The 54,641-nt window shown below is 73.4% G+C and carries 61 protein-coding genes, 1 tRNA gene and 1 riboswitch (2 of these 63 only partly in view); of the genes, 30 read left to right on the top strand and 32 right to left on the bottom strand.

The features are described 5' to 3' along the window. The 4 genes from KYT88_RS14155 to KYT88_RS14170 all read right to left on the bottom strand — a co-directional run. Positions 1 to 1,133 carry the 5' portion of a PP2C family protein-serine/threonine phosphatase gene (locus KYT88_RS14155; protein ID WP_051629230.1) on the bottom strand. It extends 121 nt beyond the left edge of the window, so the window shows 1,133 of its 1,254 coding nt (coding positions 1–1,133); it begins with the start codon at positions 1,131 to 1,133; the stop codon falls past the left edge of the window. A gap of 153 nt (positions 1,134 to 1,286) precedes the next feature. Further along, the gene (locus tag KYT88_RS14160) at positions 1,287 to 2,615 is read right to left on the bottom strand and encodes a PP2C family protein-serine/threonine phosphatase (protein WP_043584034.1); all 1,329 of its coding nucleotides are present in this window, start codon (positions 2,613 to 2,615) and stop codon (positions 1,287 to 1,289) included. Next, positions 2,615 to 3,037, bottom strand: coding sequence for an ATP-binding protein (locus tag KYT88_RS14165; protein WP_043584032.1), 423 nt, complete (start codon positions 3,035 to 3,037; stop codon positions 2,615 to 2,617). Before KYT88_RS14165 ends, KYT88_RS14160 begins: the two co-directional genes overlap by 1 nt. Further along, positions 3,030 to 3,368, bottom strand: a complete 339-nt coding sequence (locus KYT88_RS14170; protein ID WP_043584030.1) for an STAS domain-containing protein — start codon at positions 3,366 to 3,368, stop codon at positions 3,030 to 3,032. Before KYT88_RS14170 ends, KYT88_RS14165 begins: the two co-directional genes overlap by 8 nt. Before the next feature lie 266 nt (positions 3,369 to 3,634). Here KYT88_RS14170 and KYT88_RS14175 point away from each other — a divergent pair, with 266 nt between their 5' ends. Beyond that, a complete protein-coding gene (locus KYT88_RS14175) occupies positions 3,635 to 4,003 on the top strand; it encodes a hypothetical protein (RefSeq protein WP_043584028.1) in 369 nt (122 codons plus the stop codon). On the opposite strand, the gene KYT88_RS14180 is transcribed toward KYT88_RS14175, so the two are convergent. Further along, entirely contained in the window at positions 4,000 to 4,626 is a 627-nt protein-coding gene (locus tag KYT88_RS14180) for a histidine phosphatase family protein (RefSeq protein ID WP_043584026.1), read from the bottom strand. The two genes, KYT88_RS14175 and KYT88_RS14180, sit on opposite strands and share 4 nt — an antisense overlap. An 87-nt stretch (positions 4,627 to 4,713) precedes the next feature. On the opposite strand from KYT88_RS14180, the gene KYT88_RS14185 reads away from it, so the two are divergent. From KYT88_RS14185 to KYT88_RS14200, 4 genes are all read left to right on the top strand, one after another. Further along, entirely contained in the window at positions 4,714 to 5,088 is a 375-nt protein-coding gene (locus KYT88_RS14185) for a hypothetical protein (RefSeq protein WP_043584024.1), read from the top strand. 2 nt (positions 5,089 to 5,090) lie between these two features. Then, positions 5,091 to 5,894 carry a nitroreductase family protein gene (locus KYT88_RS14190; RefSeq protein WP_043584022.1) on the top strand — a complete coding sequence of 268 codons (804 nt, stop codon included), beginning with the start codon at positions 5,091 to 5,093 and terminating at the stop codon, positions 5,892 to 5,894. 84 nt (positions 5,895 to 5,978) lie between these two features. Continuing rightward, on the top strand, positions 5,979 to 6,926 hold the full coding sequence (locus tag KYT88_RS14195; protein WP_043584020.1) for a hypothetical protein: 948 nt from the start codon (positions 5,979 to 5,981) through the stop codon (positions 6,924 to 6,926). Between the two features lie 3 nt (positions 6,927 to 6,929). Beyond that, positions 6,930 to 7,568, top strand: coding sequence for a hypothetical protein (locus KYT88_RS14200; protein ID WP_237583696.1), 639 nt, complete (start codon positions 6,930 to 6,932; stop codon positions 7,566 to 7,568). A 15-nt stretch (positions 7,569 to 7,583) separates the two neighbouring features. On the opposite strand, the gene KYT88_RS14205 is transcribed toward KYT88_RS14200, so the two are convergent. Beyond that, on the bottom strand, positions 7,584 to 8,006 hold the full coding sequence (locus KYT88_RS14205) for a GNAT family N-acetyltransferase (RefSeq protein WP_043584018.1): 423 nt from the start codon (positions 8,004 to 8,006) through the stop codon (positions 7,584 to 7,586). 98 nt (positions 8,007 to 8,104) lie between these two features. On the opposite strand from KYT88_RS14205, the gene KYT88_RS14210 reads away from it, so the two are divergent. From KYT88_RS14210 to KYT88_RS14220, 3 genes are all read left to right on the top strand, one after another. Beyond that, a complete protein-coding gene (locus tag KYT88_RS14210) occupies positions 8,105 to 9,199 on the top strand; it encodes an ice-binding family protein (RefSeq protein ID WP_043584016.1) in 1,095 nt (364 codons plus the stop codon). Positions 9,200 to 9,350: 151 nt separating this feature from the next. Next, entirely contained in the window at positions 9,351 to 10,310 is a 960-nt protein-coding gene (locus KYT88_RS14215; protein ID WP_043584015.1) for a carbohydrate ABC transporter permease, read from the top strand. Continuing rightward, on the top strand, positions 10,310 to 11,299 hold the full coding sequence (locus tag KYT88_RS14220) for a carbohydrate ABC transporter permease (protein ID WP_043584013.1): 990 nt from the start codon (positions 10,310 to 10,312) through the stop codon (positions 11,297 to 11,299). The genes KYT88_RS14215 and KYT88_RS14220 overlap by 1 nt, the downstream gene beginning before the upstream one ends. A 25-nt stretch (positions 11,300 to 11,324) precedes the next feature. Here the strand turns inward: KYT88_RS14220 and KYT88_RS14225 are convergent, their stop codons facing one another. The 5 genes from KYT88_RS14225 to KYT88_RS14245 all read right to left on the bottom strand — a co-directional run bounded on the left by KYT88_RS14225 (position 11,325) and on the right by KYT88_RS14245 (position 16,348). Further along, complete coding sequence (locus KYT88_RS14225) at positions 11,325 to 11,648, bottom strand: DMT family transporter (protein ID WP_043584010.1); 324 nt, start codon at positions 11,646 to 11,648, stop codon at positions 11,325 to 11,327. Between the two features lie 10 nt (positions 11,649 to 11,658). Beyond that, a riboswitch (guanidine-III (ykkC-III) riboswitch) is annotated at positions 11,659 to 11,723 on the bottom strand. A 51-nt stretch (positions 11,724 to 11,774) separates the two neighbouring features. Then, positions 11,775 to 13,133, bottom strand: coding sequence for an ABC transporter substrate-binding protein (locus tag KYT88_RS14230; RefSeq protein ID WP_043584008.1), 1,359 nt, complete (start codon positions 13,131 to 13,133; stop codon positions 11,775 to 11,777). Positions 13,134 to 13,236: 103 nt separating this feature from the next. Next, on the bottom strand, positions 13,237 to 14,148 hold the full coding sequence (locus KYT88_RS14235; RefSeq protein ID WP_043584007.1) for an alpha/beta hydrolase fold domain-containing protein: 912 nt from the start codon (positions 14,146 to 14,148) through the stop codon (positions 13,237 to 13,239). Positions 14,149 to 14,160: 12 nt separating this feature from the next. Beyond that, entirely contained in the window at positions 14,161 to 15,147 is a 987-nt protein-coding gene (gene glpX, locus KYT88_RS14240) for a class II fructose-bisphosphatase (protein WP_043584005.1), read from the bottom strand. 58 nt (positions 15,148 to 15,205) lie between these two features. Continuing rightward, a complete protein-coding gene (locus KYT88_RS14245) occupies positions 15,206 to 16,348 on the bottom strand; it encodes an AI-2E family transporter (RefSeq protein WP_043584003.1) in 1,143 nt (380 codons plus the stop codon). A gap of 225 nt (positions 16,349 to 16,573) precedes the next feature. Between KYT88_RS14245 and KYT88_RS14250 the strand changes: the two genes are divergently transcribed. The 4 genes from KYT88_RS14250 to KYT88_RS14265 are packed head-to-tail and all read left to right on the top strand — an operon-like array spanning position 16,574 to position 20,426. After that, the gene (locus tag KYT88_RS14250; RefSeq protein WP_043584001.1) at positions 16,574 to 17,710 is read left to right on the top strand and encodes a FecCD family ABC transporter permease; all 1,137 of its coding nucleotides are present in this window, start codon (positions 16,574 to 16,576) and stop codon (positions 17,708 to 17,710) included. A gap of 60 nt (positions 17,711 to 17,770) precedes the next feature. Further along, positions 17,771 to 18,799 (top strand): ABC transporter substrate-binding protein, encoded by a 1,029-nt coding sequence (locus tag KYT88_RS14255; protein WP_043583999.1) that lies wholly within the window; start codon positions 17,771 to 17,773, stop codon positions 18,797 to 18,799. Further along, entirely contained in the window at positions 18,796 to 19,605 is an 810-nt protein-coding gene (locus tag KYT88_RS14260) for an ABC transporter ATP-binding protein (protein WP_051629229.1), read from the top strand. The genes KYT88_RS14255 and KYT88_RS14260 overlap by 4 nt, the downstream gene beginning before the upstream one ends. Then, positions 19,602 to 20,426: a class I SAM-dependent methyltransferase gene (locus tag KYT88_RS14265; protein ID WP_051629228.1), complete on the top strand. Its 825-nt coding sequence runs from the start codon at positions 19,602 to 19,604 to the stop codon at positions 20,424 to 20,426. Before KYT88_RS14260 ends, KYT88_RS14265 begins: the two co-directional genes overlap by 4 nt. A 71-nt stretch (positions 20,427 to 20,497) precedes the next feature. On the opposite strand, the gene KYT88_RS14270 is transcribed toward KYT88_RS14265, so the two are convergent. The 6 genes from KYT88_RS14270 to KYT88_RS14295 form a co-directional block, all read right to left on the bottom strand. Beyond that, a complete protein-coding gene (locus tag KYT88_RS14270; protein ID WP_043583997.1) occupies positions 20,498 to 22,000 on the bottom strand; it encodes an ABC-2 family transporter permease in 1,503 nt (500 codons plus the stop codon). A gap of 5 nt (positions 22,001 to 22,005) precedes the next feature. Continuing rightward, complete coding sequence (locus KYT88_RS14275) at positions 22,006 to 22,644, bottom strand: ABC transporter ATP-binding protein (RefSeq protein ID WP_200871134.1); 639 nt, start codon at positions 22,642 to 22,644, stop codon at positions 22,006 to 22,008. A 183-nt stretch (positions 22,645 to 22,827) separates the two neighbouring features. Beyond that, positions 22,828 to 23,727, bottom strand: a complete 900-nt coding sequence (locus KYT88_RS14280; protein WP_156032177.1) for a M56 family metallopeptidase — start codon at positions 23,725 to 23,727, stop codon at positions 22,828 to 22,830. Between the two features lie 33 nt (positions 23,728 to 23,760). After that, positions 23,761 to 24,171: a BlaI/MecI/CopY family transcriptional regulator gene (locus tag KYT88_RS14285; protein WP_043583992.1), complete on the bottom strand. Its 411-nt coding sequence runs from the start codon at positions 24,169 to 24,171 to the stop codon at positions 23,761 to 23,763. 45 nt (positions 24,172 to 24,216) lie between these two features. Beyond that, positions 24,217 to 24,957: an ABC transporter ATP-binding protein gene (locus KYT88_RS14290; RefSeq protein WP_043583990.1), complete on the bottom strand. Its 741-nt coding sequence runs from the start codon at positions 24,955 to 24,957 to the stop codon at positions 24,217 to 24,219. Continuing rightward, positions 24,954 to 26,051 (bottom strand): ABC transporter permease, encoded by a 1,098-nt coding sequence (locus tag KYT88_RS14295; protein ID WP_043583988.1) that lies wholly within the window; start codon positions 26,049 to 26,051, stop codon positions 24,954 to 24,956. The genes KYT88_RS14290 and KYT88_RS14295 overlap by 4 nt, the downstream gene beginning before the upstream one ends. A 149-nt stretch (positions 26,052 to 26,200) precedes the next feature. Here KYT88_RS14295 and KYT88_RS14300 point away from each other — a divergent pair, with 149 nt between their 5' ends. Both KYT88_RS14300 and KYT88_RS14305 read left to right on the top strand, forming a co-directional pair. Further along, the gene (locus KYT88_RS14300; RefSeq protein WP_043583985.1) at positions 26,201 to 27,379 is read left to right on the top strand and encodes a sensor histidine kinase; all 1,179 of its coding nucleotides are present in this window, start codon (positions 26,201 to 26,203) and stop codon (positions 27,377 to 27,379) included. Next, positions 27,376 to 27,996 (top strand): response regulator, encoded by a 621-nt coding sequence (locus KYT88_RS14305; protein ID WP_043583983.1) that lies wholly within the window; start codon positions 27,376 to 27,378, stop codon positions 27,994 to 27,996. Before KYT88_RS14300 ends, KYT88_RS14305 begins: the two co-directional genes overlap by 4 nt. Positions 27,997 to 28,105: 109 nt before the next feature. On the opposite strand, the gene KYT88_RS14310 is transcribed toward KYT88_RS14305, so the two are convergent. Both KYT88_RS14310 and KYT88_RS14315 read right to left on the bottom strand, forming a co-directional pair. Beyond that, a tRNA-Ser gene (locus KYT88_RS14310) sits at positions 28,106 to 28,195 on the bottom strand. A 55-nt stretch (positions 28,196 to 28,250) separates the two neighbouring features. After that, the gene (locus tag KYT88_RS14315; RefSeq protein WP_043583981.1) at positions 28,251 to 28,832 is read right to left on the bottom strand and encodes a hypothetical protein; all 582 of its coding nucleotides are present in this window, start codon (positions 28,830 to 28,832) and stop codon (positions 28,251 to 28,253) included. A gap of 168 nt (positions 28,833 to 29,000) precedes the next feature. Here KYT88_RS14315 and KYT88_RS14320 point away from each other — a divergent pair, with 168 nt between their 5' ends. Beyond that, positions 29,001 to 29,642 (top strand): HAD family hydrolase, encoded by a 642-nt coding sequence (locus KYT88_RS14320; RefSeq protein WP_043583979.1) that lies wholly within the window; start codon positions 29,001 to 29,003, stop codon positions 29,640 to 29,642. A 54-nt stretch (positions 29,643 to 29,696) separates the two neighbouring features. Here the strand turns inward: KYT88_RS14320 and KYT88_RS14325 are convergent, their stop codons facing one another. Further along, positions 29,697 to 30,425 (bottom strand): GAF and ANTAR domain-containing protein, encoded by a 729-nt coding sequence (locus tag KYT88_RS14325; protein ID WP_043583977.1) that lies wholly within the window; start codon positions 30,423 to 30,425, stop codon positions 29,697 to 29,699. 126 nt (positions 30,426 to 30,551) lie between these two features. Here KYT88_RS14325 and KYT88_RS14330 point away from each other — a divergent pair, with 126 nt between their 5' ends. From KYT88_RS14330 to KYT88_RS14375, 10 genes are all read left to right on the top strand, one after another. Continuing rightward, positions 30,552 to 31,289 (top strand): NADPH-dependent F420 reductase, encoded by a 738-nt coding sequence (locus tag KYT88_RS14330; protein ID WP_051629226.1) that lies wholly within the window; start codon positions 30,552 to 30,554, stop codon positions 31,287 to 31,289. Between the two features lie 9 nt (positions 31,290 to 31,298). Then, positions 31,299 to 32,099, top strand: coding sequence for a sulfite exporter TauE/SafE family protein (locus tag KYT88_RS14335; RefSeq protein ID WP_043583974.1), 801 nt, complete (start codon positions 31,299 to 31,301; stop codon positions 32,097 to 32,099). A 133-nt stretch (positions 32,100 to 32,232) separates the two neighbouring features. Beyond that, positions 32,233 to 32,886 carry a hypothetical protein gene (locus KYT88_RS14340; RefSeq protein WP_043583972.1) on the top strand — a complete coding sequence of 218 codons (654 nt, stop codon included), beginning with the start codon at positions 32,233 to 32,235 and terminating at the stop codon, positions 32,884 to 32,886. A 37-nt stretch (positions 32,887 to 32,923) separates the two neighbouring features. Next, on the top strand, positions 32,924 to 33,448 hold the full coding sequence (locus tag KYT88_RS14345; RefSeq protein ID WP_043583970.1) for a putative immunity protein: 525 nt from the start codon (positions 32,924 to 32,926) through the stop codon (positions 33,446 to 33,448). A 316-nt stretch (positions 33,449 to 33,764) separates the two neighbouring features. Then, a complete protein-coding gene (kdpF, locus tag KYT88_RS14350) occupies positions 33,765 to 33,869 on the top strand; it encodes a K(+)-transporting ATPase subunit F (RefSeq protein ID WP_043583966.1) in 105 nt (34 codons plus the stop codon). Next, positions 33,869 to 35,545, top strand: a complete 1,677-nt coding sequence (kdpA, locus tag KYT88_RS14355) for a potassium-transporting ATPase subunit KdpA (protein WP_043583964.1) — start codon at positions 33,869 to 33,871, stop codon at positions 35,543 to 35,545. Before kdpF ends, kdpA begins: the two co-directional genes overlap by 1 nt. Next, positions 35,542 to 37,692, top strand: coding sequence for a potassium-transporting ATPase subunit KdpB (kdpB, locus tag KYT88_RS14360; RefSeq protein ID WP_043583962.1), 2,151 nt, complete (start codon positions 35,542 to 35,544; stop codon positions 37,690 to 37,692). Before kdpA ends, kdpB begins: the two co-directional genes overlap by 4 nt. 52 nt (positions 37,693 to 37,744) lie before the next feature. Beyond that, on the top strand, positions 37,745 to 38,353 hold the full coding sequence (kdpC, locus tag KYT88_RS14365; RefSeq protein ID WP_043583959.1) for a potassium-transporting ATPase subunit KdpC: 609 nt from the start codon (positions 37,745 to 37,747) through the stop codon (positions 38,351 to 38,353). A gap of 32 nt (positions 38,354 to 38,385) precedes the next feature. Beyond that, positions 38,386 to 40,977: a DUF4118 domain-containing protein gene (locus KYT88_RS14370; protein WP_051629225.1), complete on the top strand. Its 2,592-nt coding sequence runs from the start codon at positions 38,386 to 38,388 to the stop codon at positions 40,975 to 40,977. Then, positions 40,974 to 41,678, top strand: coding sequence for a response regulator (locus KYT88_RS14375; protein ID WP_043583957.1), 705 nt, complete (start codon positions 40,974 to 40,976; stop codon positions 41,676 to 41,678). Before KYT88_RS14370 ends, KYT88_RS14375 begins: the two co-directional genes overlap by 4 nt. A gap of 15 nt (positions 41,679 to 41,693) precedes the next feature. On the opposite strand, the gene KYT88_RS14380 is transcribed toward KYT88_RS14375, so the two are convergent. Both KYT88_RS14380 and KYT88_RS14385 read right to left on the bottom strand, forming a co-directional pair. After that, positions 41,694 to 42,191, bottom strand: a complete 498-nt coding sequence (locus tag KYT88_RS14380; RefSeq protein ID WP_043583955.1) for a hypothetical protein — start codon at positions 42,189 to 42,191, stop codon at positions 41,694 to 41,696. A 19-nt stretch (positions 42,192 to 42,210) separates the two neighbouring features. Continuing rightward, positions 42,211 to 43,209, bottom strand: a complete 999-nt coding sequence (locus KYT88_RS14385) for a hypothetical protein (protein ID WP_147362347.1) — start codon at positions 43,207 to 43,209, stop codon at positions 42,211 to 42,213. Positions 43,210 to 43,487: 278 nt separating this feature from the next. Between KYT88_RS14385 and KYT88_RS14390 the strand changes: the two genes are divergently transcribed. From KYT88_RS14390 to radA, 5 genes are all read left to right on the top strand, one after another. After that, a complete protein-coding gene (locus KYT88_RS14390; protein ID WP_043583953.1) occupies positions 43,488 to 44,255 on the top strand; it encodes an SGNH/GDSL hydrolase family protein in 768 nt (255 codons plus the stop codon). 63 nt (positions 44,256 to 44,318) lie between these two features. Continuing rightward, complete coding sequence (locus KYT88_RS14395) at positions 44,319 to 44,861, top strand: RDD family protein (protein WP_043583952.1); 543 nt, start codon at positions 44,319 to 44,321, stop codon at positions 44,859 to 44,861. Between the two features lie 26 nt (positions 44,862 to 44,887). Continuing rightward, positions 44,888 to 45,247 carry a hypothetical protein gene (locus KYT88_RS14400; RefSeq protein WP_043583950.1) on the top strand — a complete coding sequence of 120 codons (360 nt, stop codon included), beginning with the start codon at positions 44,888 to 44,890 and terminating at the stop codon, positions 45,245 to 45,247. A 125-nt stretch (positions 45,248 to 45,372) separates the two neighbouring features. After that, positions 45,373 to 46,209 carry an ABC transporter permease subunit gene (locus tag KYT88_RS14405; protein ID WP_051629223.1) on the top strand — a complete coding sequence of 279 codons (837 nt, stop codon included), beginning with the start codon at positions 45,373 to 45,375 and terminating at the stop codon, positions 46,207 to 46,209. A gap of 47 nt (positions 46,210 to 46,256) precedes the next feature. Then, positions 46,257 to 47,618, top strand: coding sequence for a DNA repair protein RadA (gene radA, locus KYT88_RS14410; protein ID WP_041464337.1), 1,362 nt, complete (start codon positions 46,257 to 46,259; stop codon positions 47,616 to 47,618). A gap of 45 nt (positions 47,619 to 47,663) precedes the next feature. Here radA and KYT88_RS14415 read toward each other — a convergent pair whose 3' ends face one another. The 10 genes from KYT88_RS14415 to KYT88_RS14460 form a co-directional block, all read right to left on the bottom strand. Then, positions 47,664 to 47,978 carry an ArsR/SmtB family transcription factor gene (locus KYT88_RS14415; protein WP_043583949.1) on the bottom strand — a complete coding sequence of 105 codons (315 nt, stop codon included), beginning with the start codon at positions 47,976 to 47,978 and terminating at the stop codon, positions 47,664 to 47,666. A gap of 112 nt (positions 47,979 to 48,090) precedes the next feature. After that, positions 48,091 to 48,249: a hypothetical protein gene (locus tag KYT88_RS14420; protein ID WP_043583948.1), complete on the bottom strand. Its 159-nt coding sequence runs from the start codon at positions 48,247 to 48,249 to the stop codon at positions 48,091 to 48,093. A gap of 108 nt (positions 48,250 to 48,357) precedes the next feature. Further along, positions 48,358 to 49,029, bottom strand: a complete 672-nt coding sequence (locus tag KYT88_RS14425; protein WP_043584220.1) for a hypothetical protein — start codon at positions 49,027 to 49,029, stop codon at positions 48,358 to 48,360. A 98-nt stretch (positions 49,030 to 49,127) separates the two neighbouring features. Further along, complete coding sequence (locus KYT88_RS14430; protein WP_012039452.1) at positions 49,128 to 49,670, bottom strand: amino-acid N-acetyltransferase; 543 nt, start codon at positions 49,668 to 49,670, stop codon at positions 49,128 to 49,130. A 51-nt stretch (positions 49,671 to 49,721) separates the two neighbouring features. Beyond that, entirely contained in the window at positions 49,722 to 49,967 is a 246-nt protein-coding gene (locus KYT88_RS14435) for a membrane protein (protein WP_043583946.1), read from the bottom strand. A gap of 3 nt (positions 49,968 to 49,970) precedes the next feature. Next, positions 49,971 to 51,557: a sensor histidine kinase gene (locus tag KYT88_RS14440; RefSeq protein ID WP_051629243.1), complete on the bottom strand. Its 1,587-nt coding sequence runs from the start codon at positions 51,555 to 51,557 to the stop codon at positions 49,971 to 49,973. An 86-nt stretch (positions 51,558 to 51,643) separates the two neighbouring features. Beyond that, positions 51,644 to 52,417 carry a response regulator transcription factor gene (locus KYT88_RS14445; RefSeq protein WP_012039455.1) on the bottom strand — a complete coding sequence of 258 codons (774 nt, stop codon included), beginning with the start codon at positions 52,415 to 52,417 and terminating at the stop codon, positions 51,644 to 51,646. Between the two features lie 59 nt (positions 52,418 to 52,476). Further along, entirely contained in the window at positions 52,477 to 53,274 is a 798-nt protein-coding gene (locus KYT88_RS14450; RefSeq protein ID WP_043583942.1) for a membrane protein, read from the bottom strand. Positions 53,275 to 53,402: 128 nt separating this feature from the next. Next, positions 53,403 to 54,431 carry a TerC family protein gene (locus KYT88_RS14455; RefSeq protein ID WP_043583941.1) on the bottom strand — a complete coding sequence of 343 codons (1,029 nt, stop codon included), beginning with the start codon at positions 54,429 to 54,431 and terminating at the stop codon, positions 53,403 to 53,405. Positions 54,432 to 54,583: 152 nt separating this feature from the next. After that, positions 54,584 to 54,641: the 3' end of a TolB family protein gene (locus KYT88_RS14460; RefSeq protein WP_043583940.1), read on the bottom strand. Its footprint extends 881 nt past the window's final position; only the last 58 of its 939 coding nucleotides appear in the window; its start codon lies beyond the right edge, outside the window; it ends in the stop codon at positions 54,584 to 54,586.

Below are 54,641 nucleotides of genomic sequence, written 5' to 3' on the forward strand. Positions count from 1 at the left end.
GTGCGCACCAGGTCGATGAGCGGGGCGACCGAGTCGAGGGATCCGTCGAAGAGGTCGAGCGCGCCGTCGGTGAACGCGAGGAGGCGATCCCCGAGTCGGAGCTCGCCGGTTCGCGCCGACCAGGAGGCGCCGGGCACGACGCCGAGCGGGAGGCCGAGCGCCGGCAGCATCTCGTGCGAGCCGTCCGCGCGGATCACCACCGTGAGGCCGTGGCCGCCGTCGGCGTACGCGAAGCGGCCGGTGGATCCGTCGACGCGGCAGTGCAGGAACGTCGCGAACGTCTCGGTCGCGTCGAGGTCGGCCTGGAGCTGCGCCTGCACCGCGGTGACGGTGCCCGCGGCGTCCGGCCCCCGGTGCGCCTGGAAGCCCGAGCGCACGGCCGACGCGAGGATCGCCGCGCCCGCGCCCTTGCCCATCACGTCGGCGATGGTCACGTGCAGCCCGTCGGCGTCCTCGCCCCAGGCGTAGAAGTCGCCGCCCACACCACGGGCCGGGCGGCTGATGCCGGCGAGGTCGAAGTCGGGCCAGAGCGGCCGGTCGACGGGGAGGAGCCGGCGCTGGATGTCGCCCGCGATCTCCTCGTCCCGGCTGTCGCGGAGCTCGCGCTCGACCCAGGCTCCCATCTCGTCGAGCAGCTTCTCCTGGTCGGGCGCGAACTCGCGCGGCTCGGTGTCGACGAGGCAGAGCGTGCCGACACTCTGGCCGCCGGAGATGAGCGGCCGTCCCGCGTAGAAGCGGATGTGGCGCGGGCCGGTGACGGTGGTGCGCTCGGCGAAGCGCGCGTCCTGCGTGGCGTCCGGCACCACGAGGATCTCGGGCGAGCGGATCGCGATGTCGCAGAACGACTGCGTGCGGTCCGACAGCAGGGAGACGCCCGCGGGCTGCGGCGACTTCGTGAACTGCTCGGCGTCGTCGACCAGGTTGATCTCGGCCACCGGCACGCCGAACAGCTCGCGCGCGACGCGGGTGACGCGGTCGAAGCGCTCCTCCGCGGTGGATCCGACGAGCCGCAGGTCGTGCACGGCCCGGAGGCGAGCGTCCTCGGCGGAACCGCGCAGGGTCGGGGCGTCACGGCTGGCGCGACCCGCGGGATCCGAGCCACCCGAGCGCGCGACGGTCTCCGGCATGGCCATGTGCTCCCCCTGGTGGATCGGGCGCCGTTCGCGCCGGGCGGATGCCGCCCGCCGCACGATCCCCCCGGACCGCGGCGCCTGCTTCGAGTGTATGCGCTGGTGTTCGGAGCCCACCCCGGATCGGAGGGGCTCCACAGCCAGCCGGGCGAGCCGTCACGCCTCGCGGCGCAGCACCACCACGGTCACGTCGTCGGGGTTGGCCTGGCCGCCGGCGAGGTCGGTGATCCGCCGCACCAGCTCGTCCGCCGACGCGGACGCGCGCGCCAGCTCGGCCACCCGGTCGACCGCGCGGAGCGTGCCGTCGTAGAGGTCGAGCACGCCGTCGCTGAACGTGACGATGAGGTCGCCCGGGCCGAGCACGACCTCGTGCGCGCCCCACCCGGACGCGCCCGGCACGCCGACGGGCAGGTCGCTGGACTCGAGCCGATCGTGGGTGCCGTCCGCACGCACGACCGCCGAGAGGCCGTGGCCCGCGTCGGCGTAGAGGACGGTGTGGTCCTCGGCGCGCACGCGGGCGTGGAACACCGTCGCGAAGGACGCGGCCGCGCTCATCTCCGCGGTGAAGCAGTCGGCGGTGCGCTCGATGGCGGCGACAGGATCCGGGACGTTCTTGGCGCTGCGCACGACCGCGCGCGCGGTGGCCGCGATGATGCCCGCCCCCACGCCCTTCCCCATCACGTCGCCGAGGGTGAACGCCAGGCCCTCCTTCACCGGGTACCAGTCGAAGAAGTCCCCGCCCACCGCCTTGGACGGCAGGCACGCGCCCGCGACCTGGTACCCGGCGAGCGGCACGGTCGCCTTCGGCAGGAGCGCCTGCTGCACGATGGACGCGCGGGTCAGCTCCTCCTCGCTCACCCGCTCCCGGTCGCGGGCGGCCTCGAGGCTGAAGCGGGTGCGCCGGGACAGCTCGTTGACCACGAGCGCCGCGACCGCGAAGGCCAGGGCGCTGAAGAACCCGCGCCACAGCTCGTTCGCGTTCTGCGAGCCGAGCCGGAGCAGGAGCGGGAGGCCGAGGCTCACGTAGACGCCGACGAACGCGACGAGCACGTTCCAGCGGCTGGGGTTCAGGCTGAACCAGACCACCGGGAGGATCAGCAAGGACCCGAACACGGACGCGCTCTCGCCCGTCCCGATCCGCAGCAGGCCGACGGCGAGGAAGTCGAGCGCGGGCACGACCACGGCGAAGCGCGCGAGGTCCGGGCGCAGGGTGACGACGACGGCGAGCAGGGTGCCGACCACGAGGATCCCGCACGAGACGAGGAGCGCGCGCGGCGCCGTGATCCCGAGCGTGGGCACGACCATGCTCGCCAGCACCGCGAGCACGAAGAGCGCCAGCATCGGCAGCTGCTTGAGCATGGGGGTGGGGCCGGACGTGCCGGCGGATCCGGATCGGGCGGCGGACTCGGGGATCCAGGCCGCGCGGCCGACCCACGCGGGGAACGGGAACGCGGCGAGACCGGACGCGCGCGCGGGCGAGCTCATCAGGACGCCTCGGGCTCGATCCGGGTCCGGCGGACGCTCCACACGTTCTCGCCGCCGACCCGCTCGTAGGTCAGCTCGTCGCAGAGCATCTGCACCATCGCGAGGCCGCGGCCCGACTCGGCGTCGGCACCAGGCATCTCGCGCGTGGTGAGGCGGAAGTCACCCGGCTCGGATCCGTCGCGCAGCCGCGCGCTCATCACGCCGTCGTCGACGGTGACGCTCACCACGCAGGTGACGCCCTGGCCGTCGTCGGCGTGCTCGATCACGTTGGATGCCAGCTCGATGAGCGCGGTCTCGAAGGCCATCCGGTCCAGGGCGCCCACGTCGGGGCGGTCGTCCCAGAGGCCGGCGACGAGCTCGTGGACCGCATCCACGTCGTCGGGCGGGGACTGGAGCGTGAGGCTGCGGGTGGTCTCAGTCACGGTAGGCCGCCTCGGCCGTCGGGGTGGAGATCAGCACCCGGTCGAGGTTGGAGAGCTGCAGCACCATCTGGACCTGCGGGCCGGGCGCCGAGATGCGGAGGTCGCCGCCGGCGTCGCGCGCGGAGCGGAGGCCGGCGATGAGGGCGCCGAGGCCGGAGGAGTCGATGAAGTCGACGCCGGCGAGGTCGACGACGATGCGCGCGGGCGCGGGATCCAGCGCGTCGTGGATCGCCTGCCGGAGCTCGGGGGCCGCGGCCATGTTGAGCATCCCTGCGGCCGTGACGACGGTGACGTCGTCCTCGCGTCGTGCGGTGGCGGTCGTGAGCGCCATGCGTCCCCCTCGGGTGTCCCGTGCACCGACGTCGGCATCCCCCGATGCGGCCGGCGGGCGGCGCCGGTCCCCCGCGGTCCCCCGCGCGGATCCCCTGACTCCACCGCCCCCATCCTCTCATCCATCGTCCGAGGAAATACGATGGGTCGGGCGTCCCGTCGCATGTCCGCGCGGCGCATCCGAGTGGCGAGGCCCACGACGCCCGATTACGGTGCCGCTGACCCGCACGCACGAGCACGGCCGCACAGGCCGCACGAGGAGAGACCGTGTCGACCGCACCCGATCACGTGCCGACCGAGCGCCGCATCACTCGGCTGGCGATCGAGACCTCCGTCGCGATGGCCTGGAACGCGGAGGGCGCGATCCGCGGTCTGCCGCCGCTCGCGTGGCAGCTCGGGGGCCCCTGGGAGGGCGTGCACTTCTCGGGCGACGCCGACGCGTACGCGCCCGAGGCGCGGCGTGAGGTGATCGAGTCGTGGATCGCGGGGCTCGGCCTGGCCGACGCCATCGACCTCACCGACGGCCCGCTCGCCCGCCGCGGCGAGGACATGGTCTGGACGGGCGCCATCGACGAGGTCGTGTTCGAGCTCCGCTACCCGGCCGAGTACGCGGATCCCGCCGGGCCGGACGCCTAGCCGGCGGGAGCGCTCCGCTCGCGCCACCCGGATCCGTCGCGCTCCAGCTCGATGAGCTGCCCGTTGGCCCAGACCAGCGAGCGCGTGAGCGCGGGCGAACGGCCGAGCGCCGTGAGGTAGAGCACGCGCAGCAGGTAGCCGTGGGCGACCACGAGGGTGGTGCGCGGATCCGCCGCGACGTCGTCGAGGATCGCGCGCGCCCGCACGGCCGCGGCCGCCCACGTCTCGCCGCCGTCGGGCGCCGCGGGCTCGCCGTCATCGCCCGTGAGCCATGCCGCGAACGCCGCACCGTGCACGGGTCCGCGCAGCTCGTCGCGCGTGATCCCCTCGAACCCGCCGAAGTCCAGCTCCACCAGCTCGGGCCGCGGCTCGGGCGCGACCCCCGGCGCGACGCCCTGCTCCTGCAGGATCCGCGCGGTGCTGCGGGCGCGCGACAGCGTGCTCACGAGGATCCGCTGGACGCCCTCCCCGCGCAGCCGCGCCGCGAGGGGCGCGAGCTGCTCGGCCGCGTCGTCGTCGACGTCGATGTCGGTGCGCGAGTCGTAGCGGTACTCCCGGTTCCAGGGTGTCGGCGCGTGCCGCGTGAGGAGCAGGCGCGCGGGCCCGGGCGGAGGTGTCTGCATGGGTCCATCCAACCCGGATCCCACCCGCGCTCGCACGCGCGCCGCCGCCCGGACGACGCACCCGGCACCGGACTAGCGTCGAAGGGGATGTCCAGGAGCCCGACCCGCGCCGCGCCGCCCGCCGTCCGCGCCGCGTTCGCCGCGGCGAGCGCCGCGTACCTCCTCAACTGCGCGATCGGGATCGCGGCGGCGACACGGATCCTGCCGCCCCGGCCCGAGCTCCGCCTGCACCACCGCGCGTACGTGCTCACGAGCGCGCTCACCGCGGTCGCGCTCGCGTCGCCGCTCTGGGCCGGATCCGCCGCGCGCCCCACCGCCCGCCGCGCCGCCCGCGCGCTCGCCCCGGCCCTGATCCCGCTCGCCGCGCTCCCCCGCGTGGGCACCCGCACGAGGCGGCATCCCGCCGTCGCCCTGACCGCCGCCCCCTGGTTCGCCCGGGGGATCCTCGCCACCTGGAGATGACCGTGGAGTTCCTCGACGTCCTGCGCGCCCGGAAGACCACCAACGGCGCCTTCCTGCCCGACCCGGTGAGCCAGGAGCACCAGCGCCTCCTCATGGAGGTCGCCGGCCGCGCGCCCTCGCAGCTCAACAGCCAGCCGTGGCGCTTCGTGCTGATCGAGGAGCGCGACACGATCGAGCGGATCGCCGACATCAGCGGCGCGAGCATGACCGAGACGATGTCGAACGGCACCTTCTTCGAGCGCTACAAGCACCACTTCCGCTTCTCGCAGGAGGAGATGGACCTGCGGCGCGACGGCATGCTCTTCGACCGGCTGCCCGCGCCGCTGCGGCCGTTCACCCAGCAGGCGTTCACGCGGCGCGGCCAGTGGCTCATGAACGCGCTGCGCGTGCCGCAGACCCTCGGCCGGGACAACCGCGCGCTCGTCGCGGGCAGCCCGCTCCTCATCGGCGTCATGCTCGACCGGGCGGAGGAGCGCCCCGAGTCGCTCGCGTCGTTCTACTCGACGTTCTCGATGGGCGCCGCGATGGAGAACGTGTGGCTGACCACGGGAGCGATCGGGATGGGGATCCAGTTCATCTCGTTCCCGATGGAGATCCGCGCGCAGTGGGCCCGGGTCGAGGAGCTGCTGCGCGTGCCGCCGGAGCTCGAGCTCAAGGCCGTGTACCGGCTCGGCTACCTGCCGCCCGAGGCGCGCCGCCCCGCGATCGACTGGTCCAGCCGCGAACGGAAGCGCCCGTCGCAGTACGTGTACCGCGGGACGTGCGACACCCCGCAGGAGGGGTGGGACGAGCCGGCGGCACGCTGATCCCGCGGCGCGCGCCTCGTTCTGGGGGCGCGGGCGGGCGCCTGCGGGGCGATCTCGGCCTGCCCGCGCCCGTAGGGTCGGAGCATGGCCGAGGGGACGTGGGTGCGGATCCCGTCCCCGAGCACCCGGCAGCGCTGGCTCCTCACGTTCGGCTCGCTCGCGATCCTCTCCCTCTTCCTCTGGACGCCCGTCGGCGGGCTCACGCGGATCGTCGACGAGGCCGTCGGCCCGTCGCCGCTCATCCGGGTGGGCCTGCCGATCGTGCTGGCGCTCGCGGTGCTCGGCATCGCGTACCTGATCGTCGCGGAGCGCACGCAGCCGCCCGCGGTCGACGTCGCGCGCGGCGTCCTCCGCATCGGCCGGAAGGAGTGGGGCTTCCGCGAGATCACGGGCGCGCGCATCGAGCTGGCGGGTGCCGAGGGCGACGACACCCTGATCCTGCGCTTCTCGACGACCGGGGACGAGAGCTGCAGCGTCGTCGTCTCCACGCGCGAGGGCGTGCGGCTGGCCGACGAGCAGCGTGACGCGCTCCTCGCCGCCATCCGCGGATCCCGCATCGCGCCGCCGCGCTCGAAGGACGACCCGCACGGCAAGTTCGCGCACATCGAGTTCCCGGGCCACCTGACCCTCGAGGACGCGGCGGCGCTCGTCGACGGCAGCGGGACCGCCGAGCCGATGGCCGCTCGAGGACAGCGCGGCCAGGGGTCGGGCGCGCGCAACGTGCACCCTGCCGACGGCACGGCTCGCGCGCTGTCGGCGAGGGGCCCGTCACGTCGCGCCCAGTACGGCGTCGCCGTGTTCGTGCTCCTCATCGGCATCGGCGCGGCCGTCATCGCGATCCAGCACCCCGGTGCCGTCTCCGGGCGTCGCGGCATCCCCGTGCTCGGGATCGCCCTGCTCATGCTGCCGGCCGGGATCGCGTACGTCCTCATCATCCGGCGCGACGCGCGACGGGCTGACGCACAGCGCGCGGCCGCCGCTCAGGAGGGCGCGGACGCAGACGAGCCCTCCCGCCCCTCCGACGGGAGCTGACGCGTGGCCGACGACGGCTGGGTGCGGATCCCGGCGCCGAGCTTCCGGCAGCGCCTGCTCTTCGGCAGCCTGTGGTTCGTCCTCGTCGCGTGGCTCAGCATGAACCCACTCGGCCTCCTCGGCCGCCGCGTCGAGGACTCCCTCGGCGGCGGCTGGCTCACCATCGCAGCGACCGTCGTGCTCGGCGTCGCCTCTGGCGGGGCGATCCTCCTCCTCGTCATCACGCGCCTCACGCCGGCGCTCGACATCGACGCCGGTCGCGGTGTCCTGCGCCTCCGCCGGCGGGAGCGTCCGTTCACCGATCTCGTCGGCGCGCTCGTCGAGGTGGCGCCCGTCCCGCGGGAGTCGCGGTACGACACACCCCGGAAGCGCCCGCAGCGGGTTCCCCTCGTGATCCGACTCGACCTCGCCGACGGCGCCCGGTTCCGTGTCGTGCTCGCCATCGGCGCGACCGACGCGCTCTCGCCCGAACGGACGGCGGCGCTCCTCGCCGCGGTGCGCGGGTCCCGGATCGCGCCGCCCACCGCCTCCTACGACCCCGACGGCCGCTTCACGCACCTCAACTTCCCGGGGCGCCTCGACATCCCCGACACGATCCGCCTCATCGAGGACCCGCAGCGCGCCCGCACGCAGCTCCGCTGACCGGGGCGACCCGCGTCACACCCGCAGCGAGAACGCCGCCAGCCCCTCCTCCGCGTGCGGCGCGAAGCCGAGCGAGCGGTAGAAGGGGTGCGAGCGGTCGCCGTCCTCGGTGCCGCCCGCGTCGGTGGTGAGCACGAGGAGGACGCCGGCCGGCTGTCCCGCGCGCACGTGCTCGACGAGCGCGCGCCCGACGCCGCCGCGCTGCACGTCGGGCCGCACGAGGAGGTCCTGCACGTAGCAGATGGTCGTGCCGTCGCCCACGGTGCGCGCCAGGCCGACGAGCCGGCCGTCCGCGTCGCTCGCGGTGGCGACCAGGTCGGATCCGGCGAGCGCCCGCTCGAGCCGCTCCGGGTCCCGCGTGTAGACGCTCCAGCCGACGGATCCGTAGAGGTCGAGCAGCTCGCCGCGGGCGGGGATCTCGTCGGCGAGGCGGGTCACCCCCACACCGTAACCGCCTGTGGACTCGACGCACGCGCGATGACCGCCCCTCGATACGGTCGCGGTTCCGCCCGCCAACCCTTCCGACGAGAGCTGCCATGCACCAGTCGCGCCACGCCTGCACGTCCTCATCCCGTCGGAGCCGATCCGGATCCCTCGCCGTCGCCTCCCTGGCCGTCGCGGCCATCGCCGCCTCCGGCCTCGGCGCCGCCCTCCTCGCCCCCGCGAGCGCGTTCGCCGCCACCGCCACGGTGGGCCTCGGCACCGCCGCGACCTACTCGGTGCTCGCCGGCCAGGGCGTCACCAACACCGGCCCCAGCACGCTGGCGGCGGATCTCGGCACCAGCCCGAACGCGGCCATCTCGGGCTTCCCGCCCGGCGTCGTCGGCGGCGCCACGCACGCGGCCGACGCCGCGGCCGGCCAGGCCCAATCCGACCTCACCACCGCGTACGACGACGCGGCCGGCCGCCCCACCACCGCCGCGGTGCCCGCCGACCTCGTCGGATCCACCCTCACGCCCGGCGTGTACACGGCGGGCGGCCCGCTCGCCAACACCGGCACCGTCACGCTCGACGCGCAGGGCGACCCGTCGGCCGTCTTCGTCATCCAGGCGCCGTCGACGCTCACCACGGGCTCGAGCAGCCGGGTGTCGCTCGTCAACGGCGCCCAGGCCTGCAACGTCTTCTGGCAGGTGTCGAGCTCCGCCACCCTGGGCACGAACTCGGGCTTCGCCGGCACGATCCTCGCGCTCACCTCCATCTCCGTCGGCACCGGCGCCACGGTCGACGGCCGCGCGCTCGCGCGCAACGGCGCCGTCACCCTCGACGACGACGCGTTCGTCGCCTCCACCTGCGGCACCAGCACGTCGCCCATCGGCTCCGGCACGACGCCCGTCGTCACGCCCACGCCGGCGCCCTCGTCCACCCCGGCGCCCACGCCGACCGGCGGATCCACCGGCGGCACGACGGGCGGCACCACCGGCGGATCCACGCCCACGCCGTCCCCCACGCCCACCTCCGACAGGCCGACGCCCTCCACCCCTCCCGGCGACGTGCCGCCGCCATCCGGCCACCTGCCCCGCACGGGCGGCGACGGAGCGCGCCTCGCCCTCGAGCTGGGACTGGGAGCGGCAGCGCTCGCGGCCGGCGTCGTCGCGGTGATCGCGGTGCGCATCCGCCGCCGCCGGCACTAGCCGCCGCAGCGCCGCACCACCCGACGCCCGTCCCCGCCTCGCGCGGGGGCGGGCGTCCGTCATGCGCACGGCCCTGTCGCCGAGGAGGAGCCGGGCTAGGGTCGGCAGCAGGAGCGACGACGCTCCGATCCCCCAGTCGACGAGGACCACCATGACGACGACGAGCCGACCTCCGCGCAGCAGCACCGCCGACCGGCCGGCCCGTCCCCGACGCTCCCGCATGGCCCGCCGCGAGGCGATCGCCGGCTACCTCTTCATCGGCCCGTGGATCGTCGGGTTCCTCGTCTTCACGCTCGGCGCGATGGTCTACAGCCTCGTGGTGTCGTTCAGCGACTACAACCTCGCGACCGACGTGGCCACCCCGGTCGGCACGGAGAACTACGAGCGTCTGTTCTCGGATCCGCGCGTGGCCCTGAGCCTCGGCAACACCCTCTTCTACGCCATCCTCGCGGTGCCGTTCGAGGTGTGCCTCGCGCTCCTGCTCGCGATCCTCCTCGCCCGCCTCGGCCGCGGCGCCGGCATCTTCCGCACCCTCTACTACCTGCCCAAGATGACCCCGACGGTCGCCACCGCGAGCGTCTTCCTGCTGCTCCTCAACGGCAACACGGGCGCGGTGAACAAGGGGCTCGAGGCGATCGGCATCGACGGCCCGCAGTGGCTCATCGACCCGGCGTGGGTGAAGCCGTCGATCGTGCTCATGACGCTGTGGGGCGTGAGCGGCACCATGGTGATCTTCCTGGCCGCCCTCAAGGACGTGCCGCGCGAGCTCTACGAGGTCTCGTCGCTCGACGGCGCCGGGCCCGTGCGGCAGTTCTTCGCGATCACCGTGCCCATGATCTCCGGCGCCATCTTCTTCAACGTCGTCGTGCTGACGATCGCCGCGCTGCAGGTCTTCGACCAGGCCTACCTGCTGTTCTGGCGGGACCAGACGAACGCGTCGCCCGACTCGTCGCTCTTCTACGGCGTGTACCTGTTCCAGCAGGCGTTCCGGTCGTTCGACTTCGGGTTCGCGGCCGCGATGGCGTGGCTGCTGTTCGTGATCGTGCTGCTGATCACGCTCGTGCAGGTCAAGCTGAGCAACCGGTTCGTCTACTACGAGGGGGACCGCTGATGGCCGTCACCGACCGCACGCCCGACGCCGCATCGACGCCCGCGCCCGCCGCCACCACCGGGGATCCGCGCCTCGCCGCCGCCCTCACGCCGCTGCCGTCGCGGGATCCGCTCCCCCGCCGCACGGACCCGGACCGCAGCCGCCGGATCCGCTCCCGCGTGGGCCGCGCCCTCATCACGGTGCTGCTCGTGGGCTTCGCGCTCCTCTTCCTCTACCCGTTCGCGTGGCTGCTCGCCGCGAGCCTCAAGCCGCGCGGCGAGGTCTTCGACAACTCCCTCTGGCCGCGCACGTTCACGCCGCAGAACTACGTCGAGGTGTGGGAGCAGCTCCCGCTCCTCGGCTGGATGGGCAACAGCCTCGCGATCGCGCTGCTGTCCGCGGCGCTCGTGTCGATCTCGAGCGCGCTCGTGGCGTTCGGCTTCGCGTACTTCCGGTTCCCGGGGCGGCGGATCCTGTTCGGCCTGGTGCTCGCGACGATGATGCTGCCGGGCGCCGTGACGATGGTGCCGCAGTTCCTCATCTGGAAGAACCTCGGCCTGATCGGCACGTGGATCCCGCTGTTCGGCATGAACCTGTTCGGCTCGGCCTTCTACATCTTCCTGCAGCGCCAGTTCTTCCTCGGGCTGCCGCGGGAGCTGTTCGAGGCGGCGAGGCTCGACGGCGCCAGCTACTTCGGGATGTTCCGGCGGATCGCGCTGCCGCTGTCGATCCCGTCGTTCGTCATCATCTTCATCTTCGAGTTCCAGGCCAGCTGGAACAACCTGCAGGCGTCGCTCATCTACCTGAACGCCGGCAGCGTCGAGGGCTTCACCGTGCCGCTCGGGCTCTCCTACGCGATGACCGCGTTCAGCCCGATGAACGGCGGGCAGGGCGACTACCAGCTCGTGATGGTGGCGGCGCTGCTCGTCACCCTGCCGATGCTCGTGCTCTTCGCGTTCGGTCAGCGCTACTTCGTGGAGGGCATCGCGACGCAGGGGCGGAAGGGCTGATCCGTCGGGCCCGCGCCGCGCGGGATCAGTGCCCGGTGTCGACGACCTTGAGGCCCACGACGCAGCCGACGAGGCCGAGCAGCAGCAGGACCTTCACGACGCTCGCGGGCTCGGATCCGGTGACGATCGCGTAGGTGACGGTGAGCGCCGCGCCGATTCCGACCCACACGGCGTACGCGGTGCCCGTGCTGATCTCGCGCATCGCGTAGGCGAGGCCGACCATGCTCAGCACGACGGCGACCCCGAAGACGATCGACGGCCCGGCCTTCGTGAACCCGGCGGACTTCCCGAGGGCGGTGGCCCAGACGGCCTCGAGCACCCCGGACACGATGAGGACGATCCACGACATGGCTGCTTCTCCTGGCCAGTCTTGTCGCGTTCCGGGTACTGATCCCTCGTCCGGGAGCGCGGATGGGCGCCCGACCACCACGGTAGCCGGGCGCCCTGGTCACGCCGTGTGCACGTCAGCGGCGGCTCAGCGCGCCGCCTGCTCGTATGCCCGCATGGCCGCGGTCTGCGCGTCGGCGAGCGCCTGCTCGGGCGTCTTGTCGCCGAGGAGCGTCGAGGCGACCGCGTTCTGCAGCTCGCTCTGGATCTGCTGCCCCGCCGGGGATCCGCCGATCGACCGGCCCTCCGCCACCACGTCGTAGAACGTCGCGATGGCCTGATCGATGCCGTCGTCGCCGCTCGGCACGACGTGGGCGTCGCGGATGGCCTGGTCGGCGGCCGGGGATCCCGTGAACAGGCCCGTGTTGATGCCGCCGTTCTCCGTCACGGTCGCGGCGCGAACGTCGCCCGCGGCCTCCCACGACTCCTGGCTGGTGAGGTCGAGCATCCACGCGCACGCGGCGTCCTTGTTCGCGGCGCCCGCGGGGATCACGAACGCGGATCCACCGGCCACCGCGAACGGCTCGCCGTCGCTGTCGCGGAAGGGCACGGCCGAGATGTCGATGTCGTCACGGTAAGGCGCGACCACGTTGAGGTACCACTGGGCGTCGATCTGCGCGCCGACCTGGTCCTTCACGAACTGGTTCCCGTCGCCGAAGGTGTCGAACGCGTCGCTGAAGCTCTTGCCCTTGGCGTAGCCGCCCTGCGCGTCGGACAGCTGCTTCAGGAACTCGAGGCCGGGCAGGTTGGCGTCGTCGTCGAGCGTGGGCTTCCCGTCGGCGTCGACGAGCTGGCCGCCGAAGCCGAGCATCCAGAGCGCGGCCTGCGCGGTGGGCACGGCGTCGAGGCCGAGCACGGCCGGGTCTCCGCCCGACTCCCGGTAGACCTTGCCGACCGCGTCCAGCAGCTGGTCGGGCTCCGAGGTGTCGAACTGGTCGCCCGAGACGCCGGCCGCGGAGAGCACGCGCTCGTTGAGGAGGATCGCCGGCGGCTGGAAGAACTGCGGCACGGCCCAGATCGCGTCGTCGTACCGGATGTCGTTCGTGACGGACTCGTAGAAGCGCTCCGCGGGATCCACGTCGTGTGCGGAGTAGCACTGGTCGAGCGGGAGGATGAGGTCCTGCGCCGCGTAGGTCGCCACGAACTGGCGGTCCATCTGGACGACGTCGGGCGTCTGGCCGCTCGCGACGCGGGTCGTGAACTTCTGCGCGTCGAACGCGGTCGAGTCGAGGTCGATCTCGACGCCCGAGAGCGCGTCGGCCGCGTGCGCGAGGCGGGCCTCGCCCACGTCGTCCGCGCCGTCGAAGGCCCAGGCCTTCAGGGTGCCGGTGGCCTCCGTGGTGAAGGAGGCGTCGGCCGCGCCCGTGCCTCCGGATCCGCATCCCGCGAGCAGCGTCGCCGTGGCGGCCGCCGCGACGACCGCGAGCGTCCTGTGTGTCCTGGTCATGGGGTACCTCCGAGAGCACGGCGGGCCTCGTCGCCCGCTCCTCGAACGTACGCCGCATCTCCCGCGGCGATCCGGGCGGCTGCGCCGGACGCGCGCGACGGCGTCAGGCGAGGAGCAGGTCCACCATCGCATCGCGCGCACGGGCGCCCTCGGGGATGGGCATGAGCGCGTACACGTGCAGGAGGTTCGGCTCCACGTGGATCCGCACCGGGTGCCCGACCGCGGCGGCCTTCCGCTCGAAGGCGCGCGCGTCGGCGAAGAGGATGTCGTGCGTGCCCGAGAACACGGTCACGCGGCCGAGGCCCGCGAGCGATCCGTGCATCGGGCTCACCCGCGGGTCCTCGACGGGCAGGTCGCCGCGCCACGACTCCACGGCCGCGCGCATGCCGTCGACCGCCAGCCACGGGTCGGTCGGCTGGATGCGGGCGATGAGCGGATCCGTGAACGACAGGTCGAGCGCGGGCGAGAGCAGCACCACATCGCGCGGCGCGGGCACGCCGCGGTCGCGGAGCACCATCGCGGTCGACAGCGCGATCTGCCCGCCGGCCGAGTCCCCCATGAGCGTGACGGCGCCGGGGCCGACCTCGGCGACGAGCGCCTCCGCGAGATCCGCCGTGCGCTCGACGACCTCGGCCGCCGTGGCCGACGGGACGAGCGGGTAGATGGGCACGGTGAACGTCGTGCCCGTGCGCCGGGCGAGCCCCGCGACGAGCCACCAGTGGAACGGGCTGATCTCGTGGGTCCAGCCGCCGCCGTGCGCGTACAGCGCGCGACGCCGGGACGCGGGACCGGTCGGGGCCACCTCGTACACGTGCCAGCCGCCCCGGATCCGGGCCGTCACGCGCACCCCGCGGAGCAGCGGCGGCGGCGCGAACGCGCCCGGTCGGACCACGCGCCGGTGCGCGCCGCCCATCGTGCGCGCGGGCGACGCGAACTCCGCCTGCCCGCCCACGAGGGCGATCACGGGCCGGGCGATGCGGGCCAGCAGGCTGCGGCGGGTGCGCGTTCCGGTCATGTCAGCATCGGATCAGCTGGCGGGGCTGTACCACTTGGAGACCAGGTGGTCGGCCTCCACGCGGCGGATGGTGCCCGAGTGCGAGCGGAGGACGATGCTCGAGGTGCGGATCATGCCGCGGTGCCGGGTGACGCCCGCGACGAGGGCGCCGTCGGTGACGCCGGTGGCGACGAAGTAGGCGTTGTCGCCCGTGACGAGGTCGTCCTGGTCGAGGATCCGGTCGAGGTCGTGGCCCGCGTCGATCGCGCGCTGCCGCTCGGCCTCGTCCTTGGGCGCGAGGCGGGAGAGGAGCACGCCGCCGAGCGCCTTGATCGCGCACGCCGTGATGATGCCCTCGGGGGTGCCGCCGATGCCCACGCACATGTCGATGCGCGAATCGGGGCGTGCCGCGTTGATGCCGCCGGCGACGTCGCCGTCGAGCAGGAGGCGGGTGGATGCGCCGGCCGCGCGGATCTGCGCGATGAGGTCGGCGTGGCGCGGCCGGTCGAGCACGGCGACCTGCATGTCCTCGACCGCGAGGCCCTTCGCGTCGGCCAGCGCGCGGATGTTGTCGCCGATGGGGCGGTCGAGGTCGACGACGCCGCGGCCCTCGGGTCCGGTGACGAGCTTGTCCATGTAGAAGACGGCCGACGGGTCGAACATGCTGCCGCGGTCGCTCACCGCGATGACGGAGAGGGCGTTCATGCGGCCGGCGGCGGTGAGGCTCGTGCCGTCGATGGGATCCACCGCGATGTCGCACGCGGGGCCGAATCCGTTGCCGACGTGCTCGCCGTTGAAGAGCATCGGCGCCTCGTCCTTCTCGCCCTCGCCGATGACGACGAGGCCGTCGAAGGCGACGGTGCCGAGGAACTTGCGCATCGCGTCGACCGCGGCGCCGTCCGCGGCGTTCTTGTCGCCCTTGCCGATGAAGGGGGCGGAGCGGATGGCGGCGGCCTCGGTGGCTCGGACGAGCTCCATCCCGAGGTTGCGATCCGGATTCGAGTAGTTCTCCTCGGTCATGTGGGGTCCTCCCGTAGAGACGTGCGCGGGCGGCTCCGTCGACTCCGCAGGTTCGTCCCTACGATTCTACGGCGGGGGTGCGGGCCTTCCAGCTGCCGCCCGCGATGTACCGCACCATCACGTTCAGCGTCGCGACGGCGGGCACCGCGAACAGGGCGCCGGCGACCCCGCCGACGTAGGAGCCAGCGGCCACGGACAGCACGACGGCGAGCGGGTGCACGTGCACGGCCCCGCCCATCACGAGCGGCTGCAGCACGTGCGACTCGAGCAGGTGCACGCCGATGACGGCGGCCAGCATGATGACGGCCTGCAGCGGCCCCACGAACACCAGCGCGATGACCACCGCGAACGCCCCCGAGACGATGGCGCCGACCACCGGGATGAAGGACGCGAGGAACACGAGGACCGCGATGGGGACGGCGAGCGGCAGGCCGAGCAGCCACGCCGCGATGCCGATGCCGACTGCGTTGCCCGCGGCCACGAAGATCTGCACGCGCGTGAAGGCGGAGAGCGTGCCCCAGCCCGCGCGGCCTGCGCCGTCGATGGCGGGGCGCGCGCGGCGGGGGAAGACGGACACGACGAAGCGCCAGATGCCGCGGCCGTCGATGAGCACGATGACGATGGTGAAGAAGGCGAGCAGCGCGCCCGTGACGAGGTGCCCGACGCCGAGCCCCGCGTCGAGCGCGCCGGTGAGGAGCGCCTCGCGGCTGTTCTCGAGGGCCTTCCCGGCGGACGCGAGGAGCGCGTCGTAGTCGGACGGCACCACGTTGAACGGCGGCTGCGCGAGCAGGTCGCGCACGGACTCGAACCGCTCCATCGCCTCGCGCTGCAGGGTGGGGATGCCCGTGCGGATCTGCGTGATGAGCAGGAGCACGAGCCCCGAGATGACGACCGCGGTGCCGAGCAGCGTCGAGGTGATGGCGACCCAGGCCGGCCATCGCCGCTTCCGCAGCGCGCCCACGAGCGGCTCCAGCAGCGCGCAGACCAGGAGGCCGATGAGGAAGGGGATGACCACCTCCTTGACCGCGACGAGGATCCACACGGCCGCCGCCACCGCGATGCCGATGACGAGCAGGCGCCACGACCACTCGGCCGCGAGCAGGACGCCCGGGGTGACGCCGCGCTGGGCGGCGCGGGCGGCGTGCGGGGCGGAGGCGGCGGGCGCGGGCTGGCCCGGCGAGGGCTCGACGTCGTGGGACATGGCGGTGCTCCGATCTCGATGCGCAAGGAGGAGGGTCCCTCGGTCGGAGGAGAGCCTGCGCGCCCATCATGGCGGGGCCCGACGGGAGCGCGGGCGACGGCGCCGGATGCGTGTGCACGAGGATCCTCCGCGCCGCTGTGCGGGATCCGTGCTCCGTCGTCCCTAGGCGTCGGGCGACGCTGCGCGGCTATGTGAGAATGCTTCTCGACAACAGGAGGACGCCCGATGGATCCGCTCGTCGAGCATCCCGATGCCCCCGCGCCCGTCGCTGCTCCCGCCGCCGCTCCGGCTCCGGCCCCAGCCGCATCCGCCCCCTCCGTCACCGCCGTCCTCCGCCGCGCGCGCCGCCGGGGTCGCACGACGATCGGCGCGCTCGCCCTGCTGCTCGCCGCGGTCGCGCTCGCGGCCCTCGCGATCGGGCCCGTGCCGCTGCCGCCCGCGACCGTCGCGGGGATCCTCGGCGAGCGCCTGCTCGGCCTGCCGCACGGCGACTGGTCGGACTCGGCCGCGCAGATCGTGATCGGGACGCGGGCACCGCGCGTCGCGATGGCCGTCGTCGCCGGCGCCGTGCTCGCGGCCGCGGGAGCCCTCCTCCAGGCGCTCGTGCGGAACGCGCTCGCGGATCCGTACCTGCTCGGCCTCAACTCGGGCGCGTCCACGGGCGTGGCCTTCGTCGTGCTCGTCGCGGGGAGCGGCAGCGCGCTCCTCTTCTCCGGGGCCGCGCTCGCGGGCGCGATCGGCGCGGTGCTCCTCGTGACCCTGCTGGCCGGCGCCGCCGACCGCCGCGGGCCGCTGCGGCTGGTGCTCGCGGGCCTCGCGGTCGGCTACGCGCTCAACGCCGCGACGAGCTTCCTCGTGTTCTCGAGCGACTCCCCCGAGGCCGCGCGGTCCGTGCTGTTCTGGCTGCTCGGATCCCTCGCCAGCGTGCAGCCGCTCGCCCTCGCGGGAGCCGCCGTCGCCGCGGCGGTCGGCCTCACGGCGCTCGTCGTGGTGGCGCCGCTCGTCGACGCGCTCGCGTCCGGTGACGACTCCGCGCGATCCGCCGGCCTCGACCCGGAGCGCGCCCGCATCGGCCTGATGGTGGGCGTCTCGGCGATGGTCGGCGTGATCGTCGCGGGCGTCGGCGGCGTGGGCTTCGTCGGCCTCGTGGTGCCGCACCTCGCCCGGCGCCTCGTCGGCGGACGCCACCGCCTCGTGATCCCGGCCGCCGCGGTCCTCGGCGCGATGCTGCTCGTCGGCGCCGACACGGTCGCGCGCACCGCCCTCGCGCCGCAGGAGATCCCGGTCGGCGTCGTCACCGGGATCCTCGGCGCGCCCTTCCTCCTCGTCCTGCTCCGCCGCGGCGGGACCCGCGCGGCCTGAGCCGCCGTCCCCGACGCCCCATCGCCGCACACCGCCCGACCGACCGACCCAGGAAGCCCCATGACCCGATCCCCCGCACCCCGCCGCCCGCTGGCCCTGCGCCGCCCGCTCGCCCTCGTCGCCGCCGCGACCCTCCTCACCGGGCTCGCCGCCTGCGCGCCCGCGCCCAGCAGCGCGCCGGGCACCGCGGATCCGACCGCCGGCACCTCCTTCCCGCTCACGATCACGAACTGCGGCTCGCCCGTGACCCTCGCGGCGCCGCCGCAGCGCATCGTGCTCGTGAACGCCGACGAGATCCCGAACCTCGAGGCGCTCGGCGCGGTGGACCGCGTCGTCGCGATGACCGGGTCCCTGCAGCCCGACCTCTACGACCCGGCGACCTACGACACGCTCGCGAAGGCCGACATCCTCTCGACCGAGACCAACGCGACGGGCGGATCCGTGGTGTCGCAGGAGAGCCTCATCGGCATGCGGCCCGACCTCGTCATCGCGCCCGAGAAGGCCGTCGACCGGGCAGCGCTGGCGGCCAGCGGCATCCCGCTCTACACGCCGAGCGCGTACTGCACGGATCCGGCGCCCGAGCTCCGCACGACGGCCACCTTCGACCGCGTCTGGGACGAGGTGCGCTCGCTCGGCGCGGTGCTCGGCGCGAGCGACCGCGCGGAGCAGGCCATCTCCGACGCGCAGGCGAGGATCGGCGCGCCCGCCGCGGACGCCGGCACCGCCGCCGCCCTCTACGTCTCGTCCGGCGGCAGCGTGCTCTCGCCCTACGGCGGCCCGAGCATGGTGACGCCCGTCTTCGCCGCGGCCGGTCTCACGAACGTCTACGCCGACTCCGACCAGCGCGTGTTCGACGCGAACGTGGAGGACATCGTGTCCCGGGATCCGCGCACCATCGTGATCCTCTACTCCAGCGGCTCGCCGGACGACGCGGTCGCCGCGTTCCTCGGCGCGCCCGGCGTCTCGGGGCTCTCGGCGGTGCGCGACAAGCGGGTCGTGGCGCTGCGGTTCCCGTTCACGGATCCGCCCAGCATGCTCACGACGAAGGGCCCGGCCGAGCTCACCGGGCTGCTCGCCACCCTGCCGTGATCCGCGCCGAGGGCGTGCGCGTGGTCGCGGGCGGGCGCGTCCTGCTCGACGACGTGTCGTTCGAGGCACCGACCGGATCCGTGAGCGGCATCGTCGGCCCGAACGGCGGCGGGAAGACCACCCTGCTGCGGGCGCTCGTGCGCGCCGTCCCGCTCGCGGGCGGCCGCGTGACGGTCGACGGCGAGGACGTCCGCACGCGCTCGCGCCGCTGGATCGCCCGCCGGATCGCCGAGGTCGGCCAGCGCCAGGATCCCGACGAGTCGCTCACCGTGGCGGACGAGGTCGCGCTCGGCGGGCTCGCGGAGCACGGCGTGCTGCGGGCGGGCGGATCCTCGCGCGACGCCCGGATCGCCGCCGCCCTCGACGCCGTCGGCCTCGCGCACCTCGCCGCCGACCGGCTCGCGACCATCTCGGGCGGCGAGCTCCAACGGGTCGCCCTCGCCCGCGCGCTCGCCCAGGGCGCCGGCCACGTGCTGCTCGACGAGCCCACCAACCACCTCGACATCCGGCACCGGCTCGAGGTCGTGGGGCTGATGCGGCGCATCGCCCCGACCGTGGTGGTCGTGCTGCACGACCTCGAGGCGGCCGCGGCGGCCTGCGACCACGTCGTCGTGATCGACCGCGGGCGCGTGGCCGGCGCCGGATCCCCGCGCGACGTGCTCCGGCCCGAGCTGCTCGACGCGGTCTACGGCGTGCGCACCACCGTGATCCCGGACGCCGACGGCCACCCCCACCTCCGCTTCACCCTCCCCGCGCCGGGCGACCAGCTCGACGCGTCCATCCCCCTCGAGAGGACCCGACCATGACCGACACCACCACCGCCCCGACGGCGGCCGACGCCGCCGTGATCGCGGACGCCCGCTCCCTCGCCGCCCGCTGGGACGCGCAGCAGACCGGCTACATCCGCCACCGCGCCGAGCGCTTCGCGACCATCGCGCGCGTCGTGCGGCACGTGGCCGCGGGCTCCGCCGCGCCGCGCATCCTCGACCTGGCCGGCGGCACCGGCTCGCTCGCCCTGGAGATCCTGGCCGCGATCCCGGGCGCCACCGCGGTCGTCGCCGACAAGGACCCGGCGCTGCTCGCCATCGCCGCCGACCTCGCGCTCGGCGAGCCGCGCCTGCACGTCGCCGAGGTGGACCTCGCGGACGCCGGCTGGGCGGATCACCCGCTCATCGCCGCGGGCGGCTTCGACGCCGTCGTCTCATCCACCGCCCTGCACTGGCTGCAGCCGGCCGCGCTCGTCGACGTGTACCGCGCGCTGCCCGCGCTCGTGCGCCCCGGCGGCATCGTGCTGAACGGCGACCACCTCTCCTACGACGCCCACCAGGAGGGCACGCTCCGACGCATCTCCCTCGCCGACGACCAGGAGGTGCAGGACGCGGCGTTCGCAGCCGGCGGCGTCGACACCTGGGACGCCTGGTGGCAGGCCGTCGCCGACACCCCGCGCTACGCCGACGCGCTCGCCCGCCGCGACGAGGTCTGGGGCGAGGAGCTCCACATCGCGCCCCCGAAGGTCACGCTCGGCTTCCACCTCGAGACGCTCCGCAGCGCGGGCTTCCCGGAGACGGGCACGCTCTGGCGCTACCTCGACGACGTGGTGCTGTACGGGGTGCGCGGGACCGACTGAGCGCGGGCGCGGGGCGCGGGGAACCGACCGCGCCTGCGCAGCCGACATCTCGATGTCCATCGACGGATCGATCACCTCGCCGCCACCCTCCGGACCACGCGACCGAGAGCGAGGCAGCTCAGGGCGGTGGTCGCGATCATCACCGGGACGGCGAAGGCGACCCGTGTTGGCTCGGTGAGCCGTCCCCACGACCACGGGTCCCAGCGCCAGAAGCGGTCCGCCAGGACGCTGCCGCCGATCAGCAGGGAGATGAACGTGCCGATGATGCCCGCGGCCGTCGCCACGACACGGCCCGCGGCGATCGTCAGCACGAGCTGCACGCAGGTCCACATGACGCCGGTCAGCGCGCACATGGCGACGAGCACCCGCACACGTGTCGAATCGACCCCGACGGCCCCGAGGACCAGGAGCGGCACGACGACCGAGCACGAGGTGACGAGCGCCGTGAGGGTCGCCGCGGCCAGCGCCGGCCGGACGAGGGCGACGGGCCTCGTCGCCACCGCTCGCCACGCGGGTCGCAGCCGACCCCACACGATCAGCGGGGTGACGGATGCCACCACGGGGACGACGGCGAGCGGCACCACCTGGAGCACGCGCGTCGGAGGCTGCCACCGGGTGATCAGGAGGACGGACGCGGTGGTGACGAGCGGCACGATCCACAGGGGAGTCCGTCGCAGGGCGACGAGGGTCGCCCGCGCGACGCTTCGCGAGGAGGCCTCGCGCCCGGCCCGACGCGGCTGCCAGGCCTCGGAGGGGCGTGAGAGCACGATGCGTGGTGCTCGGTCCTCCCCGTGCGTGACAGGAGCCGGAACGGCGGTGAGGTGATCCACCCCAGGGAGGCCGCCCTCACGGCGACGGACGGTCACGACGAGCACAGCGAATCCGATGCAGGCCAGGGACCAGGGGAGGGGGTCGATCTGCGCCAGGGGAGAGCCGGGTGGCAGCGTGATCCCGTTGGAATGGGTCCCGAAGAGCGGGATCGTCGCCCGGACCGCCCAGGCGGGCGGCACGGCGAACGCGAATGGGGACTCCGCTGCCAGCGCACCGACGACGCACCACACCGCGCCGATGCCCAGCGACGCCAGCAGGCCGAGACGGCGCCCCACGCGCACGATGACCGCCGCGATGCTCACCGAGCCCGCCCACAGCGTCGCCACCACCTCGGCGACACGTGCCCAGGGGAGCGTGGCGATCGCCTCGTGCGTCGTCCCGACGGCCAGGACGCCCGCGACGGCGCCGAACGTCGTCATGAGGATGAAGAGCGCGGAGATGGCGGACTTCGCCGCATCCATCTGCCATCGAGCCACCGGACGCCACCACGTGCCCCCACCCCGGGAGGCGCGGTCGCCCGACAGGGAGACGGCCACGACGAGCACGGCCAGCATCGGTCCGACGAACACCGCCCACGGATTCAGCCACGCGAGGACGGCTGTCCAACCGGGGGACACCGATGCTCCGGACGACAGGAGGCCCAGACCTCCGCCCACGACGAGCCCGGCCCACGGGATGCGAGCCGACACGTCGCGACGCCAGCGGGCCTTCTCGGCGCGCAGGACGCGCGCCATCGGGACCACGGCGCTCATCGTCCCGCGGCGGCGGTGAGCCGGAAGTACTGGCGCTCGAGGTCGCCATCCGGGGCCACCTCGTGGAGCGGCCCCTGATGCACGAGCCGACCCCCGACCATGACACCCACGTCGTCTGCGACAGCGGCGACCTCGGCGAGGACGTGGCTGGACAGGACCACCGTCCGACCGGAGTCCGCGATGCACCTGAGGAGCCGCCGCGTGTCAGCGATGCCCTCCGGGTCGAGACCGTTCTGCGGCTCGTCGGCGATGACGAGCTCCGGCTCGCCCAACAGCGAGATCCCGAGAGCGAGCCTGCTCTTCATCCCCAAGGAGAAGTTCCGCACCGCCTTCCGTCCCGTCGAGGCCAGCCCGACCAGATCGAGCGCCGTGTCCACTCCGCCCCCGTCGAGTCCCAACAGGTGGGCATGGACCTGGAGATTCTGCGCGGCCGAGAGGTGGTCGAAGAGGCTCGGACCGTCCACGCTCGCCCCGAGCCGTCCCAGCGACCGTCGGCTCCAGGGTTCGCCGAAGAGGTCGATGCCGCCGGCGGTGGGCTTCAGCAGCCCGAGGATCATCTTGATCGTCGTGCTCTTGCCCGCGCCGTTCGGGCCGAGGAGCCCGTAGACGGTCCCCGGTCGGACCGCCAGGTCCACGCCCTGCACCACCGTCGCCCGGCCGAACCGCCGCGAGAGCCCGCGGGTCTCGATGACGAGGGCCGACGGTGGCCCCGTGAGCGACGCTCCTCGACCCGCACTGATTCCATCGGACATGCTCCCGCCTTCCCGGGCTGATCTGAGGTCGCCCGCAACTGCTACAGAACGTAGCAGTTGATCGACTCAGAACACGACGACGAACACCAGCAGGGCGATGACGATGCCGCCGGCCGCCACGAGCCGATCGATCACCGGCTCGTGGCGGACAGGAGTCGCGAGCGCCGTGATGCGCCGCTCGAGCACCCCGGCGGCCCCCACCATCCCGGCCACGCCGACCGGACCACGACCTGCCGGCGAGCTGCCCGCACGAACCGCCGCCAGTAGCGCGCAGGCCACGCGATGATCGCCGACGCGGCGTCGCGCGTCGGCGTCCGCCCATTCCTCGGTGGCGGCGACGACGTCCTCCCGGATCGAGCGCCCGCCGGGGATCCACCACCAGGCACGGACGGCGCAGACGGTCACGAACCTCAGGAGGGGATGACGATGACGCCGATGAGATGACTCGTGGGCGAGCACGACGTCCGCGTCGGGCCCGTCGAGGACGGATCGGCTCGCATGGATGCGCGGGAACAGGAGGCCGGAGACGCACGGCCCGGTCGCATGCCGCTCGGACAGGACGCGTACGTCACCGCGACGCGCCACCACCGCACGAGCGAGTCGCCGCTCGGAGACCAGCACCTCCACCGCCCCGATGGCGAAGGACGCGACGATGGATGCGAGGGGCACCACGGTGAGCAGCATCAGGAGGAACCCGGCGAGCGAATGCAGCGCGTCGGACGGCGGAGCGTCGGAGATCCCGTAGGCCAGGGGCATGCGCCACGGGACCAGGTCGCGGAGGGGCGTGCTCGGGTCGAAGGGGACGAGGAAGGCCAGCAGGGGCGCCACCGCGACCGCGGTCGCGACATGCGCACGACTCCTCGGCGCGGCCCGCATCGCCCCCGTCCTGCGCCAGACGGCCCAGGCCGACCGCACGACGAGCGGCCCCCACAGGGCGAGGACCACCTCCGGATAGCCGATCATCACGGCGTCCACGCTGCGATCAGTCCCCGCTCGTGATCACGAGCGATCCGATCCACCGGAGCGGTCGACGACCGCCTGCAACCGCGCCACGAGCTCGTCGAACTCGGGTGATGCGGGATCGATCTGATCGACGAAGCTGCTCACCGCCACGCTCCCGAAGCCGGCGAGCAGGTCCCTGCTCGACCTCGTCGCGGCCAGGCGCGTCATCTCCTCGCGAGTGGCTGTCGTCGAGTAGCGGAACGCCCGTCCGTCCTTGACCCGCGCGAGATGGCCCTTGTCCACCATGCGCTCCATCACGGTCTTCACCGTGGAGTAGGCCTGTCGACCCGGGAGCTCCTCGACGCAGCCCCCCACGGAGGAGTCGCCGATCCTCCAGAGAGCCTCGAGGATCTCGTACTCGAGAGGGCCGAAGCTCGCGGCGAGACCGCGGGCTCCGGTCGACGTCATGCGACAGAAGGTAGCAGCAACCGCTGGTCGATGGATGCCGACGGCTCATCGAGGCGCACCCACCGGCGGTTCGGCTGAGAGGGACGCCCCGTCGTGATCGAGACCGGCCTCCTCGACACCCGCGATCCGCCCGTCCACCACCGTCACGAGCCGGTCGAGCGCGGCGCGGTGCACCAGGTCGTGGGTGACGAGCAGGGTCGCCGTGCCGCGCTGGTGGCTGAGCTGCGCGATGAGGTCCATGATCTCGGCGCCGCGCTCCTGGTCGAGCGCGCTCGTGGGCTCGTCGACGAGGAGCACGGACGGGTCGTTCACGAGCGCGCGGGCGATGGCGACGCGCTGCCGCTGCCCGCCGGAGAGCTGGGCGGGCCGCTTGCCGGCGTGGGCGGCGAGGCCCACCGCGTCCAGCAGGGCGTCGGCCCGGCGACGGACGGCGGTCCGATCCCGACGCCCGCCGCCGAGCTCCGCCATCACGAGCAGCTGCTCCCGCGCGGTGAGCGACGGCACGAGGTTCGACTGCTGGAACACGATCCCGATGCCGTCCCGCCGCAGCGCGGTCGCCTCCTTCTTGCTGAGGGTCGCGGCGTCGACGTCGCCGATGAGCACGCGGCCGGAGTCGGGCCGGATGAGGGTGGCGGCGACCGCGAGGATCGACGACTTGCCGGAGCCCGACGGCCCGGTGATCCCGGTGACGACGCCCGCGGGCGCCGTGAGCGTGACGTGGTCGACCGCGGTGACGCGGGAGTCCCCGTCGGGGAAGGTGAGGGTGACGTCGTCGAGGTGGATCATCGGTTGCTCCCGAGTGCGGTGAGGGGGTCGGCGTGGGTGACGGTGCGGAGCGCGACGGCGGCGCCGGCGAGCCCGAGGACGGCCATGGCGGCCGCCGGCAGGAGGGTGGTGAGCGGGCTCAGCAGGAAGGGGATGGTGCCGCCGGCGAGCGCGCCGAGGCCGACGACGACGGCCATGCCGACGCCGATCCCGAGCACCAGGACGACGAGCGCCTGGCCGAGCGCGTCGCGGATCAGGGACGCGTCGGACGCTCCGAGCGCCTTCAGCACGGCGATGTCGCCGGCCCGCTGCATGGTCCACACGGTGAAGAAGGCGCCGACGACGAGGGCGGAGACGCCGAACAGCATCGCGATCATGAGGGCGAGGGATCCGATCTCCGACTTGAAGGTCTCGAGGGCGCCGAGGCTCGCGAGGGCGGGCGACGCGGAGGTGCGGCTGGCGCTCGCGGCGGCGGCCCAGTCCGGGGATCCGGAGACGGCGAGCACGGTCGCGTCGCCGTCGCCGCCGAGCCGCTGGTCGGCGTCCGCCCAGGCGTTCGGCGTGAGCGCGACGACGGGGGTGTGGCTGTAGGAGGCGTCGCCGCCTATCGAGGCGACGTCGTAGGCGGCGCCCGCGATCGTGATCCGGTCGCCGACAGCCGCGTGCAGGGCGCGCGCCGCCTCGGACGACAGCCCGACCTCGTCGTCCGCGGTGGGCGCCAGGGCGGTGACCGTGGAGGACGGCGCGCCGTGCGGGACGCCGAACAGGGCGACCGCGACGGCATCCGCGCCCGCGCCGCCGGCCGCTCCCGCGCCGGTCGCCCGACCCTGCGCGATCCCGATCGGCGTGACCGCGGTGACCCCCGCGGTGCCGCGCCAGGCGGCGACGGTGGCGTCGTCGAGCGAGGACTGGGAGAACGACGGCTGCCCGGAGTCCGTCTGGGCGAGCACGAGGCGGTCCCCGGGGAGGCCGAGCACGGCCGACACGTCCTGCGCGGCGAGCCCGCCGGTCAGGCCCGCGAGGAACCCCACGAGCAGGGTGATGAGGGCGACGACCGCGCCGATGAGCACGAACCTGCCCCGGGCGAATCGGAGATCACGCCAGGCGACGAACACGATGGATCCTTCCGGCGCCGAGGTCCTTCCCCGCCGCCGTGATCAGCCTCGCCGTCGGGCTCCCCGCATCCATCGGGGAGAGGTTCGCTCCCTGCTTCCCACTTTCGATTGATCCGCGCGGGCCGTCGCCGCCGTACGCTCCAGGGGACATGGCCCACAGCACCCTCTCCCCCGTGTTCGTGGGGCTCCGCACCGGACTGCACGTGCTCGTCGCCGCGCTGCTCGCGCTCGTGGTCGTGCGCGTGCTCGTCGCGGACTCGCCGCGCACGGCGGCCGCGCTCGCGCTGGCCGCCGCGTTCGCGGTGCTCTACCTGCTCGGCGCCCGCGTGCGCATGGTGCGCGAGTCGCGCCGGGCCGCGGTCGGGGCCGTGTGGATCACCGCGCTCACCGCCGCGTGGATCGCCCTCCTCGTGCTCGTGCCGGATGCGGCCTACCTCGTCTTCCCGCTCTTCTTCCTCTACCTGCACGCCCTGCCGCGCGCCGCGGGACCGATCGCTGTGGTCGTCGCGACCCTCGTCGCGGTGGTGGCGCTCGGGCTGCACGGCGGATTCACGATCGGCGGCGTGATCGGCCCGCTCGTCGGCGCGGGCGTGGCCCTGCTCATCGGCCTCGGCTACCGGGCGCTCGCGCGCGAGTCGGCGGAGCGGGAGGCGCTCCTCGCGGAGCTCATCGCCACGCGCGACCTCCTCGCCGCGACCGAGCGGGAGCAGGGGGTGCTGACGGAGCGCGCCCGGCTCGCCCGGGAGATCCACGACACCGTCGCGCAGGGCCTCAGCAGCATCCAGATGCTGCTGCACGCGGCGGAGGCGGCCGACGGCGACCGGCCGGGCCTCGACCACATCCGCCTGGCGCGGGCGACCGCGGCCGACGGGCTCGCCGACACGCGCCGCTTCATCCGGGAGCTCGCGCCGCCCTCGCTCGACGCGGGGCTCGCCGCGGCGCTCGGCCGGCTGAGCGCGCAGTGGCACCGGGAGGGACTCCGCATCGACGTCGCCGTGCCACCGCTCGAGTCGCGGCTGCCGATGGACGTGCAGACGGCCCTGCTGCGCATCGCGCAGGGCGCGGTGGCGAACGTCGCGCAGCACGCCGACGCGAGCGTCGTGGAGATCGGCCTCGCGGTCACGGCCACGCACGCGACGCTCACGGTGCGCGACGACGGCGTGGGCTTCGACCCGGCCCGGGTGGGCGCGGATGCCGGCGCCTCCGACTCGTTCGGCCTCCGCGCCATGGCGCAGCGCGTCGACCAGCTCGGCGGCAGCCTCGACGTCGACAGCGCGCCCGGCCAGGGCACCACCATCACCGCGATCCTGGGGGTCGAGCCGTCGTGATCCGCATCGTCATCGCCGACGACCACCCCGTGGTCCGCGCGGGCCTCCACGCCGTCCTCGACGCCGCGGCCGACATCGACGTGATCGGGGAGGCGGCCACGCCCGCCGAGGCCGTCGCGCTCGCGGCGTCCCAGGATCCCGACCTCGTGCTGATGGACCTCCAGTTCGGCCAGGAGCGCACCGGCGCCGACGCGACGCGACAGATCCGGGCGGCGGAGGCCGCGCCCTACGTGCTGATCCTCACCAACTACGACAGCGACGGCGACATCCTCAGCGCCGTCGAGGCGGGCGCCAGCGGCTACCTCCTCAAGGACGCGCCGCCCGCGGAGCTGCTCGCGGCGGTGCGCGCGGCCGCCGCCGGCGAGAGCGCGCTGGCGCCCGCGGTGGCGAGCCGCCTCCTCGCCCGGATGCGCGCCCCGCGCGTGAGCCTGTCGTCGCGCGAGATCGAGGTGCTGCGGCTGGTCGCCGACGGCGCCTCCAACACCGACGTCGCCGCGCGCCTGCACATCACCGACGCCACCGTGAAGTCGCACCTCGTGCACGTCTTCTCGAAGCTCGGCGTGAGCTCGCGCACGGGCGCGGTGGCGGCGGCGCGGGAGATGGGCGTGCTGCGCTGAGGCGGGCGCCCACCTCGCGACGACCCCCACCGACGACGAAGGGCCCCGGTCTCCCGGGGCCCTTCTCGCGGATCTCCGGCTGCGCGCGAGGCGCGGTGCCGGATCCATCTGGCGGTGGCGGTGGGATTTGAACCCACGGTGGAGTCTCCCCCACACACGCTTTCGAGGCGTGCTCCTTAGGCCGCTCGGACACGCCACCGGGATCGAGTGTAGTACAGGGCGACGCCGCGGCCGCACGGGCGGGCGGCCGCGGATCAGCGCACGTGCGCCAGCGCGCGCACGACGACGGGCGCCTCGACGCGCACCGGGACGGGCGCGATGCGGGCCGCGCACGGGAGCGTCACGGGCGTCGACGCATCGACCACGCGGATCCCCCGCACCTCCACCGCGGCCGGCACGGGCACCGCGATGAGGTCGCCTGCCGCGAGGTCCGCGGGCAGCCGGACGGCCTGGCCGCCGACCTCCGCGGGGCGCGCCGCGGCGGTGGACGCCCGGCCGATGAGCCGCGCCTCCGCCCACGCGCAGGCGAGGCCGGCGACGTCCGCGTCCACGAGGAGGGCGCGCGGGGACCCGTCGGTCGCGGGGGCGACGGCGAGGATCCGCAGCACGACCGCCGAGGCCGACGCCGTCCGCGACGCCCGCCCGCTGCTGCCCCGCTCGACGGCGGCCGCCGTGGACGTGCAGGGCGTGCCGCGCTCCGCGGCGAGCGCGACGAGCGACACGTCGCCGACGCGCAGGTCGGTCGTGGTGGCGACGGTGCCGGCGGGCCAGAGGGCGGCGGCGAGCGGATCCGGGATGCTGCGGCGGAGCGACGGGAGGATCGCGGTGAGGGTCATGGCAGCAGGTCTACCCCCGCGGACGGCGGCGGGAGCCGGCCCTCACGGAAGCCGTGCGGCGGGGGCCGCGACCCTCACGGGATCCGCACGGGCGTGGACGCCGCGGGCGCCCCGGGCGCGCAGCGGGCATGCTCGAGGGATCCCATCCGCTCGTCCCGAAGGAGACCCGTGCCCGAGAACCGCGCCCCCTCCCTGCCCTGGCTCCTCTTCGACATCGGCGGCGTGCTCATCACCCGGCCGGACGACATCGGCGCGCTGACCCGCGCGCTGGACCCCGCGGGAGTCACGGGCGAGGACGCGGAGGAGCGCGTCCGCGCGGCCTTCGACGCGCACCGCGAGGCGTACGACCGCGGTGGCAGCGCCCGGGACTTCTGGGATGCGGTCGCCCGGGACGCCGACGCTCCCGTCCCCACGGACGACGGGCTCGCGGAGCTCGTCGCGATCGAGCAGCGCCGGTGGGGATCCCCCGACGATGCGACGCTCGCCGCCCTGGATCGCGCCATCGCCGCCGGGTACCGGCTCGCGATCCTCTCCAACGCGCCGCACGAGCTCGCCGACGTGCTCGAGGACCCCGCGGGCTGGGGCGCGCGCTTCGACGTGGTGCTGGTGAGCGCCCGGATCGGCATGGCCAAGCCCGACGCCGACGTCTGGCCGCTCGCCGTCGAGCGCCTCGACAGCCCGGCCGACCGGATCGTCTTCGTCGACGACAAGTCCGCGAACGTCGACGCGGCCCGCGCCGCCGACATCCACGCCCACGTGTGGGAGGACCTCGGGACGCTCGACTGGATCCTCGCCGGCACGCTCGCCTGACGCGGCGACGCGCCGAGCCCGGCCGCCCCGCCGAGCCCGGACCGGGCCCGGACCCTAGGGCCGCGCGGACGCCGGGATCGTCAGCCGACCCGCCACGATGCCCGCCGCGACGACGTGCATCGCCGTGCTGGTGCCGCGCGCTTCGCGGCGGATGAGCTGGAACGCCTGGTCCATGTCGACGCCGTGCGTGTGCGCGATGACCCCCTTGGCCTGCTCGATCACCACGCGGCTGTCGAGCGCGTGGCGGAGCTGGTCGTGCACGACGGTGCTGTCGCGGATCGTCCGCTCCTGCAGCACGCTGATCGTCGCGACGTCGGCGAGCGCCTGCGCGGCCGTCGCGTCGGCCCCGTTAAGCGCGCCCTCGTGGTCGCGGAAGAGGTTGAGCGATCCGATGACCTGCCCGCGCAGCCGCAGCGGGATGGCGTGCACCGACACGTACCCGGCGCCCGCGGCCTGCTCCGCGAAGGCCGGCCAGCGGTGGGCGATCTCGCGCACGTCGGCGACGGACACGACCCGGCCGGTGGTCACGGCCTCGACGCACGGGCCCTCGCCGACCTCGAGCTGCATCAGCCCGACGAGACGGCTCTTCTCGCTCGTCGACGCGACGACCTCGAGGTGCTGGGCGTCCGGCCCGATGATGATGCCGGACGCGCTCGCGTCGAACAGCAGCGTGGCCTGGTCGACCAGCGTCTGGAGGAGCTCGAGCACGTCGAAGTCGCTCACGAGCGAGTCCGCGAGGCTCACGAAGGTGTGGACGAGCAGCTCTTCCCGGGTCTCCGGCATCGTCGTGCTCCTCTGGGTCGATCGAGCGGGTGGACGTCGCGGCGCGGGTGCGGCCGTCCCCCGTCCCACTCTGCCCCCGCGGCTCCTCGGCGGCTAGGAGAGCGCGGCGGAGGGGATGATGGGGGCATGACGCAGTCCCCCGAGGCCCCCGACCGCCGCGACGACGACGGGGCACCGGGATCCGGCGGATCCGCGGACCGGGCGACCGTGGGGATCCTCGGCGCCGGCAAGGTCGGCACCGTCCTCGCCCGCCGCGCGATCGCCGCCGGGCACGAGGTGCTCATCTCGGGCTCGGGGGATCCGTCGCGCATCGCCCTCATCGTCGACGTGCTCGCGCCGGGCGCCGTCGCCACCACCTCGGCGGACGCGGCGGCGCGCGCCGACGTCGTGATCCTCGCGCTCCCCCTCGGCAAGCTGCCCTCGGTGCCCGTCGCCGAGCTCGCCGGGAAGCTCGTGGTCGACGCCATGAACTACTGGTGGGAGGTCGACGGCCACCGCGACGACCTCGCGAATCCCGCCTCCTCCACGAGCGAGCTCGTGCAGGACTTCCTTCCCGACTCGACGGTCGTCAAGGCCTTCAACCACATGGGGTACCACGACCTCGACGAGGGACCCCGTCCGTCCGGCGAGCCCGGCCGCAAGGGCATTGCGGTCGCGGGCGACGACGACCGGGCGCGCGCGACGGTGGCCGCCCTCGTCGACGCGTTCGGCTTCGACCCCGTCGACATCGGCCCGCTGGCTGCCGGCCGCGTGCTCGAGCCCGGCCGCTCGCTCTTCGGCGTGAACGTGGACGCCGACGAGATCCGCCGCCTGGTCGCGCTCGAGTCGGCGGACGCGCGCTCCGCCTCCCCCACCGCCGAGTAGCGGGCGCGCATGGACATCGGCGGCTCCCTCGGCGAGATCACGCTCACGGTCGCGCTGCTGATGATCCTGGCGGCGCTTGCAGCCGGCTGGATCGACGCGGTAGTCGGCGGTGGCGGCCTGCTGCAGCTGCCGGCGCTGCTGCTCGTGCCGGGGATCACGCCCGTGGAGGCGCTCGCGACCAACAAGCTCGCGTCGCTGTTCGGCACGTCGACGAGCGCGGTCACCTGGTACCGGCGCACGCACCCGGATCTCCGCACCGCCCTGCCCATGGCGGCCGTCGCGCTGGCCGGGAGCTACGGCGGCGCGAGCCTCGCGGCGCTGCTGCCGTCGTCGGTGTTCAAGCCGCTGGTGGTGGTGGCGCTGATCATCGTGGCCGTCGTCACGATCGCCCGCCCGCGGCTCGGCGACGTCGCCGCGCTCCGCCACACGGGCCGGAAGCACCACGGGATCGCGGCGCTGCTCGGCGTGGTGATCGGCTTCTACGACGGCCTCATCGGACCGGGCACCGGCACGTTCCTGATCATCGCGCTCATCACCGCCCTCGGCTACGACTTCGTGCTCGCGAGCGCCAAGGCGAAGATCGTCAACGTCGCGACCAACCTCGGCGCCCTCGCGTTCTTCATCCCGCAGGGCCACGTGCTCTGGGCGCTCGCGCTCGGCATGGGCGTGGCGAACATGGTCGGCGGCTACGCGGGATCCCGCATGGCGGTCGCCCGCGGCAGCCGCTTCATCCGCATCGCGTTCATCGTGGTGGTCGCGGTGCTCATCGTGAAGGTGGGGTCGGACGTGGTGGCGGAGTGGGGCGCGTGACCCGCGCCGCTGCCGTCGACCCGCATCGATGCGCCCCGATCGCGGGTCTGGTCGTGCGGACGACGCGCCCGTAGCGTCGCCGGAGGAGGCGCACCGTCGGCGAGCGCACCCGGCCGACGAGGGAGGATCCCGCATGCACCGCATCGGATCGGCGCTGCTGGTGGTCGCCCTGGGCGCGACGGCCGTGGGTGGGCTGGCGCTCGCCACCACCCCGCGTCCGGACGCCCTGTCGCCGCAGGCCGCCGCGGCCCCTCCTGGGACGGCGGATCCCACGCCGTCGCCCTCCGAGCCGCCGACGCCCGCACCGGCAGCGAGCTCCGTCGATCTGTCGGCGGGCTGGCGGGGCCCGGTGAACAGCGTCCTCGCGGGCATCATGGAGGACTTCCCGGACGACGTCACCGAGGCGTGGCTCGAAGGGGATGTGCCGACCGTGGCGTCCTCCGGCGCCGCACCCGCCGAGGTCGTCGAGCGGCTGCGCGCGCTGGAGCGTCCCTACGACGTGCAGGAGGGCCTGGGGATCTCGAGCGTCGAGCTCAACCAGGTGGTCCGCGCCCTGAGCGAGCGCACCCTGGCAGTCGCCCCCGATCGCACCTTCGCCATCAGCGCCATGGTGCGCGACCGCGCGTTCACGGTGGACATCGGCGCATCCTCCTCCGACGACGCCTCCGACCTGCGCCTGGATGTCGACGAGCTCGAGGACCGCATCCGCGCCGGCATCCCGGCCGCCGACCTCGCGGGGTTCGACGTCGTCGTCACGGTCGACCCGCGCTTCACGATCGGGCACTGACGAGTCGCCGGCCAGGCTCTCGCAAGGGATCCCCCGCATGCCCATCCTCCCGAAGGAACGCGACCCCGCCCTCATCACCGTGCGCCGCGGCGGCACGCTGACCGACGACGACCACCGGCTGCTCGCGCTGTGGGCGATCGCCTGCGCGGAGCACGTGCGGCCGCTGTTCGAGGCGGAGCGGCCAGACGACCCGATCCTCCGCGTGACGCTGGACATCGCGCGCGGCTGGGTCCGCGGCGAGGTGCCGATGAAGGAGGCGCACCAGCAGTCGTTCCGGGCGAACGCGGCCGGGAAGGGGCTGCCGGATCCGGCGCGGTTCGCGGCGCTCGCTGCGGGTCAGGCGGTGGCGGTCGCGCACGTCGCGGCGCACGACCTCGGAGCTGCGGCCTACGCGATCCGCGCGGCGAGCGCCGCCGCTCCGCCCGCCGAGCGGGACGCCGCCCTCGCCACCGAGCGCGCCTGGCAGCGCGAGCGGATCCCGGCCCACCTCCGCGCCGCCGTCCTCGCCGACCAGCGCGCCCGCACCGCCATCTGCTGGGGCGTCTTTGACGACCTCTCCTGACCCTCGACCGACCTCCGATCCCGCGGCGGCCTTCCCGCCTCCGCGCCGGGCGAGCGGCCTCCGCACCGTCCCGCCGATCCGCCGCGTAGGAGTGTCGTGAGGTTCCCCGCCGCCCCGTGAGGGAACCGTATGGATGCGTGAGGACGCCCGCGCGCGAGGTGTCTAGTGGTCCCTCGTGCCCCCGACGGGCACCCGCGTCCGACCGGCCGCGGCATCCCTCAACGGAGGATCCCCCAGTGCTCGACCTCGTGTACATCGCAGGCGCCATCGTCCTGTTCGCCCTCGTCGCCGTCGTCGGCCGAGGAGTGGAGAAGCTGTGATCACCTCGTTCGCCGACGCCGCCGGCCTCGCCGCCGCCGTGCTCGGCATCGCCTCCGTGGTGTACCTCGTGTACGCCCTCGTCCGCCCCGAGAAGTTCTGATGGACACGCTCGCCGGAATCCTCCAGGTCGCGTCCGTCGTCCTGGTCCTCGTCCTCATCCACCGCCCCCTGGGCGACCTCATGGCGCGCATGTACGAGTCGCGCCATGACTCCCGCGTCGAGCGCGGCATCTACCGCGTCATCGGCGTGGATCCCCGCTCCGAGCAGACCTGGCCCGCCTACCTCCGCGCGGTGCTCGCGTTCTCGCTCGTCGGCGTCCTCGTCGTCTACGGGCTGCAGCGCCTCCAGGCGTTCCTCCCCTACGCGCTCGGCCTCCCCGCCGTGCCCGAGGGCCTGTCCTTCAACACGGCCGTGTCGTTCGTCACCAACACGAACTGGCAGTCGTACTCGCCCGAGGCGGTGATGGGCTACACGGTCCAGCTGGCCGGCCTCGCGGTGCAGAACTTCGTCTCGGCGGCGGTCGGCATGGCGGTGGCCATCGCGCTCGTCCGCGGCTTCGCCCGCACCCGCAGCGGCACCATCGGCAACATGTGGGTCGACCTGCTCCGCGGATCGCTCCGCCTGCTGCTCCCCCTGTCGCTCGTCATCGCGGTGGTCCTCATCGCCGGCGGCGTCATCCAGAACTTCGCCGGCTTCCAGGACGTGGCCACCATCACGGGCGGCACGCAGACGATCCCGGGCGGGCCAGTGGCCTCGCAGGAGGCCATCAAGATCCTCGGCACGAACGGCGGCGGGTTCTTCAACGCGAACTCCGCGCACCCGTTCGAGAACCCGACGGCCTGGACGAGCGCGTTCCAGGTGATCCTGATGCTCGCGATCCCGTTCTCGCTCCCCCGTACCTTCGGCAAGATGGTCGGCGACACCCGCCAGGGCATCGCGATCGTCGCCGTGATGGCCACGATCTTCGTCGTCTCCCTCACCGCGCTCACGATCTTCGAGCTGAACGGCCAGGGCACGGCCCCGATGGCCGCAGGCGGCGCGATGGAGGGCAAGGAGCAGCGCTTCGGCATCATCGGCTCGACGCTCTACGGCACCGCCTCCACGCTCACCTCCACGGGCGCGGTCAACTCCATGCACGACTCGTACACGGCGCTCGGCGGCATGATGCCGATGCTCAACATGATGCTCGGCGAGGTCGCCCCCGGCGGTACCGGCTCGGGCCTCTACGGCATGCTCATCCTCGCCGTGATCTCCGTGTTCGTCGCGGGCCTCCTCGTCGGCCGCACGCCCGAGTACCTCGGCAAGAAGATCGGGCCGCGCGAGATCAAGCTCGCGAGCCTCTACATCCTCGTCACGCCGACGCTCGTGCTCCTCGGCACCGCGCTGAGCTTCGCGATCCCGGCCGTCCGCGAGGACGTCGAGGGCACCTCGATCCTCAACAGCGGCCTGCACGGCCTCTCCGAGGTCGTCTACGCGTTCACCTCGGCGGCCAACAACAACGGATCCGCGTTCGCCGGCCTCACCGCGAACACCCCGTGGTTCAACACGGCGCTCGGCGTCGCGATGCTGCTCGGGCGGTTCCTCCCGATCGTGTTCGTGCTGGCGCTCGCCGGATCCCTCGCGGCGCAGGACCGCATCCCCACCACATCGGGGACCCTGCCCACCCATCGGCCGCAGTTCGTCGGCCTCCTCATCGGGGTGACGGTCATCGTGACCGCTCTCACCTACTTCCCCGTTCTCGCGCTGGGTCCCCTGGCGGAAGGGCTCGCATCATGACCGTCCTGACCACCCCCGAGGCCCCGGCCGCACCGGCTCCCGCCTCCCGCGCCCGGGCCATCGACGCCCGGCAGCTCGCCGAGGCGCTCCCCGGGGCGTTCCGGAAGCTCGACCCGCGTCTCATGTGGAAGAACCCCGTGATGATGATCGTCGAGGTCGGCGCCGCCTTCACCACGATCCTGGCCATCGCCGAGCCGTTCACGGGCGGCGCCGGATCCTCCGGCGGCAGCGCCGTGCCCGCGACCTTCACGGCCGGCATCGCCCTGTGGCTCTGGCTCACCGTCGTCTTCGCGAACCTCGCGGAGTCGGTGGCCGAGGGCCGCGGGAAGGCGCAGGCCGACAGCCTCCGCAAGACCCGCACCAGCACCATGGCGCGCGTCGTCGCGTCGTATGACGCCTCCGGCGATCCCGGCGCCCAGCGCGCCGAGCTCCGCGAGGTCTCGAGCGCCGACCTCACCCTCGGCGACACGGTCGTCGTGGTCGCCGGGGAGTCGATCCCGGGCGACGGCGACGTCGTGTGGGGCATCGCCTCCATCGACGAGTCGGCCATCACGGGCGAGTCGGCCCCGGTGGTCCGCGAGTCCGGCGGCGACCGCAGCGCGGTCACGGGCGGTACGCGAGTGCTCAGCGACCGGATCGTCGTGCGCATCACCTCGAAGCCCGGCGAGACCTTCGTCGATCGCATGATCGGCCTGGTCGAGGGCGCGTCGCGCCAGCGCACGCCGAACGAGATCGCGCTCAACATCCTGCTCGCGAGCCTCACCATCGTGTTCGTGATCGTGGCGCTCACGCTCAACCCGATCGCCTCGTACTCGGCGGCGACCGTGAGCGTGCCGGTGCTCATCGCGCTGCTCGTCTGCCTGATCCCCACCACCATCGGCGCGCTCCTCTCGGCCATCGGCATCGCCGGCATGGACCGGCTCGTGCAGCGCAACGTGCTCGCGATGTCGGGCCGCGCGGTCGAGGCGGCGGGCGACGTCACCACGCTGCTGCTCGACAAGACCGGCACCATCACCTACGGCAACCGCCGCGCCAGCGAGCTGATCCCTGTGGGCGGCGTGACGGGCGACGAGCTCGCCCGCGCCGCGGCCATGTCGTCGCTCGCGGACCCGACGCCGGAGGGATCCAGCGTCGTCGACCTCGCGGTCGCGCAGGGCGTGGACACCGCGACGCTGCCCCGCGGCGTCGACGTGCCCTTCACCGCCCAGACCCGGATGTCGGGCGTCGACCTGCCCGACGGCCGCATCGTCCGCAAGGGCGCGTCGTCCGCCGTGTTCGCCTGGATCGAGGAGGGCGGCCGCGCGCTGCCGAAGCTCGTCCGCGACGAGCTCACGCGCACCGTGGAGGCCGTCTCCAACGGCGGCGGCACCCCGCTCGTCGTCGCGACGAAGGACGCCGACGGATCCGGCCGCGTGCTCGGCGTCGTGCACCTCAAGGACGTCGTCAAGGACGGCCTCAAGGAGCGCTTCGCGGAGCTGCGCGCCATGGGCATCCGCACCGTGATGATCACGGGCGACAACCCGCTGACCGCCCGCGCCATCGCCGCCGAGGCCGGGGTGGACGACCACCTCGCCGAGGCGACGCCCGAGGACAAGCTCGCGCTCATCCGCAAGGAGCAGGAGGGCGGCCGCCTGGTCGCCATGACCGGCGACGGCACCAACGACGCGCCCGCGCTCGCGCAGGCCGACGTCGGCGTCGCGATGAACACGGGCACGTCGGCCGCGAAGGAGGCCGGCAACATGGTCGACCTCGACTCGGACCCGACCAAGCTCATCGACATCGTGCGGATCGGCAAGCAGCTGCTCATCACCCGCGGCGCGCTCACCACGTTCTCCATCGCGAACGACGTGGCGAAGTACTTCGCGATCATCCCCGCGATGTTCACGGGCGTCTTCCCGCAGCTCGCGGTGCTCAACGTGATGCAGCTGCACTCGCCGGCGTCCGCGATCCTCTCGGCGATCATCTTCAACGCGCTGATCATCGTGGCGCTCATCCCGCTGGCCCTGAAGGGCGTGGCCTACCGGCCGCTCAGCGCCTCCAAGGTGCTCAGCCGGAACCTGCTCGTCTACGGGGTCGGCGGCGTGATCGCGCCGTTCATCGGCATCAAGCTCGTCGACCTCGTCGTCAGCCTGATCCCCGGCTTCTGATCCCCTCCTCCCCGAAACACCCAGAGCACGAAAAGCACAGAGAAGGAAGCGCATGTCCTCCCCCCGCCAGTCCCTCCGCACCGCCGGCGTCGCCGTCCGCGCGATGGCCGTCCTCACCGTCGTCCTCGGCGTCGGCTACACGGCCGTCGTCACGGGCATCGGCCAGCTCGCGCTCCCCGCGCAGGCGGACGGCTCGCTCGTCTCCTCCGGCGGCCAGGTCGTCGGATCCTCGCTGATCGGCCAGTCCTTCCAGGACTCCGACGGCGACGCCCTCCCGGAGTGGTTCCAGTCCCGGCCCTCGGCCGCGGGCGACGGCTACGACGGCACCTCGTCCAGCGGCAGCAACCTCGGCCCCGAGAACGACGACCTCGTGTCGTCCATCGCGGACCGGAAGGCCGCCATCGCGGAGTCCGACGGCGTGGATCCGAGCACCATCCCGGCCGACGCGCTCACCGCGTCCGCGTCGGGGCTCGATCCTCACATCAGCCCGGAATACGCTCGGGAGCAGGTGTCGCGCATAGCCTCGGCCCGGGGCATCCCCGAGCAGCAGGTCGAGCGCCTCGTCGACGAGCACGTGCAGGGCCGCGACCTCGGCTACCTCGGGGAGCCGACCGTGAACGTGCTCGAGCTGAACATCGCGCTCGCCGGCCTCGGCGGCTGACGCCCGCACCACGCGGGCAAGGAAGAGATGACATGAAGCGCGGTCGACTGCGGGTGCTGCTGGGAGCGGCGCCGGGCGTGGGCAAGACCTACGCCATGCTCGAGGAGGGCAGGCGGCTGCGCGACGAGGGCGCCGACGTGGTGGTCGCGGTCGTGGAGACCCACGGCCGCGCCGCCACGGCGGCGATGCTCGAGGGGCTGGAGATCCTGCCCCGGCGCGAGGTGTCGCACCGCGGGGTGGAGATCACCGACCTCGACGTGGACGCGGTCATCGCCCGCCGCCCGACCATCGCGCTGGTCGACGAGCTCGCCCACACGAACGCCCCCGGCGGCCGATCCGAGAAGCGCTGGCAGGACGTGGACCTCATCCGCGACGCCGGCATCGACGTGATCTCCACCGTCAACATCCAGCACATCGCGTCGCTCAACGACGTGGTCGAGAAGATCACCGGCGTGCCGCAGCGCGAGACGATCCCCGACCGCGTGCTCCGCGAGGCGCACCAGATCGAGGTCATCGACCTGGCGCCCGAGGCCCTGCGCGACCGGCTCGCCGGCGGGCGCGTGTACCCGGCCGAGCGGATCGACGCGGCCCTCTCCCACTACTTCCGCCTCGGCAACCTCACCGCCCTCCGCGAGCTCGCGCTCCTCTGGCTCGCGGACGAGGTCGACACCGCGCTCGCCGCCTACCGCGACGAGAAGGGGATCGACGCCCGATGGGAGGCCCGCGAGCGCGTGGTCGTGGCGCTCACCGGCGGCCCCGAGGGCGAGACGCTCCTCCGCCGCGGCGCCCGGATCGCGGCCCGCTCGGCCGGCGGCGAGCTCATGGCCGTGCACGTCTCCAGCCAGGACGGCCTGCGCTCCGGCAGCCCCGAGGCGCTCGCCAGCCAGCGCGCGCTCGTCGACTCGCTGGGAGGCAGCTACCACCAGGTCGTCGGCGACGACATCCCGCGCGCGCTCGTCGAGTTCGCGCGCGCGTCCAACGCCACGCAGCTCGTGCTCGGCGTCAGCCGCCGCAGCCGGCTCGCCGCCGCGGCGACCGGGCCGGGCATCGGCGCCACGGTGATCCGCGAGTCCGGCGACATCGACGTGCACATCGTCACGCACGCGGCCGCCGGCGGGCGCTTCCGGCTGCCGCGGATCCGGGGCGGCGCGCTCAGCATGCGGCGCCGGATCCTCGGCGGGCTCCTCGCGCTCGTCGGCGGCCCGCTGCTCACCTGGCTGCTCTCGGCCACGCGCTCGGACGACTCCATCACGAGCGACGTGCTCTCGTACCAGCTGCTCGTGGTGCTCGTCGCGCTCGTCGGCGGGATCTGGCCGGCCCTGTTCGCGGCCGTGCTCTCCGGATTCACGCTCGACTACTTCTTCATCGACCCGCTGTACACGATCACCGTCGACGAGCCGCTGCACCTGCTCGCGCTCGTGCTCTACGTGGTCATCGCGCTGCTCGTCAGCTGGATCGTCGACCAGGCCGCCCGCCGCACCCGCCTCGCCCGCCGCGCGGTCGCCGAGGCCGAGCTGCTGGCGACGGTCTCCGGATCCGTGCTCCGCGGCGAGGGCGCCGTGCACGCGCTCGTCAGCCGAACCCGCGAGGCGTTCGGCCTGCAGGGCGTGAAGCTCGTCGACCGCGACGAGACGATCGCGTGGGACGGCGTTGTCACCGGCGGCGCATCGACCGACGTGCCCGTGGGATCCCGCGGCGTGCTCACCCTCTACGGCGACGACCTCGAGGCGTCCGGCCGCCGCCTCCTCCGGGTCATCGCCGCCCAGCTCGACGCCGCGCTCGAGCACCGCGACCTCTCCGACACCGCGCGCGAGGTCGGCCCGCTCGCCCAGACCGACCGCGTGCGCACCGCCCTGCTCTCGGCCGTCAGCCACGACCTGCGCCGCCCGCTCAGCGCCGCGACCGCCGCCGTCACCGCCCTCCGCTCCCCCGGCATGACCTGGGCCGACGGCGACCGCGATGAGCTGCTCGCCACCGCGGAGGAGAGCCTCGGCACGCTCGCCGACCTCGTCACCGACCTCCTCGACGTGAGCCGCGTGCAGGCCGGCGTGCTCGGCGTGCGGCTCATGGACGTCGACCTCGACGACGTCGTGTTGGCCGCCCTCGACGAGCTCGACCTCGGCCCCGCCGACGCCGTGCTCGACCTCGCGCCCGACCTGCCCGGCGCGGTCGCGGATCCGGGCCTCCTCCAGCGGGTGGTCGTCAACCTGCTGAGCAACGCCGTGCGGCACGCGCCCGACGGCGTGCCCGTGCGGCTCAGCACGAGCGCGTTCGCGGAGTCGGTGGAGATCCGCGTGGTGGACCACGGACCGGGCGTCGCGCCCGAGCGCCGCGACGACATGTTCGTGCCGTTCCAGCGCCTCGGCGACACCGACAACGCATCCGGCCTCGGCCTCGGCCTCGCGCTCTCGAAGGGCTTCACCGAGGGGATGGGCGGCACGCTCACCGCCGAGGACACCCCCGGCGGCGGGCTCACGATGGTGGTCGCGCTGCCGGTGTGCCGCGGGAGCGCGGAGCCGGATGCGGATGCGGATGCGGGCGTCGAAGCTCCCGCCGCGACCGCGCCGTCCGCCGCGTCCTTGGCAGCCTCCCCCGCCGCCGCGTCCTCGGAGGTCTCCGCGTGAAGATCCTCATCGCCGACGACGACCAGCAGATCCTGCGGGCCCTGCGGATCACCCTCACGAGCCTCGGCTACGACATCGTCACCGCGGAGGACGGCGCCGCCGCCATCCGCGCGGCCGTCGCCGAGAAGCCCGACCTCTACATGATCGACCTCGGCATGCCGCGGCTCGACGGCGTCGAGGTGATCCAGGCGCTCCGGCTCTGGTCGACCGCGCCGATCCTCGTGGTCTCCGGCCGCTCCGGCGCCGCCGACAAGGTCGAGGCCCTCGACGCGGGCGCCGACGACTACGTCACGAAGCCGTTCTCCATCGACGAGCTGCTCGCCCGGATCCGCGCCCTCGGCCGTCGCGCCGCCGCCGACGAGGACCGCTCGGCCACCGTGTCGTTCGCCGACGTGACGGTCGACCTCGCCGCCCGCGTCGTCACCCGCGCCGACCAGCGCGTGCGCCTCACCCCCACGGAGTGGCAGGTGCTCGAGCTGCTCGTGCGCAACCCCGACCGGCTCGTCTCCCGCCAGACCCTCCTCACCGAGATCTGGGGCCCGACGCACGTGAACGACAGCGGCTACCTGCGCCTCTACGTGGCGCAGCTCCGCAAGAAGCTCGAGCCGGATCCGTCGCACCCGCGGCACCTGCTCACGGATCCCGGGATGGGGTACCGGTTCGTGCCGGCGGGCGCGGGGCGGGCGCCGGAGGAGGCGTAGGGGCGCACCCGCGTCTCAGCGGTGGGAGCGGATGGCCGCCGTACGCGTGCTCACGGCACGAGCGCGGCGTGCGCTGACGAGGAAGCCTATGAGGCCGACGACGATCGCGACGAGGCCCGCGTTGCGGACGGGCGCCGTGATCATGTCCATCCAGACGACCCCCTCCAGTGGGTGCACTCGCTCCAGAGCAGAACTCATCATCGCCTCGGGCCCGACAGCCGCACTGGCCGTCGATCCGATCACGATCACCACCAGCCACCAGCTCGCTGTCGCCCCGGCCACGCGGCCACCCATGCGCGACGCGACTGCGTACGCGACCACCGCGATCGCGAGCCACACGATCGTGACCACCGCGATCGCTGCCGCGCTTCCCCCGTCCGATATCAGCCGAGCGTAGGTGCCTGACAGGCTCGGGGGCACTGAGAGGGGCGCGAGCACGAACGTCCCGGCTAGGACGGCGACGACCACGGAAAGCTGCAGGACAGCCATCGTCCTTCTCAGACTCACGCTCATGCGTCCAGTGTGACGCACGTCACCAGTTGCATGTCGCGCTCAACGGCGACATCCCGATCCGGCTACGCCAATTGGGATTGGAAGGTCGATTGAGTTCGAGGTCATAGGTACCCCACTCAGCCATTCCACCCAGCACGTGACATTCCCACTGCTGGTAGAGCGTGCTGTGCCAACGACCAGATGTGTAGTAGTTGAAATCCCTGTTGAGTATGTTCCATCCACTCACCAGGAACTGACCCGCATTCGTTGCCAGATCGAATCTCCCCATCGCCGAGATGCTCACGGACAGCTGATTCGAGGAGTATGCGCTGTTGTAATTGAGCCAAGCCCAATTGAAGATGCTCCAGGAGTACTCGGGATCTGCGACGACCGGATACTGGACGTCGGCAGTGCGGTGCTCGACGACCTGCACCAGCGCAGTCCCTCGCACTTCGAACCTCGTGCTCACCCTCTCACCACCCGCGTCCACAGCCCACGGTGCCTCGAAGGACCCGAAAGGTGCACCCTGATCATCGACGAGGACAACAGCACCCCGGTCGTCTTGCACGAGCGAAGTTCCCGAGGGCACGTCCAGTTCGTAGACGATGTCGGTCGGCGCCGAAGGCGATGAGATGACGGACGCGATCTGCACGGACCCGCTCGACTTGACGACAGGGACGTAGGACAGGTCCTCAGAAGCCTTCGCCGAGGTCACTCCCGGCATCAACGTCGTCGTCGATGCCGCTGGCCCGACCGGCAGGTTGATGGCGATACGAGGCCCGTCATCGGGGTCCACGACGACTCGCTCCCCGTTCGGCTGCACGGCCACAGTCGCCGCACCCGTCCTCACCCCGCCATTGTCATCCTGCACGGCGACCTCTGTCAGCACTCTGTTCGCGACAGGTAGATTTGTATCGGCTTCACGCAATGCACCGAGCACCATCCCCTCGTCCGACGCAGGTGCCGGAAGGTCGTGGAGAGCAAGCAGCAGGACGAGCGAAGATGCGGACAATCCCGCGCGGGTCAGCAGTCTGGGCATCCGGTGGCTCATTCCTCTTGTCGTCAACCAGTACCTCAATCATCTCGGCAGGTACGGCGTTGCAGGAGTCGGCTCATGTGACGACTCGACTCCGCGACCGTTCGGCGGACAATGCAATTGAGATGCGCAAGCACTGAGTTGCTCCGCAATGGCGCGGTGTGCTGCTCTGGACCAGAGCCGGAGAGGGGGACATCGCGCGGCCACACCGAGTGCAACGGCATTCGGAGACGTCGCGCACGGCCAGCCGGCACCCGGATCCACGCGCGTATGCTCCCGAGGTGCCCCCGAGAACCACCCGCCCCGCCGCCCTCATCGCCTCCGTCACCGCCGCGCTCGGCGGCCTCGCCGCCGCGGCCCTCGTGCTGCCGCGCCGGTTCGAGGCCGGTCGCCGCCGCCGGGCCGTGAGCGTCAACGAGACGCTCCCCGTGAACTCCGCCTGGTGGCGCGAGCACGCGAAGCTCGAGGGCGATCTCCTCTACGTGGCGCTCGGCGACTCGACCGCGCAGGGCATCGGGGCGAGCCGCCCTAGCAACGGCTACGTCGGGATCCTCGCCGACCGGATCCGCGCCCTCAGCGGCCGCACGGTCCGCACCGTCAATCTCAGCGTGTCGGGCGCCCGCGCCGCCGACCTCGTCGAGCACCAGCTCCCGCGACTCGCGAAGCTGCAGCCCGACGTGGTGACCCTGGCGATCGGCGCGAACGACATCCTCGCGTTCGAGCCGGTCGCGTTCGAGCACGACCTCGGCCGAATCCTCGACGCCGTCCCGCCGACCACCGTCGTCGCCGACCTGCCGTGCTTCCACTTCCCGACGAGCGAGCGCAAGGTGCGGGTCGCGAACGAGATCGTCCGCCGCCTCGCCACCGACCGCGGCCTCCGCATCGCCCCGCTGCATCGCATCACCCGCCGCCAGACGGCCGTGCTCGCGATCACCCAGGCCGCGGGCGACCTCTTCCACCCGAACGACCGCGGCTACCGCGTCTGGGCGAGCGCCTTCCTGCCCTTCCTCCCGGCGACGGTGCGGGCGCTGGAGGTGTCGGGGCGCTGACGCGCTCGCGTGGCACCGGCCCGCGTCCCGGGCGGGCGCGGCGCGGTGGATAGGGTCGCGAGCATGACCCGCCACCCCGGCGACCGCCTCCTGGCCGTCCTCATCGACTGGCTGTTCATGTGCGTGTGGATCGGGCTGGTCGCGGCCGTCACGGTGCCCCTCCTCCTCGTCGGTGCCACCGCATCGCTCCCGACCGTCGCGGAGAACGCGGTAGCCGCGCTGGTGACCGTGGTGCCGATCACGATCGCGCTGGCCGTGATGGAGTCCGGCCCGCGCCAGTCGACGCCCGGCAAGCGCGCGCGGCGACTGGTGGTGCGGGATGCCCGCACCGGCGACGCGCTCCCCTTCCGCCGTGCGCTCCTCCGCAACGCCGTGAAGATCGCGCTGCCATGGATTCTCGGGCACGCGGCCGTGTACGCGATCGTCGGCGCGAGCGGCGGTGCGACCGGTCCGGCCGGCTCCCTCCCGCCGGGCGTGGAGGCCGTGACGGCGATCGCGTACGTCCTCCCGACGATCTGGCTCGTGACCCTCCTCATCGGCTCCGGGCGGACGCCGTACGACTTGATCGCGGGTGCGGTCGTCGCCCGGCCCGCGCCTCGCGCCTGACCCGACCCCGTCCCTAGGGTGGATCCATGGCCGACGAAACCCCCGAAGCCCGCCCCACCGGCACCCTCTGGATGGTGCTCGGGCTCGTCTCGGGGGCTCTGCTCGTCACCTCGTCGCTCGTCTCGCCCTGGATCTCCGCGGCCGCCTTCGCCCTGTCCGTCTTCATGTACGTGCGCGTCCGCGGCCGCGACCGGGCCCTCGCGCCCCCGCCGACCGGCACGCTCTGGTTCGTGGTCACGCTGATCATCGGCGCCCTGCTCGTGACGGGCACCTTCGATCCGCCGTGGGTCGGCGTGGCCGCCCTCGCGGCCTCCGTGCTCCTCTACATCCGGGCGATGATCCGACTCCTGGCCAATCCGGCGTCGGACCCGGATCCCGGCGACTGATCCGGCGCGGTCGCGCCTGATGTCCCCGGGTGCCGGAACGCGACCGGCGCCCGGCACCCCCGGCCCACCCGCTCGGCACCGCCGCAAGACGCGGCGGGGCGCACCCCGTCCGTAGCGTCGGCCGCATGATCCCGACCACTGGAACCTCCCGTCGATCGCACGCCGCCCGCGTCCCCCGGCGCACCCGAGTCACCTTCCGCCGCGCGACGCACGCGGAGCTCCTCAAGCTCGCGACGCTCCGTTCCATCCGCTGGACCGTCGCGCTGGTCGTGCTCGCCGGCGTCGGCATCAGCGTGGCGGCGTCGCTCGTGGCGAACCCGCTGCCCGCCGGCGCCTCGTCGTCGATGGCGGATGCGGGCACGGCCGCGATCCTCACGACTCCCCTGCTGCTCAGCCAGATCGTGGTCGGCGTGCTCGGCGTCCTCGCAATGGGCTCCGAGCACTCCAGCGGCACGATCGCCTCCACCCTCGCCGCGGTGCCGAACCGGCTCGAAGCGCTCGCCGCGAAGGCGCTCGCGGTCGCGCTGGTCGCATTCGGACTCGGCGTGATCCCCGGCCTCGCCGCCTACCTGCTCACGCTCGGCACGCGCACCGACCTCGGCTACGACGGCAGCCTCGCGTCGTGGGGCGTGCTCGGGCCGCTGCTCGGATCCGGCGCGTACCTCGCGATGATCGCCCTCCTCGGCCTGGCGCTCGCGACCCTGATGCGCAGCGGCGTGGCGGCGATCACCGCCCTCGTCGCCATCCAGCTCGTGCTGCCCCAGCTCGTCGGACTGCTCCCCGACATCGGCAGCGTCGCCGCCTACGACATCCTGCTCACCACCGCCGGCCGGACCCTCACGGGCACGACCGGGAGCATCACCCCGCCGCCGGTGACGCTCCTCGAGGTCGCGACCGTCGCGGCGTGGATCCTCATCCCGGCGACCGCCGCGGCCGTCCTGTTCCAGCGCCGCGACGCCTGACGCCGACCCGCCCGCCCATGTCGGTGCCCGCCGGTAGAGTCCCCCGCATGGCCCGCATCCACTCCACGTACCGCTGCTCGGAGTGCGGGTGGACGACCCCGAAGTGGGTCGGCCGGTGCGCCGAGTGCCAGAGCTGGAACACCGTCGCCGAGGTGTCGCAGACGCCGGCCGCGGCCGGCCGCGTCACCACGCTCACGCCCGCCGGATCCAGCCAGGCGCGGTCGATCATGCACGTCGGCACCGCGTCGGCCAGCCACATGCCGAGCGGCGTCGGCGAGCTCGACCGCGTGCTCGGCGGCGGCATCGTGCCGGGCGCCGCCATCCTCATGAGCGGCGAGCCCGGCGTCGGCAAGTCCACCCTGCTGCTCGAGGTCGCGGCGCGCGCCGCCGCGAAGGGCGCGAAGGTCCTCTACGTCACGGCCGAGGAGTCGGTCGCGCAGGTGCGCATGCGCGCCGAGCGCACGGGCGGGCTGCAGGAGTCGCTCATGATCGCGGCCGAGACCGACCTCGGCACGATCCTCGGCCACATCGAGCAGGTGGCGCCCGACCTCCTCATCGTCGACTCCGTGCAGACCGTCTCCAGCAGCACCTCCGACGGCCTGCCCGGCCACCCCGGCCAGGTGCGCGAGGTCGCCGTCACGCTCATCCGCGTCTGCAAGGAGCGCGACCTCCCGCTGCTGCTGGTCGGCCACGTCACGAAGGACGGATCCATCGCCGGCCCGCGGCTCCTCGAGCACCTGGTCGACGTGGTCTGCCAGTTCGAGGGCGACCGGCAGACGTCGCTGCGCTTCATCCGCGCGCTCAAGAACCGCTTCGGCCCCACCGACGAGGTCGGCTGCTTCGAGATGGCAGGCGACGGCATCGTCGAGGTGCCGGATCCCAGCGGCATGTTCCTCTCGCGCGGCGTCCACTCCGTCTCCGGCACCTGCGTCACCGTCGCGATGGAGGGCCGCCGCGCGCTCCCCGTGGAGGTGCAGGCGCTCGTCGTCGACACGAAGGCGCCGCAGCCGCGCCGCGTGGTCAACGGGGTGGATGCGTCCCGCGTCGCCATGCTCCTCGCGGTGCTCGAGAAGCGTGCCAACGTGCGGCTCTCGGATCGCGACGTGTACGTCTCCACGGTCGGCGGCGTGCGGCTCACCGAGCCGGCGGCCGATCTCGCCATCGCCGTCGCGCTCGTCTCCGCCGTGAACGGCAAGGCCATGCCGCACGACCTCGCGGCGTTCGGCGAGATCAGCCTGGCGGGCGAGATCCGCGGCGTCACGTCGGCGCCGCAGCGCGCGGCGGAGGCCCGGCGGCTCGGCTTCACGCAGATCGTCGACGCCGAATGGGGGCCGCTGTTCTCCGCGCTCGGCCGCGCGTTCTCCCTCGCGAAGAGCGAGCGGGAGAAGGAGCTCGACGAGGCGTTCTGATCCGCGGGCCGCGACCCGGGCCGCCCGCCACCGCGGGCTCCGGGCTCAGCCCGCGTCGACGGATCCGCCGACGTTCTCGCGCACGTGCGCCACGGCGTCCTCCACCACGTGGGTCACGTGCGAATCCGCCACCTCGTAGCGGGCGATGCGCCCGTCGCGCTCCACGGTCACCAGACCCGCCGACCGCAGCACGCGCAGGTGCTGCGACACGAGCGGCTGCGAGAGGCCCGACTCGGCGACCAGCTCCGTCACGCTCATCTGCCGCGAGGCCAACAGCCCGATGAGGCCCAGGCGCGACGCCGATGACAGCGCCTTGAAGAGGTCGGCGGCCTGCTCGAAGCCGGGGGGTGGGTAGGTCACCTGGACGATCCTAGGGCGAGGCGGAGACGCGACCCGGCGCGGATACGGCGACGGGGACCCGGCCTCATGGCCTGGTCCCCGTCCCGATCGTCGCGCGTCGTCGCGCGATGGATCAGTGCTCGTCGTAGTGGTCGCCGTGCTCGGCGTGCTTGTGGCCGTCGTGGACGTAGTCGACGTGGTCCTCGTGCGTGACGGTCTCGTGACCGCAGTCGGTGCCGTGCTCGTGCTCGGCGACGGTGTGCTCGGCGTGGGTCTCGGTGGTGTCGGTCATGATGCGTCCTAACGTCGGTGGAGCACCAGGATGACAGACGCATGCATGGATTGCAATGAATGCATCCAATCAGGAACCATGATCATGTGCGCACGCGGGCGGCGCCGGTCAGTACAGCAGGAACGACTTCGGCTCGGCGCTCTTCACGCCGGCCACCTCGACCGAGAGCGTGTAGGTCGCGCCGCCCGCGGGCACGGCCGGACGCTGCTTCTCCTGGCACGTGGTGGTGGACGACCGCTGGCGCGACCACTCGAACGGCGACGACGTCTGCGGCGTGCGGGCCGCGAGCTCCACCTCGGCGTCCGCCGCGCCCGTCTGGCAGTCGGTCGACTTCCAGTAGACGTCGGATCCGCTCGAGATCGTGAACACCTGCGTGGTCGTCCCGAGGTTCGCGGTGCACGGCTCCATGCCCGTGTTCGTCACGGTGAAGGAGAGCTTGGGCAGCACGCCGGCCTTGTACGACGCGGCGTCGGTGACGGGGGTGACGGTCAGCTGGCCCGCGGCGCAGGATCCGTCGGCGTTCGTCTCCGTGCCGGCGCTCGCGCTCGGGCTCGGGCTGGGATCGGGGGCAGGTTCCGCGGCCGCGTCACCCGAGTCGCCGGCGGCGGCGTCCGCGCTGGGCGTCGCGCCGGGAGCTGCGGTCTCCGCCGTGCCGCGGCCGAGGTTGGAGACGATGATCACGACGACGGCGATCACGGCCACCACGACGAGCAGGGCGAGCAGGCGGCGACGGCGGTACACGGCCGCGGACGGGCGGCCTCCGGGCGAGGTCGAGGACATGACCACAGGCTACGGTCGGGTGCCCGCCGGGCCGGGTCGGCGCGCCCGCCGCTCGCGTCCCTCGGGGGATCCGGGGTCGCAGCGGCCAGATGCCGGGGTCAGAGCGCCTTGAGCATGCGCGTGTTGCCGAGGGTGTTCGGCTTCACGCGGGAGAGGTCGAGGAACTCGGCGATGCCCTCGTCGTGCGAGCGGAGCATCTCGTAGTAGATCTCCTGCGCGATGATCGACTCCGCGACCTCGTGGTACCCGTGGCGCGAGAAGAAGCCGACCTCGAAGGTCAGGCAGAACAGGCGGCTGAGGCCGAGCTCGCGGGCGTCGTCCTCGAGGCGCTCGAGCAGCGCGTGGCCGACGCCGGTGCCGCGCGTGTGCGGGGCGGCGGCGAGGGTGCGGATCTCGCCGAGGTCCTCCCACATCACGTGCAGCGCGCCGCAGCCGACGACCTCGCCGGACGCGTCGACCGCGACCCGGAACTCCTGCACGTTCTCGTAGAGCACCACGAGGTCCTTGCCGAGGAGGATCCCCTCCATCACGAGCGGCTCGACGAGCTGCTGGATCCGCGGCACGTCGCCGGTGCGCGCGCGTCGCACGCGGATGCCGGCGGCGGGCTCCACGGACTCGGCGGTGACTGGCTCTGCGCTCACGATGACGACCCTCTCGATCCGCGGCTCGGGCGCCCGGATCAGGGGTCCAGCCTAGCGACGGGCGGATCCCGCGTCCGGGGCGGGCGGCTCGGGATCGGTGCCGAGCCGCGCGATCATCCGCGGCGCGATCCACACGATCGCCACCACGCCGACCACCGCGCGCAGCCCGGCGAACACGAGCACCCACCAGCCGACCCCGTCGCCGCCGACGAGCAGCGCGATCCCGATGACGACGAGCGCCGCGTCCGCGACGAACGGCACGCGCAGCCAGAACATGAGGCGGCGGACGGGATCCATGGGTCAGCCGGCCGCGGGCGGGCCGGGCCGATCCGCGACGGGCGCACCCGACGGCGGCGCCCAGCGGTCGGTCGTGGTGCCGGCCGGCGCACCAGCCACGGCCCGCGCATCCACCGCCCGCCGCGTGACGGGCAGCCGCACCCCGAAGACCGTGCGGCCCGGCTCCGACTCCACCCACACCGCGCCGTGGTGCGCCGAGACGATGGCCTGCGCGATGGCGAGGCCGAGGCCCGTGCCGCCGGTGGAGCGGGCGCGGGATCCGTCGCCGCGCACGAAGCGCTCGAACAGGTTCTCCTGCAAGGCGGGCGGGATGCCGGGGCCGTCGTCGGTCACGCGGATGACGGCGTGCGCATCCGGACCCGCGCCCTGCACCGCGAGCGACGCGACCACGCGCGTGCCGGCCGGGGTGTGCGTGCGGGCGTTGGCGAGCAGGTTGACGACCACCTGTCGGAGTCGCGCGTCGTCGCCGGGGACGGTCACCGAGTCGTCGGGCAGGTCGAGGTCCCAGTCGTGGTCCGGGCCCGCCGCGCTCGCGTCGCCGACCGTGTCGAGGAGGATGCGCGTGAGGTCGACCGGATCCGACTCCAGCTCGCGTCCCTCGTCGAGGCGCGCGAGGAGCAGCAGGTCCTCGACGATGGTGGTCATCCGCACAGACTCCGACTCGATGCGCGACAGCGAGTGCGTCACGTCCTCGGGGAGCTGGTGGGGACCTCTACGGGTGAGCTCGGCGTATCCGCGGATGGAGGCGAGCGGCGTGCGCAGCTCGTGGCTCGCGTCCGAAACGAACCGCCGCACCTTCGCCTCGCTCGCCTGCCGCGACGACAGCGCCGCGGCGACGTGCCCGAGCAGGCCGTTGAGCGCGGCGCCCACGCGGCCGACCTCGGTGCGCTCGTCGGTGTCGGATGCGGGCACGCGTGCCTCGAGCGCGACGTCGCCGCGGTCCAGCTCCAGCGCGGCCACGTGGGTCGCCGTGTCGACGACCCGGTCGAGCGGCCGCAGGGCGCGCCGCACGATGAGGGTGCCGAGGAACGCGGCCAGCGCGAGCGTGAAGGCGGCGACCACGGTGATCACGAGGACGAGCTGCTCCACCACGTCGTCGGCGGGCTTCGTCGGCAGGCCGGTGACGATGGTCGCGCCCGAGGACGTGGTGCCGCCGACGAGCCGGTAGCTGCCGAGCGCGCCGCCGAGGTCGACCGTGCGCGGGATCCCGTCGGTCGGCACGCTCTGCAGCTGCTGGCTCTGGCGCTCGGTCAGCTCCACGGCGCCCGCGCCGCCGGGTTCGCCCTGCGCGGCGGAGCGGTCGGCGATGTACCCGCCGGAGACGACGCCGTCGATGATGGTCGCGCTGATCGTGCCGACCTGCTGCCCGAACGCGCCGAGGCCCCCGGGAGGCGCCCCGGGGAAGCTGCCGTAGCCGCCCGGATCCTGGTCGACGAAGCTCTGCGACCGCGCCGCCGTGGCCTGCAGCTGCTGGTCGACCTGCTGCATCAGCGATGCCCGCAGCGCCAGGATGCTCACCGCCCCGATGAGGATGCTCGCGAGCGCCAGCAGCCCCACCACGCTGAGGACGAGGCGGCGGCGCAGGGTCATGCCGCGCGCCGCCGCGGCCAGTCGTTCGCGCAGCGGCGGCGTGACCTGCGGCGGCGCATCCGGCGACGGGGCGACCTGCGGCTGGGTCACTCCGCGGCCTTGAGCATGTAGCCGCTGCCGCGCACCGTGTGGATCATCGGGTTCCGCCCGGCGTCGATCTTGCGGCGCAGGTAGGAGATGTAGATCTCGACCACGCTCGACTTGCCGCCGAAGTCGTAGCTCCACACCCGGTCGAGGATCTGCAGCTTGCTCAGCACGCGGCGCGGGTTGCGCATCAGGTAGCGCAGCAGCTCGAACTCGGTGGCGGTGAGCTCGATGGGGTCGCCGGCGCGCGCGACCTCGTGGCTGTCCTCGTCGAGCGTGAGGTCGCCGACGCGGATCACCGGGTCGACGCTGTCGCTCACCACGAGCGTCGAGCGGCGGATGAGGCCGCGCAGCCGGGCCACGACCTCCTCGAGGCTGAACGGCTTGGTGACGTAGTCGTCGCCGCCCGCGGTGAGGCCGGCGAGCCGGTCGTCGAGCGAGTCCTTCGCCGTGAGGAAGAGCACCGGGATGTCCTCGGCGTCGGCCCGCAGCCGCGAGAGCACCTGGAGGCCGTCGAGGTCCGGCAGCATGATGTCGAGCACCACGGCGTCGGGCTTGAACTCGCGGGCGGCGGCGAGCGCCTGGTGCCCGTTCTCGGCCGTGCGGATCTGCCAGCCCTCGTAGCGCAGCGCCATCTGGAGCAGGTCGGTGAGGGACGCCTCGTCGTCGACGACGAGCACCCGGATGGGCGACCCGTCGGCGCGCGTGAGGCGGGGCTGCGGGGCGGCGGCGGGCTGGAAGCCGGAGGGCGGGGTGGTGGTCACGGGATCCATCATCCGCATGTTCCTATGAACGAGCCATGAGACGGCCATGGGCCGGCTTCCGCTGGAGCGGATCAGGACAGGATCAGCGCCCCGCTGCGCAGGCCCTCCGCGATGAGGGCGTACAGGACCAGTGCGATCAGGATCGCGCCGATGATCCATGAGCTCACGTCCACGTCGCCGAGCTCCGGGTCCACGCGGCGCTCGAGCCGCCGTGCGGCACGCGCCCCGTGGGCGCACCCGATGCAGATGACCACGAGCGTCCCGACCACGGCGATGCCCGTCCAGCGCGCGAGCGCCGCCGCCGGTCCGCCCACCAGCGCGACCACCCACACCGCCAGGAGGCCCAGGCCGAAGACGACCCCGAGGATCCACCCCACGGCCTTCAGCCCCTCCTCCGCCACCGCCACCGCCAGCTCCCGCGCCATGTCCTCGACGACGTGCGGACGGGGCCCCGGCAGCCGGTAGCGCGCGGCCTTCCGCTCGCGGCGCGTCATCCGGGCGGGGTCGGCGAAGTGCGCGCGGTGATCGGCGATCGCCGGAGCGAGCGCCGCGAGTTCCTCCGGCAGCGCGGTATCCGGCGGCAGCGCCAGGAAGGCCGGGATCTCGTGATCCCCGATCCCCGAGTGCGCGATCAACCGGGCCAGCCGGTCGCGCTCGACCTCCGTCGTCCAGCCGGGGACGCCGATGCCCCACCGACCGGCCTGATCGGGCGCGATGAGCTCGCGATACAGCTCCGCGAGCGCGAGCCGCGCGGCCCCGTCCGTGGGATCCGCGCGCACCCGCTCCTTGAGGAGGGCGATCGCGTCCGTCCGGCGGTCGTCGGCCCAGAGGAGGCGGGCACGGGTGAGGGCGTCGGGATCGTCGGGCACCGGGTGATGCTGCCAGGTCGGCGCACCCCGCGAGCGAGCAGTGCACGGGCAGCGCACGGGCAGCCCGCGGACGACGACGGGCCCGGCGCGTGGTGCGCCGGGCCCGGGTCGTGCGGAGGTGCGAGGAGCTAGTGCTTCTCGTCCGTCGCGCGCGTGACGGTCTCGCCGTCGACGCTCGCGCGGTCCTCCTTCTGCTTGTCGCCGCGGGTCTTCGCGAGGCTCGCGACGGTGGCGACCGTGATGGTCGCGCCGATGAAGAGGAGCGAGAACCAGATCGGGATCTCGGGCGCCCACAGCATCGGCTCGCCGCCGTTGATGAAGGGCAGCTCGTTGACGTGCATCGCGTGCAGGACGAGCTTCGCGCCGATGAACGCGAGGATCACCGCGAGGCCCTGCGACAGGTAGACGAGGCGCTCGAGCAGGCCGCCGATGAGGAAATAGAGCTGGCGGAGGCCCATCAGCGCGAAGGCGTTCGCGGTGAAGACGATGTACGCCTCGTTCGTGAGGCCGTAGATGGCGGGGATCGAGTCGAGCGCGAACACCAGGTCGACGAAGCCGATCGCGATGACGCAGAGCAGCAGCGGGGTGACGAAGCGCTTGCCGTCGATCTTGGTGGTGAAGCGGTCGCCGACGAACTCGTCGTGGACGGGGAGGATCCGGCGGGCGATGCGCACGAACATGTTGTCCGCCGCGTTGCCGCCGTGGTCGCCCTTCAGCTGCTGGTAAGCGAGCACGAACAGCAGCGCGCCGAAGATGTAGAAGACCCAGGAGAAGTTCTCGATGAGCGCGGCGCCGAGCGCGATGAAGCCGGCGCGCATGATCAGGGCGATCACGATGCCGATCATCAGCACCTTCTGCTGGTACTTCCGGGGCACGGCGAACCCGGTCATGATCAGCAGGAACACGAACAGGTTGTCGATCGACAGGGCCTTCTCGGTGAGGTAGCCGGCGAAGTACTCGCCGCCGTAGCCCCAGCCGCTCGTGAAGCCGATGCCGACGCCGAAGATCAGCGCGAGGCCGATGTAGAAGGCCGACCAGCGAGCGGACTCGCCGATGGTGGGCTCGTGCGGCTTGCGCACGTGGGTGAAGAACTCGTAGACGAAGAACGCGATGGTGACCGCGATCGTGATGAGCCAGGTGGTCGTGGTGATGTTCACGGGGGTCTCCGGTGATGAGGCCGACGGGAATCGGAACGGCTAGGTGGCGCGCGGACGCGTCAATGATCCCATGCGGGATCTCCTCACACTGGGGAATTGCCTGCGCCTACGCTCCGTGGATCGTGGGCGCCGCGGGCCTCCTGCCCGCCGCGTCAGGTCAGGCTCGGCGCCTCGAACGGGTACGCGACGTAGGCGAACCGGCGCGAGTCG

The sequence above is a fragment of the Clavibacter sp. A6099 genome, from assembly GCF_021919125.1.
In the GTDB taxonomy this organism is placed as follows: domain Bacteria; phylum Actinomycetota; class Actinomycetes; order Actinomycetales; family Microbacteriaceae; genus Clavibacter; species Clavibacter seminis.

Bases quoted from the DNA above. Each gene is read 5' to 3' on its own strand.
- kdpA (WP_043583964.1), top strand. From the start codon at position 33,869: ATGGACACGCTCGCCGGAATCCTCCAGGTCGCGTCCGTCGTCCTGGTC.
- KYT88_RS14330 (WP_051629226.1), top strand. From the start codon at position 30,552: ATGACGCAGTCCCCCGAGGCCCCCGACCGCCGCGACGACGACGGGGCA.
- KYT88_RS14405 (WP_051629223.1), top strand. From the start codon at position 45,373: ATGATCCCGACCACTGGAACCTCCCGTCGATCGCACGCCGCCCGCGTC.
- KYT88_RS14235 (WP_043584007.1), bottom strand. From the start codon at position 14,148: ATGACCGGAACGCGCACCCGCCGCAGCCTGCTGGCCCGCATCGCCCGG.
- KYT88_RS14370 (WP_051629225.1), top strand. From the start codon at position 38,386: ATGAAGCGCGGTCGACTGCGGGTGCTGCTGGGAGCGGCGCCGGGCGTG.
- KYT88_RS14385 (WP_147362347.1), bottom strand. From the start codon at position 43,209: ATGCCCAGACTGCTGACCCGCGCGGGATTGTCCGCATCTTCGCTCGTC.
- KYT88_RS14195 (WP_043584020.1), top strand. From the start codon at position 5,979: ATGGCCGAGGGGACGTGGGTGCGGATCCCGTCCCCGAGCACCCGGCAG.
- KYT88_RS14215 (WP_043584015.1), top strand. From the start codon at position 9,351: ATGACGACGACGAGCCGACCTCCGCGCAGCAGCACCGCCGACCGGCCG.
- KYT88_RS14340 (WP_043583972.1), top strand. From the start codon at position 32,233: ATGCACCGCATCGGATCGGCGCTGCTGGTGGTCGCCCTGGGCGCGACG.
- KYT88_RS14185 (WP_043584024.1), top strand. From the start codon at position 4,714: ATGTCCAGGAGCCCGACCCGCGCCGCGCCGCCCGCCGTCCGCGCCGCG.
- KYT88_RS14380 (WP_043583955.1), bottom strand. From the start codon at position 42,191: ATGAGCGTGAGTCTGAGAAGGACGATGGCTGTCCTGCAGCTTTCCGTG.
- KYT88_RS14395 (WP_043583952.1), top strand. From the start codon at position 44,319: ATGACCCGCCACCCCGGCGACCGCCTCCTGGCCGTCCTCATCGACTGG.
- KYT88_RS14335 (WP_043583974.1), top strand. From the start codon at position 31,299: ATGGACATCGGCGGCTCCCTCGGCGAGATCACGCTCACGGTCGCGCTG.
- KYT88_RS14315 (WP_043583981.1), bottom strand. From the start codon at position 28,832: ATGACCCTCACCGCGATCCTCCCGTCGCTCCGCCGCAGCATCCCGGAT.
- kdpC (WP_043583959.1), top strand. From the start codon at position 37,745: ATGTCCTCCCCCCGCCAGTCCCTCCGCACCGCCGGCGTCGCCGTCCGC.
- KYT88_RS14265 (WP_051629228.1), top strand. From the start codon at position 19,602: ATGACCGACACCACCACCGCCCCGACGGCGGCCGACGCCGCCGTGATC.
- KYT88_RS14180 (WP_043584026.1), bottom strand. From the start codon at position 4,626: ATGCAGACACCTCCGCCCGGGCCCGCGCGCCTGCTCCTCACGCGGCAC.
- KYT88_RS14255 (WP_043583999.1), top strand. From the start codon at position 17,771: ATGACCCGATCCCCCGCACCCCGCCGCCCGCTGGCCCTGCGCCGCCCG.
- KYT88_RS14285 (WP_043583992.1), bottom strand. From the start codon at position 24,171: ATGACGTCGACCGGAGCCCGCGGTCTCGCCGCGAGCTTCGGCCCTCTC.
- KYT88_RS14440 (WP_051629243.1), bottom strand. From the start codon at position 51,557: ATGACCCTGCGCCGCCGCCTCGTCCTCAGCGTGGTGGGGCTGCTGGCG.
- glpX (WP_043584005.1), bottom strand. From the start codon at position 15,147: ATGACCGAGGAGAACTACTCGAATCCGGATCGCAACCTCGGGATGGAG.
- KYT88_RS14225 (WP_043584010.1), bottom strand. From the start codon at position 11,648: ATGTCGTGGATCGTCCTCATCGTGTCCGGGGTGCTCGAGGCCGTCTGG.
- KYT88_RS14250 (WP_043584001.1), top strand. From the start codon at position 16,574: ATGGATCCGCTCGTCGAGCATCCCGATGCCCCCGCGCCCGTCGCTGCT.
- KYT88_RS14420 (WP_043583948.1), bottom strand. From the start codon at position 48,249: ATGACCGACACCACCGAGACCCACGCCGAGCACACCGTCGCCGAGCAC.
- KYT88_RS14400 (WP_043583950.1), top strand. From the start codon at position 44,888: ATGGCCGACGAAACCCCCGAAGCCCGCCCCACCGGCACCCTCTGGATG.
- KYT88_RS14210 (WP_043584016.1), top strand. From the start codon at position 8,105: ATGCACCAGTCGCGCCACGCCTGCACGTCCTCATCCCGTCGGAGCCGA.
- KYT88_RS14345 (WP_043583970.1), top strand. From the start codon at position 32,924: ATGCCCATCCTCCCGAAGGAACGCGACCCCGCCCTCATCACCGTGCGC.
- KYT88_RS14230 (WP_043584008.1), bottom strand. From the start codon at position 13,133: ATGACCAGGACACACAGGACGCTCGCGGTCGTCGCGGCGGCCGCCACG.
- KYT88_RS14290 (WP_043583990.1), bottom strand. From the start codon at position 24,957: ATGATCCACCTCGACGACGTCACCCTCACCTTCCCCGACGGGGACTCC.
- KYT88_RS14325 (WP_043583977.1), bottom strand. From the start codon at position 30,425: ATGCCGGAGACCCGGGAAGAGCTGCTCGTCCACACCTTCGTGAGCCTC.
- KYT88_RS14245 (WP_043584003.1), bottom strand. From the start codon at position 16,348: ATGTCCCACGACGTCGAGCCCTCGCCGGGCCAGCCCGCGCCCGCCGCC.
- radA (WP_041464337.1), top strand. From the start codon at position 46,257: ATGGCCCGCATCCACTCCACGTACCGCTGCTCGGAGTGCGGGTGGACG.
- kdpB (WP_043583962.1), top strand. From the start codon at position 35,542: ATGACCGTCCTGACCACCCCCGAGGCCCCGGCCGCACCGGCTCCCGCC.
- KYT88_RS14160 (WP_043584034.1), bottom strand. From the start codon at position 2,615: ATGAGCTCGCCCGCGCGCGCGTCCGGTCTCGCCGCGTTCCCGTTCCCC.
- KYT88_RS14445 (WP_012039455.1), bottom strand. From the start codon at position 52,417: ATGATGGATCCCGTGACCACCACCCCGCCCTCCGGCTTCCAGCCCGCC.
- KYT88_RS14300 (WP_043583985.1), top strand. From the start codon at position 26,201: ATGGCCCACAGCACCCTCTCCCCCGTGTTCGTGGGGCTCCGCACCGGA.
- KYT88_RS14170 (WP_043584030.1), bottom strand. From the start codon at position 3,368: ATGGCGCTCACGACCGCCACCGCACGACGCGAGGACGACGTCACCGTC.
- KYT88_RS14220 (WP_043584013.1), top strand. From the start codon at position 10,310: ATGGCCGTCACCGACCGCACGCCCGACGCCGCATCGACGCCCGCGCCC.
- KYT88_RS14435 (WP_043583946.1), bottom strand. From the start codon at position 49,967: ATGGATCCCGTCCGCCGCCTCATGTTCTGGCTGCGCGTGCCGTTCGTC.
- KYT88_RS14425 (WP_043584220.1), bottom strand. From the start codon at position 49,029: ATGTCCTCGACCTCGCCCGGAGGCCGCCCGTCCGCGGCCGTGTACCGC.